The sequence below is a fragment of the Yersinia sp. 22-579 genome, assembly GCF_030433455.1.
GTDB lineage: Bacteria > Pseudomonadota > Gammaproteobacteria > Enterobacterales > Enterobacteriaceae > Yersinia > Yersinia enterocolitica.
In genome coordinates this window covers 1-57,671 of record NZ_JAUJTZ010000011.1, presented here as the reverse complement: position 1 = coordinate 57,671, position 57,671 = coordinate 1, and the positions used below count along the sequence as shown (strand labels likewise).

The window sequence follows — 57,671 nt, the reverse complement described above, 5'->3', positions numbered from 1 at the left end:
AACGTGCCAGATCTAATTTGTCGTTATCAATATCAACGTTATATTCAGGCCGTTGATGCAAACCGCCGACCACTTTACCGCCGGTCTTAACCGTCATTTCATAGCGGCCATCATAACCACGAATACGTAAGCCAATATCATGTTGGCGCAGACGATTATCCGCCGTTTCAAAATAGATATTCGTCAGAGTTTGCGGCGCAGAATGCTGGCTTTGCCAAGAGGTGATTCGCTCCGGCAAAGCGGCAATGGCCGCAGGAGTAGCAATAAATTTTAATTCTATTTCAACGGTCATAATTTCATTCACACCGGTATGTTGTGAGATTATGGGCATTATGCCTTTTTCGCGGTGATTTGCCTGTTTTACACAAACTTCTCTGCTTTAAAACAAAAAAACACGCACGCGGCAGCCCTGAGACAAACTCTATTTTAACCTGTTTTCACCGGTCTACCCTAAAGCTTCATAAGACAAATTTTCACCGTCGTTAAAATAAGCAACCAAAGGGCTAAAGCCGCGCTGGCTATGAGAGTAAGATAGTTCTCATTCCGGTTTATGCGTTGCGTCGGCAAACTGAACACACTACTATCGTCCCATAAATTCACTCATAAATGACTCTCTAATGCAGAAATTACGCCTAATTTGCCTCACAGTGCTAAGTCTCACTCTTTCCTTGAGCGCTTACGCTGAAGAAAAACGTTACATCTCTGATGAGCTGGATACCTACGTTCATAGCGGCCCCGGTAACCAATACCGTATTGTGGGCACGCTAAAAGGTGGGGATGAAGTTACCCTGATAAGCGTTAATGACGGCACAAATTACGGCCAAATCCGCGACAGTAAAGGGAAAACCACTTGGATTCCGCTGGATCAATTGAGCGAAACACCCAGCTTACGCGTTCGGGTTCCCGACCTTGAACAACAGGTCAAAACACTCACCGATAAACTGGCTAATATTGATAATAGCTGGAATCAACGCACCGCTGAAATGCAGCAAAAAGTGGCCGCCAGCGACAGTGTCATTTCCGAATTACAAAAAGAAAATGAGTCATTGAAAAACCAGTTAGTGGTGGCTCAGAAGAAGGTCAATGCGGTAAATCTGCAATTGGATGACAAGCAGCGCACTATTATTCTGCAATGGTTTATGTACGGCGGCGGTGTTGCGGGGATCGGCTTATTACTGGGCCTGATTCTGCCACATCTGATCCCCAGCCGTAAAAAGAATAACCGCTGGATGAACTAATAGCAGTTCAATAAAACTGCAACGTCAACGCTTTTGGCCGCCCACCAGGTGGCCTTCTTATTTAATCTGTTCTCATCCCGCAACTATACTGAACTGACGACTGACAATTTTAGTCTCCAGTTATAGAATCGTCGCCATCAACTATGGCAAAACATGTACAATCGGGAGTAGTAATAGTGGAGATCTATTTGGTCGGCGGTGCCGTACGCGACAGCTTATTAAACCTACCCGTGACCGAGCAAGACTGGGTGGTGGTAGGTGCTACACCAGAACAGCTACTCGCGCAAGGTTACCAACAGGTCGGTAAAGATTTCCCGGTATTTCTTCACCCCGTCACCCATGAAGAATACGCGTTGGCCCGTACCGAACGTAAATCAGGCCAGGGCTATACCGGTTTTACTTGCTACGCCGCCCCGGATGTCACTCTGGAAGAAGATCTACTGCGCCGCGATTTGACCATCAACGCCATTGCGCGTAGCAGCGAAGGTGAGCTATTTGATCCCTACAATGGCCAACAAGATATAGAGAAACGCGTATTACGCCATGTCTCTGATGCATTTGGCGAGGATCCACTGCGGGTTCTGCGGGTGGCTCGTTTCGCTGCCCGTTTTGCGCATTTGGGCTTTACCGTCGCCTCAGAAACTCAATCATTGATGGCCGCAATGGCTAAAAGTGGCGAACTTTCTGCTTTGACAGCAGAACGCGTGTGGAAAGAGACCGAAAAAGCACTCAAAACGCAAAGCCCGCACATCTATTTTCAGGTATTACGCGATTGCGGCGCACTAGCGGTGCTGTTCCCAGAGATTGAGCGTTTATTTGGTGTCCCTGCGCCGGAAAAGTGGCATCCGGAAATTGATACCGGCATTCATACTCTGATGACGCTGGCTATGGCCGCGCAACTCAGTCCAGAGGTTGATGTGCGCTTTGCCGCACTCTGCCATGATTTAGGCAAGGGTCTGACACCTAAAGAGTTCTGGCCCCACCATCATGGGCATGGCCCTGCGGGCGTGAAATTGGTCGAACAGCTATGCCAGCGTTTACGGGTGCCGAATCCAGTGCGAGATTTAGCGAAACTGGTCGCTGAATACCATGATCTCATCCATACGGTGAATAAGCTCCGACCTGAAACCCTGCTTAAACTGTTCGATGCTATTGATGTATGGCGTAAACCAGAACGCCTTGAGCAAATGATAATGACCAGCGAAGCTGATGCCCGAGGCCGTACTGGATTTGAAGAAAACCCATACCCGCAAGGCGACTATTTACGTGCTGCATTCCGTATTGCTAGCGGAGTCTCAGTGCAGGAAGTGGTTGCCAGTGGGCTCCAGGGTTTGGCTATTCGTGATGAACTGAAACGCCGCCGCCAGCAAGCTTTAGGCGAATGGAAACAGACTCAGGAAGTGGTTTCTCCCTAAATTAACCTTCTGGCGATAAAATAAAAAAGCCCTGATAATTCAGGGCTTTTTTTTCGTTTACAGATCAGAATACTGTTACATAAAGACCCAGTAGACCGCGGCCGCGACAATAAAGCGATAAATCGCAAAAGGCACGAAAGAGATACGTTTAATCAGTGACAGGAAGGTTTTGATAGCAATTAGCGCGACAACAAATGCGGTGATAAACCCGACGGCAAACATCGGTAAATCGCCCCAGCTTAGGAAATGTAGACTCTTATACAAATCTAATCCGCTGGCCCCGAGCATCATCGGTACTGCCAAAATAAAGGAAAATTCAGAGGCTGCGTAGCGATTTACACCGACCAGCATCCCACCTGAAATGGTGGCACCCGAGCGGGAAAAACCCGGCCATAACGCCAAACACTGGAAACAACCAATGGCAAAAGCCTGCCGATAGGTAATATCATCCAGCCCGATAGCCTTAGGATTTTTAGGTTTAAACCACTCAGCAGCCAGCAAGAGCAAACCGCCAGCGACTAATGCATACATGACACTTTGCGGGTTAAATAACGATTTAATGACATCATGGAAAGCCAATCCCAAGCCAACCGCGGGGATCATCGCCAGCAAAATATGACCCAATGTGAGATGGCCGCTGGTTTTCCCTTCATGAGGCACTTTACCAAAATGGATACCGATCAGGCCAAATAAGCGCCGCCAGAACACTACCACCACGGCCAGAATTGACCCTAACTGAATAATGACTTCAAAGGTTTTTGCTTTGTCGCCGGTAAAGCCCAATAGCTCACCGACAATAATCATATGCCCAGTAGATGAAACCGGCAGGAACTCAGTAAGCCCTTCAACCACGCCCAAAACAAAAGCCACAAACAGCGAATACATATCCGTCATCTACGATACCCAATGCCCTGTAATAGAAATCCACAAAAAAACGGCAATGTGAGAAACAGTGCCGTTCAATTTCAGTATGTAAAAAATATCACGTTAATCAATAATTCAGACCATATTATCAATATAGGGTTGCATTTTTATGTCGTGGCGCAGCAAAAATCAGCCAATCCGTTGACCGCGTTCAATAACCACACCGACGTTACGCGCCTGAGCAACCGCCCCCGGCTTGCTCACCTTAATCCGCACCCAAGGCGAATTAAATCGTTGCAGCAATAGATCGGCAATCTCTTCAGCTACTCGCTCAACCAGCGCAAAACGCTGCATTTCTACGTGCTTGATGACGGCATCGCTGATATCTGCATAGCTCAGGCAATCATTGACATCATCGCTGGCAGCAGCTTTGCGGTTATCCCAACCCATTTCGATATCGAACACTAGTTTTTGCTGAATGGTCTGTTCCCAGTCATAAACACCGATGGTGGTTATGACACTGAGTTCCTCAATAAATACGATGTCCATCACGTCATTCTCTGTTTTTGTGCCTGCCGGATACCACTTCCAGCCGAATATGCGTATTATCCACAGATGTTGCGATTAAAACGATCATTATTCAACAGGGCGGTGTTATGAGTGCTATCGCGCTTGGCATGATTATCTTCGCGTATTTGTGTGGCTCAATTTCCAGTGCTGTCCTGGTATGTCGAGTTGCCAAGCTGCCAGATCCGCGTGAACATGGCTCCGGTAATCCCGGGGCAACCAACGTACTACGTATCGGTGGCCGCACCGCCGCTGCAACCGTACTGATTTTTGATGTGCTGAAAGGTATGTTACCGGTTTGGATAGCTTACCTGCTGCATGTTTCGCCACTGTATCTTGGACTTACTGCTATTGCTGCCTGTCTGGGCCATATTTATCCGGTATTTTTCCACTTTAAAGGTGGCAAAGGTGTCGCCACTGCCTTTGGTGCCATCGCACCGATTGGCTGGGATCTGACTGGCCTGATGACGGGCACTTGGCTACTGACGGTTTTATTAAGCGGCTATTCATCTTTGGGCGCAATTATCAGCGCGCTGATCGCACCATTTTACGTCTGGTGGTTCAAACCACAATTCACCTTCCCTGTGGCTATGCTCTCCTGCCTGATCCTGATGCGTCATCACGATAATATCCAGCGTTTATGGCGCGGCAAAGAAAGTAAAATCTGGGACAAACTCAGAAAGAAAAAGCAAAAAACTCCCGCTGAAGAAGCCGCAGAGTTAGAAGAGAAAGAAGAAGATTAGTTTTACCTCTCCCGCCCAATCCAGAATGACTGAGCGGGAGCGAGGCAAGGCGCAAGGAATTGAGAGAGCGGAGCATACATCAGTATGTGAGCATCGCAAGATGACGCGGCACAACACAGCCACAGCCCCACTCAGACTTTCGACATCAATAAAGAATGACTGAGCGGGAGGCGAGGCAAGGCGCAAGGAATTGAGAGAGCGGAGCATACATCAGTATGTGAGCATCGCGAGATGACGCGGCAACACAGCCACAGCCCCACTCAGACTTTCTGATCAGACTTTCGGCAACTCAGCCAACGGCCAGCGCGGCCGCACCGACACACTCAACTCGCTATTCACACCACTTTTCAGCCTGATCAACCCAGCATAGGCGATCATCGCGCCATTATCGGTGCAAAACTCTGGCCGGGCGTAGAACACTTCGCCACCACGTTTTTGCATCATTTCAGCCAATTTACTGCGCAATGTGCGATTAGCACTCACGCCGCCAGCAATCACTAAACGTTTAAAACCGGTTTGATCCAGCGCGCGTTTTGATTTAATTGCCAGTGTATCGACCACCGCATCTTCGAATGCTCGCGCAATATCAGCACGAGTTTGGTCATCAGTGCCGTTGGCACGAATAGTATTTGCCGCGAAAGTTTTCAGGCCAGAAAAACTGAAATCCAGGCCGGGGCGATCAGTCATTGGGCGCGGGAAAGTGAACCGTCCAGCCGTTCCAAGCTGTGCCATCCGCGACAACATTGGCCCGCCGGGGTAATCCAGACCTAGCAATTTCGCTGTTTTATCAAAAGCTTCACCTGCCGCATCATCGACAGATTCGCCCAGCAACAGATATTCGCCAATGCCAGTCACACTGATTAATTGCGTATGACCACCGGAAACCAGTAACGCGACAAACGGAAACTCGGGTGCATTTTCTTCCAACATTGGAGCCAATAAATGGCCTTCCATATGATGAACGGGCACGGCGGGAACCCCCCAGGCAAAAGCTAATGCACGCCCTACAGTGGCACCGACCAGCAATGCGCCAACCAAGCCGGGGCCTGCGGTATACGCCACGCCATCAATATCTTTGGCGCTCAAATTAGCTTCTTTCAATGCAGCCTGAATCAATGGCACTGTTTTGCGCACATGATCACGGGAAGCCAGTTCAGGTACAACGCCGCCATAATCAGCGTGCAATTTAACCTGACTGTACAATTGGTTAGCTAACAGACCGGTTTCATCGTCATACACTGCAATTCCGGTTTCATCGCAGGATGTTTCTATACCCAAAACTCGCATTACATTTCCCATCATTCACGTGCGGCCGATAGTTTAGCATAACCGTGTCGCTCGTCATGATTTCTGATACCAAATTGAACGGAAAAACGGCATTTTGGCTATCCAACAGGATGAATGTTGTTGATAGTTGTCACATTTGAAAATAATGTTGATAAATTCGATCAATGGCCCTGTTTAGTATATAATCAGCGGCCGTCGCACTCCTGGCACCAACTTTCTTGTAAAGAACGAGGGCGACATCACAGGGGCGTGCCTGTTTCAATTTGCTGTGGTGCTTTACAAAGCAGCATCCATTGAAGTAAAATTCCGCACCATTTTGAGAAGGCTGGCGATTGGCCAGCAGCAAACCGATTTCTATTGAGGTGAGAGGCACATGCCGGTAATTAAAGTACGTGAAAACGAGCCATTCGACGTAGCTCTTCGTCGTTTCAAACGCTCTTGCGAAAAAGCAGGTGTATTAGCTGAAGTTCGTCGTCGTGAGTTCTATGAAAAACCGACTACCGAACGTAAACGCGCTAAAGCTTCTGCTGTAAAACGTCACGCGAAGAAATTGGCTCGCGAAAACGCACGCCGCACTCGTCTGTATTAATTCTTCGGGGGTAACCCCACCGCGTAGTTTTTTATGTTCTAAGAACGCGCAGATCGAGTAGTTGCATACGAAGGCCGTGCTTTCCGAAAGGAATGCGCGGCTTGTTCTCGTTTATGGACTGACCGAATAGGGGCTTATGGCTGGACGAATTCCACGCGTATTTATCAATGACTTGCTAGCTCGCACCGACATCGTCGACCTTATCGATGCTCGGGTAAAGCTGAAGAAGCAAGGCAAAAATTACCATGCGTGCTGTCCGTTCCATCATGAGAAAACACCCTCATTCACCGTTAACGGCGAAAAACAGTTTTACCACTGTTTTGGCTGTGGTGCGCATGGCAATGCTGTTGATTTCTTGATGAATTACGACAGGCTTGAGTTTGTCGAAAGTATCGAAGAATTAGCCACCATGCACGGGCTGGAAGTGCCTTACGAGGCAGGAACCGGCACCACTCAGTTAGAACGCCATCAACGACAAAGTCTTTATCAACTGATGGAAAGCCTGAGTGCATTCTATCAACAATCACTCAAAGGCCAGAACGCCAATCAGGCACGCGAATATCTTAAACATCGCGGTTTGAGTGAAGAAATCATCCAACATTTTGCTATCGGTTTTGCCCCCCCAGGTTGGGACAACGCCTTAAAACGTTTTGGTCGCGATGGTGAAAGCCGTACCGCGCTGAACGATGCCGGGATGCTGGTGACTAATGATACAGGGCGAGTTTACGATCGTTTTCGTGAGCGCGTTATGTTCCCTATCCGCGATAAACGCGGGCGGGTTATCGCTTTTGGTGGGCGAATTCTGGGTGACGGAGTGCCAAAGTACCTCAACTCCCCAGAAACAGAAATATTTCATAAGGGCCGCCAGTTATACGGCTTGTATGAAGCGCAAGTGAGCCACCCTAACCCAACACGGCTACTCGTCGTGGAAGGTTATATGGATGTAGTGGCGCTGGCGCAATTTGGTATTGATTATGCCGTTGCCTCACTGGGTACAGCGACAACTGCGGAACATATTCAATTATTATTCCGCGCAACGGATAACGTAATTTGTTGTTATGACGGCGATCGTGCCGGTAGAGATGCAGCCTGGCGTGCATTAGAGACAGCATTGCCCTATCTAAATGATGGGCGTCAGCTACGCTTTATGTTTTTGCCTGATGGCGAGGATCCAGACACTCTGGTACGTAAAGAAGGGAAAGATGCATTCGAACAGCGGATGGAGGAGGCGCAGCCACTCTCAACCTTCTTGTTCGAAACATTAATGCCGCAAGTGGATTTGAGCAGCCCAGATGGGCGAGCCAAGTTAAGCACGCTGGCACTCCCTTTAATCAGTCAGGTGCCCGGTGAAACCTTACGGCTTTACCTGCGCCAGCAACTCGGTAATAAGTTGGGTCTGCTCGATGACAGCCAGCTCGATAAGCTGATGCCAAAGCAGGCTGAAAATGCAAATACCTACCAGCCGCCCCAGCTAAAACGCACAACCATGCGTATACTTATAGGGCTATTGGTACAAAATCCACAACTGGCGACACTCATCCCCTCACTACAGGGTGTCGAGCAAGCCAAGTTGGCCGGTTTACCGTTATTTATTGAGTTGGTTGAGACGTGTTTGGCCCAACCGGGGCTGACAACCGGGCAGTTATTAGAACTGTATCGTGATAATAAATTCAGCCAACAACTTGAAACTCTCGCAACATGGAACCACATGATTGTTGAGGATATGGTCGAACAGACTTTTGTCGACACGCTAACCAGCCTGTATGACTCCATATTGGAGCAACGTCAGGAAACACTTATAGCGCGTGATCGTACTCATGGATTAAACGCCGAAGAACGTAAAGAGCTTTGGTCTTTGAATCTGGCGTTAGCCAGAAAAAAATGAAACACCCAACGGCTTAATTGCCGATAAATGTGGGGGCAAATCCCCACAATATGCCGTCATGGCGGGCAGCGGCGACAAAAAAAAGCCCCAAATGCTATTGTTGGCGGTTTCGCCGACCGACACCAACCCAAATACTCTGAAGTGTGGATACCGTCTTATGGAGCAAAACCCGCAGTCACAGCTGAAGCTACTTGTCACCCGTGGTAAGGAGCAAGGCTATCTGACCTATGCTGAGGTCAATGACCATCTGCCGGAAGATATCGTCGATTCCGATCAGATCGAAGACATCATCCAGATGATTAATGACATGGGCATACAGGTGCTGGAAGAAGCCCCTGATGCCGATGATTTAATGCTGGCCGAGAACACCACTGATACCGACGATGACGCGGCTGAAGCTGCTGCACAGGTGTTGTCCAGTGTTGAATCCGAAATCGGGCGTACAACCGACCCGGTGCGTATGTACATGCGCGAAATGGGTACCGTTGAGCTATTGACGCGTGAAGGCGAGATTGATATTGCCAAACGTATCGAAGACGGTATCAATCAGGTCCAGTGCTCAGTGGCTGAATACCCTGAAGCGATTACTTACCTATTGGAACAATATGATCGCGTTGAGGCGGGTGAAGCTCGTCTATCGGACCTGATCACCGGCTTTGTTGATCCAAACGCCGAAGAAGATATTGCGCCGACTGCAACTCACGTTGGTTCTGAATTATCCACTGAAGAAATGGATGATGACGACGACGAAGATGAAGACGACGAAGAAGAAGAAGACGACAACAGCATCGATCCAGAGCTGGCACGCCAGAAATTCAGCGAATTGCGTGAGCAGTACGAAAACGCACGTTTGGAAATCAAGAAGAATGGTCGTAGCCACGCCAACGCTGCTGCTGAGATTCTGAAGCTTTCTGAAGTGTTCAAACAGTTCCGCCTGGTACCGAAGCAGTTCGACTATCTGGTCAATAACATGCGTGCCATGATGGACCGCGTTCGTACTCAAGAACGTATCATCATGAAACTGTGTGTTGAACAGTGCAAAATGCCGAAGAAGAACTTCGTTACCCTGTTTGCCAGCAATGAAACCAGCGATACCTGGTTTGCAGCTGCAATTGCTATGGGTAAACCATGGTCTGAAAAACTGAAAGATGTTTCGGACGATGTGCAACGTAGCTTGCAAAAACTACGTCAGATCGAAGAAGAAACCGGCCTGACCATTGAGCAAGTGAAAGACATCAACCGCCGTATGTCTATCGGTGAAGCGAAAGCGCGTCGCGCCAAGAAAGAAATGGTTGAGGCTAACCTGCGTCTGGTTATCTCTATTGCGAAAAAATACACCAACCGTGGCTTGCAGTTCCTTGATTTAATTCAGGAAGGCAATATCGGTTTGATGAAAGCAGTAGATAAATTCGAATACCGCCGTGGTTATAAGTTCTCAACCTATGCAACTTGGTGGATTCGTCAGGCTATCACCCGCTCTATCGCGGACCAGGCACGTACCATCCGTATTCCGGTGCATATGATTGAGACCATTAACAAACTCAACCGTATTTCGCGCCAGATGCTGCAAGAGATGGGCCGCGAGCCAACGCCGGAAGAGTTGGCTGAACGCATGCTGATGCCGGAAGACAAAATCCGTAAAGTATTGAAGATTGCGAAAGAGCCAATCTCAATGGAAACCCCAATCGGTGATGATGAAGATTCACATCTGGGCGATTTCATTGAAGATACTACTCTGGAGCTGCCGCTGGACTCTGCCACCTCTGAGAGCCTGCGTTCTGCCACTCACGACGTGTTAGCTGGCCTGACCGCACGTGAAGCGAAAGTTCTGCGTATGCGTTTCGGTATCGATATGAACACTGACCACACTCTGGAAGAAGTGGGCAAACAGTTCGACGTTACCCGTGAGCGTATCCGTCAGATCGAAGCTAAGGCACTGCGTAAACTGCGTCACCCAAGCCGCTCTGAAGTGCTGCGCAGCTTCCTTGACGATTAATCGTCGGTTGCCGTGACAAGCACACAAAAACCCCGGCATGCCGGGGTTTTTCTTTTTGACCATTCAGGCCCTTCTTAAGACCAATATTCATGCGCCGTTAGCTGCTATGTCCGTAAAAAACCTTAATTTTGCGCAGAAAACACCCATCTGATTTATCAGCTCTAGACCGCAGGATAAAAACTACCGTATAATCAGCGTCCAAGTTTGGCCCCTTAGCTCAGTTGGTTAGAGCACGCGACTCATAATCGCTTGGTCACTGGTTCAAGTCCAGTAGGGGCCACCAAATTTGTAAGGGGTTAGATGAGCAATCATCTGACCCCTTTTTATTTGGTTTAAATGCGTGATTACGCTACCCAAGACAGTAATCGCAAAAAAGGGGCGTAGTTCTCACCAACACCCCAAACGTCAAAGAAGAAAATAAGATTTAAGGATAAATTTTATATTTCTCGCGTAACTTCAGATAATTATCAAGATCGGGCTGCCAGTTAGACTCCAGATAATTCACGGTCTCATCGACAGTTAATTTCTTCTTATCTGCTTCTTCCATTAATTTAACTAGATTGCGCGTACCTGTTAATTTAGCCAACCAAGTAGGCCGTATTAGAAAATACTCTTCCTGATGTTCCAGATAATTGGCCTCCCTCTGTGGGGAAAGAACCATAGAATAACCCGCATCTTTAAATTTAAACCACCATTCAACAAAATAACGTATCGTCGGCTTAATATCGGCTATATTGACGGCAGTAAATTTTTCGCCACACACTTCTTTGCCCGCTTGCGGCCAACCTGTTTTCTGCTGATTAATATCTACGTGATAGCAGGTGTTAATATAAAACTTCCTGGATGGGAAACCCAACTGCTCAAAGGGATAGTCTGAACCTCGGCCCATATTAACACTGGTTGCTTCAAATAATCCCAAAGAAGGGTAAAGCTGAATAGCCAAATCACTGCGTAAATTTGGCGAAGGTCTTACTGGCAATGAATAAGGCGAATTATGTGTGTAATTGCCCATGGCGATAACAGTCAAATCTTCTGGGGGAAACTGGTAAGCTTTGATACCAAATGCCTGCCAATTTGAATCATTGAGATGTGTTAACCAACCTTCATTTATTATCATACGAGCAAACTCCCCAGACGTCAGCCCGTGCACCATAGGGACAGGATGCATACCAATACCAGAAATGTTCTCCTCTTCAAGAATTGGCCCATAAACATGGTTTCCAAGTGGGTTCGGCCGATCAAATACCATAAATTGTTTATGATACTTTTGCAGACTTTCTAACATATGATGCATGGAAATAGTGTAGGTAAAATAACGAACACCAACATCCTGTAAATCATAAATAACGATATCAACATCAGATAACTGTGCTTCGGTGGGATGTGCCCTCATTCGCCCATATTTATCTCTTCCATATAAAGAAATAATAGGAAGACCGCTCTGTTTATCGATGTGATTATCATCCCCTAATCCGGCATCTGCATTCCCACGGATACCGTGCTCAACAGAGAATAATTTTGTCACTGTAAAATGGAATTTATTCTGCTCGGATAACAATTTGTCGATGGTATGACGTCCTTCCTTGTTAATCGAGCTTTGGTTGACCATTAAGCCAATACGCTTATTTTTAAGTAATGGCCCATAAATATTTTCCTGATCAACGCCTAAAATAATTTCTTGGGTAGCGCTGGCATGGCCAGTAGCTATAATAAATAGTCCATACAGACATAATAATATTCGCAGGAAATACCCCATCCCTAGTCTCTCACTATTAATAAATTGATGTTCTGATATCTCTTATTAAGTATCAGAAATTATGTCTCAACTCCACAGCCCAAAACCAAAAATTATTGCTGGTTTTGTGGCTGTTAGTCCAGGTTTGCTCTGGGCGGTAATAGGTATCAGCAAAAATTGAAGTCTGCTTCGTTAACGGATAGAGCACCTGCAAACCATAGCGGCTACGATTTTTTTCTTTATGTACAATTTCATTATTATTCTAGTCACGAAAACTCTGCGAACCTTTAACCAGAGCCAGACGCGTATAAGGCATAAACAGAAGACCATTATCAAATTTATGGCGGTAAATTCCCCATAAGAAATGCTCTTTGTTATAAAGCGTATTGACCAATTGCTCATCAATGTACAAATAGTTTAACCAGAGTGAATTTTTCTGATTAAAGGTGATATTAGCACCCGCGAAATGCTCATTTATTTGGCTCCAATCTCGTTTGTATACGCCATAACTCCCTTTAGCACGAGCATAATCCAACTTACGATCAATCAGGCGAAATGAGAAACTGGCGTTAAAACTTAGATTTTCAGAATATTGATAATACGCCTGTGGACGGATCCAGATTTCATGCCGCTCTTCACCTTTACGGACATCCCCCTTGTACTCAGGGTCAGCCAATGCTGGATTACTAATCGAAGGATAATGCCAGTTATCATTACGATAACCCAAGCGTAATTTCGTATTACCACTCTTACCATCATAGGTGAAAGGAAAAGTTCTGGTGACCCCAGCCTGCCAACGTGTACGATCATACTCTGGATTATTATCCAGATATGTCTTTAAAAACTGAACGTCATATAGCCACAGTGAGTCATGCTGATAAATATAAGCACCAACATAAGGTGAGGTTGCCATACTACCTTTAATAAACTTCCAGCTTTCATCACTGTCTATCTCTTGTTCTGCACCTATATAAGTTTCGAAGTTCCAGGCTTTTTGCCTTAACTTATCCTGTACTTCTTTTTTTTCTTTTTCTATTTGCTGAATTCTCTTATTTAATTTGTAAATCTCTTGGTCATAGTCAGTTTCAAATTCATCTGCTAATACGGGCGTACACATTGTTAGTGTGCTGAAAACCACAATTCCTTTTAAGATATTCATTTTCACCTTCCATAATTTTATAACGTCGTTAATCCATAACCACGTGGATAGAGTATCTGGCTATTATCAGGAGTTCTAATATCCACCGGTAATTTCCCATGTGACTCTGCCAATACATCTAATTTCCCTTTTGGCCCCTGAAATAGTGTTCTTAGCCCACTGCGGATATTAGTTTCTAAAGTGTTTCGTACATTATTAGTCACATCGAACCCGGTAATACCATAAATAGCAATATTCGCCTTTACGCCGGATAGATAAGCAATATCATAAGGGTTACGACTTGATATAACGACTAAAGGGATATTAGCCTTATTGGCTTCATCGATGATCCGCTGCACATTAACTGGTTCAAGTTTAAGATTATAGGTAGCAAGAATAATAAGATCCTGGCCTTTAATCTGTTTGGCGATATCTTCAGGATTTGCATCGCTTTTATCCAGTTTTATTACTTTATTTTTAACGGCAAAGTCAACGTTAAATTTATTAGCAATATCATTAAGATGCTTAGTAATGAGTTCATTGCGTGGTTTCTCATCAGAGAATACAATTATCTTATTTTGTGGCTTAACTTGATAAGGTAAAATATTATCATTTTTGATTAACGTGATAGCCTGTTCAGAAATGAAATTTTCAATATCTTTATGATTTTTTGATGCGACAACTTTTTCCGCGATAGCAACATCATGCGGTTCAGGAGAGATACGTTTATTCAGTTTGGTGTAAATGACTCGCTGTGCTGAATCCTCAATACGTTGTTTAAGCACAGGATCTTTTGTGGCTTCAGTTTTTAAATAATCATAAAGTGCATCGAGTTGTTCAATACTGGCGCGGTTCTTAATTTCCATTGGCATTAAGACAATATCATTGCCTGCCATAATGGCCTGCTTGATAGACCAATTACGCTCAAAGTTACTGGTAATCGCGCCCATATCCATAGCATCTGTCAGGATCAAGCCATCAAACTTGAGCTGATTACGTAAGATATCAGTCAGGATGGGCTTTGATAATGTGGCTGGAGTGCCCACTTTTTCGCCCTTAGTATTTGTTAACATTGAATTATCCAGAGCTGGCACAACCACATGGGCAGTCATAATTGCATCAGTTACTGGCATGACTTCAACAAAGGGTTTCAGTTCGACTTGCTGCCATGCAGCTTTGTCAATATTGACTGTCGGCAAGGCAAAATGTGTATCCGAGGTGACATTTCCATGACCGGGAAAATGTTTGAGTGAAGTGAGTACATTGTATTTGTGAATGCCACTAATATAACTACGGGCTAACTCCGCCACCAACACCGGATCATTGGAATAAGAACGCACGCCAATGACAGGGTTATTCTGGTTATTATTGACATCAACGACAGGGCCAAAATTAAAGTTAAAACCCAAGCTAGATAATTCATAACCGTGGATACTTCCGGCCTGTTGAGCAAACTTGGATGATCCGGTTGCCCCTAATGCCATATTTCCTGGCATTTCAGTACCCACTCGTAGACGAGTGACATACCCTCCTTCCTGATCAGTGCTAATAAACAGAGGGAGATTGCTGCGCGCATTTTGAAGATTATTAATTAACGTAACTGTTTGTGGAGTATCAATCAGGTTTTCACGGAAAAGAATAATAGAACCTAAATGATAATCGCGAATCATCTTACTGACAGCCTCATTAATCTCAATGAATGCTGTTTGGTCTCTGTTATCCGTATGACTCCAGGATCGAATATCAACCATTAATATTTGCCCCAATTTTTCTTCAAAACTCATTTTTGAGATGACTTTTTCAGCAGATATCTTTGGTGACAACCACATATCTTTAAGTTGTGCATCTGGAATAACATCCGCATAAGTACAGGTGCTAAATAAGAGAATCGCAGGTATTAATTTTTTCATTAACTCCTCCATTAGTTATGTTAGTCGGGCGATTTTACTTTTTAGCTCACACAATAAAGTGATAATTATCACAGTTGATTGATTCGCCTTTTTACTCGAATAAGGAATAATAACACTTATTTTTTGTGACTTCATATCCGCAAACCCACTATACAAGGTGGCAAAGCTAGGAATAACTTATTACCATCAGGAATACTTATTATTAAATTAATCTAAATATAATCATCTAATAACCACTAGAGTTTGTAGGTAATTTCTGATGAAAATAAAACACTGAAAGTAGCATAGGGCAATGAGATAATTAAAATATATTACCTTCATTGCCTTAAAGTTTATGAATCGATATGCCAGCACATCAGTCATCCAGATTGTTTATTGTCATACTGGCATTCAGGATCAAGGGCTTAGCTATTTCTTTCCGTTGCTGCATCAATGCCAGGAATATCAGATCGGTTAGGGTATTTTGGGCCGTTCGGGAAGAAATTGAAGAACTTCGCCACTCATTTTCATCCGAAATACTTTCAAGGACATAATCTGCGATCTTAGCCAACGGCGAGACTTTACTGCCAGTAATCGCGATGACAGTTGCCCCTTGCGCTTTAGCGACTGTTGCTGCAATTCTCATGTCTTTTCTTCTGCCAGTGAAGGAAAGAACAATTTGTACATCTTTGGGTGTGAGGGTGAGTGCTGCCGCAATCTGCACATGGAGGTCCGCTTCAACCAGGGTCATTATGCCAATTTTTTGTAATTTATAGCTCAGGTCTTTTGCAGTAAGTCCTGATCCCCAAATACCCACTATTTGTACGCGCTGGGCAGTATTAATGAGCGAGATCACTTGCTGGAAAACAGAAAAATTAATTTTCCTCGTTGTTTCCATAATTGACGCCGTCTTCTCATGCGCAAGCTTTTGCGCCATCACCATCAATGAGTCTTCGGATGAAATAGAATTGTGTAGCGCTTTATGTGGATAGGATTTAAATAAGTTATTTCTGCTTAATTCTTCACTGATGGCAATTTTTAGTGCTGGAAAGCCTTTCATACCAATCTTCTGACTAAATTTTACAATCGCCGATTGGCTGACGCCTGCATCCTCTGCAAACTGAGAGGAAGATATACTGAGAATAGACTCAGGATTATCAAGAATGCATTTCGCTATTTTTTTCTGGTTTTCAGCCAGTTCAGGTAGTAACCAGGTTATTTCATTCAAAATCGACATCAAAGGTTTCCCGTTAAAGACAATAGATTATTCCAGCCAAATACCTTTTATGACTAAGGTGTAACTGCATAAATGTAATGAAGATAATTTATTTATTTGTTCTATTTTATCTGTATTTATTCCTCATAACCCCAATGATTAGAATAGATTTTACCGTGATATATATCACGTTTAATAAATAATTAATTACTTAACATCGCCGATAATTTAAATAAAAGGAAGTCCCCATGATGATTAATCTAAGCTCAATGGTTACGGAAAGCCGGAACCCCGCCAGTTCTCAAATTGATACTCTTTCAGCACTGGAGATACTCAAGGTTATCAATCATGAAGATAAAAAAGTGCCCTTTGTGATTGAGGAAAAACTGCCCGAGATTGCCCAAGCCGTTTCGCTTATCGCCGAGGCTTTCGCACACGGCGGTAGATTAATTTACTGTGGGGCCGGTACTTCCGGGCGACTGGGGATTCTGGATGCTAGTGAGTGCCCACCAACATATGGAACGCCACGAGAAATGGTTGTCGGCCTTATCGCTGGCGGCAACACAGCTATTTTGCAAGCGGTTGAGAATGCAGAAGATAGCCGAGAAATGGGTGAGCAAGACCTGCGTGACCTACATTTCAATGTACGAGATGTGCTGGTCGGAATTGCAGCCAGTGGCCGCACACCTTATGTGCTGGGGGCGATGGCCTATGCCCGTAGTGTTGGGGCTAGTGTAGTGGCGATTTCTTGTAATCAGAATAGCGAAATGAGTAAAGCGGCAGATATCGCTATTGAGGCGCTGGTCGGCCCTGAGGTTGTCACGGGGTCATCACGGATGAAAGCAGGGACTGCCCAGAAGTTAATTCTGAATATGCTGACAACCGGCGCAATGATTCGCAGTGGAAAAGTGTACAGCAATCTGATGGTAGATGTTGAAGCGACAAACGCCAAGCTGGTGCAACGTCAGGTAGATATTGTTGTTCAAGCGACGGAGTGCTCCCCCAAGGAGGCACAAGCTGCACTTGATGAATGTAACCGTCACTGCAAAACAGCCATTATGATGATTCTGAGTGGTATGTCTGTAGAGGAAGCTACCGATATCCTTATAAAAAATAAAGGATTCATCCGTAAAGCGCTCAAGGAGATTAAAGTATAAACATGGCGAAAATAACCAGTACTACGATAGACCAGATCTTACTCTTGATTGGCGGGAGTAAGAATATCATCGTCTGTGGAAACTGCATGACGAGGCTGCGCCTGACCTTAAAAGATCGTCAACTAATACAACATGAAAGCTTAAAAAAGATACCCGGAGTGATGGGGATCGTTAACGGCGATGATCAGTTACAAATCATTCTCGGGCCGGGCAAAGCTCAAACTGCCAGTGAGATGATGAATAAGGTGCTGAGTTCTGAACCGCAGCCGCAACATGAAAGCACTCAGGATGCAGATTTGCATGCACTGGCCAGCCAGACAAAACAGCAAATGAAAGCGAAACAGCAAAGTGCTATTCACAATTTTCTGACCAAATTCGCCACTATATTTACCCCACTGATTCCCGGATTCATTGCCGCAGGATTACTGTTGGGGATCGCAACATTGCTCCAGCAAACACTGGCATTGGATGGAGTGATTCAATCCCCGTGGTTAGCGGCACTGATTGCTTACATGAAAGTATTCAGCATCGGTTTATTCACCTTCCTCAGCATTTTAATTGGTTTTAATACACAGAAAGCCTTTGGCGGGACGGGAGTCAACGGCGCAATTATCGCTTCGTTGTTTATTTTACGCTATGTGCCGGAAGGCACTGTTGGCTACTACGGTGGGATGGAAAGCTTCTTTGGGCTGGCGATTGACCCACGCGGTAACATCATCGGTGTTCTGTTGGCCTGTATGTTAGGTGCCTGGATTGAGCGACAAGTACGTCGTTTTATTCCCGATAATTTGGATATGATCCTGACATCGGCGATCACGTTATTGATTACAGGTGCAATCACTTTCGTTGCCATCATGCCAGTCGGTGGCGAGCTATTTAAAGGCATGTCATGGCTGTTTATGCATTTAAATGGTAACCCGTTCGGCACCGCGATTCTGGCTGGCTTATTCCTGATTGCCGTAGTGTTCGGTATTCACCAAGGTTTTGTTCCGGTCTATTTTGCCTTAATGGACGCGCAAGGTTTCAACTCATTATTCCCTATTCTGGCTATGGCAGGAGCGGGCCAAGTGGGTGCAGCACTGGCACTATATGCCCGTTCGCCAAAAGGTTCTGTCCTGCGTACACAGATTAAAGGGGCCATTTTCCCTGGGTTATTAGGGATTGGTGAGCCACTTATTTATGGTGTGACATTACCGCGCCTGAAACCTTTTATTACGGCCTGTTTAGGTGGTGCTGTCGGCGGCTTCTTTATCGGTCTGGTTGCCTGGTTGGGGCTGCCGGTTGGCTTGAATACGGTGTTTGGCCCATCGGGATTGGTGTCTATTCCACTAATGACATCAGCCCAGGGGATTTTCGCCGGAATGATGGTTTACGTGGTTGGCCTTCTCATCTCATATGCTGCGGGTTTTATTCTGACGTGGTTTTTCGGCCATAAAGATATTGATTTAAGCTAATTGGATAATTAATTTGGCCCTGCTGCACCGCAGGGCCGCTAACCGAGATTAAAGCGAACCTTTATATAGGTTATATCCCAACTGTTGCGCCACTGATGCCACCATTTTTTGACCGCGTACACTATTGCCTACCGGGTCAAGGGGCGGTGAAAATGCCGCAATCCCCATAACACCCGGCACTACCGCCAGGATCCCACCACCGACACCACTCTTACCCGGTAAACCCACGGTATATGCCCAATCTCCAGAGCTGCCATACATCCCTTCCATGGTCATTTCAGCCAAAATAAATGGCGTATTGCTGGCCGTCAGCACCTGCTTTTTAGTCACAGGGTTAACTCCCGCCGCCGCAAAGGTTGCCCCCATCGTGGCCAGTTCAATAGTATTGAGCAATGTTGAACACTGACGAGTGTAGACGTCACAAGCTTCCATCGGGTCGCAATACATGGCCTGAGCCGAATAAAGCAGCCATGCAATGGCGCGATTGTGAAAATTGGTGGTTTGTTCTGAATGGTTAACTTCATCCGAAAGTGCAATCGGCGCACCAACCAGTTGCTGTTGCATGTCCAGAATTCGTGCCCAGCGATCCTCTCTATTACTGGCCTTAATCGTACTTACTGTCGACATTGCTCCCGCATTTACCAATGGCGACAAGGGCTTACCATTGTGCAGCTCCAACGCAATGACCGAGTTAAAAGGTAAACCGGTAGGATCTGCGCCTATCTTGTCTTGCACAGCTTGCGGGCCAATATCTTCTAGCGCTAAGGCAAGAGAGCACACTTTCGAAATAGATTCCAAGGCAAAACGAAAATCGGCATCACCTTGCGAAATAATATCGCCATCAATCGTGACAATGGCCAACCCAACAAGCTGACTGGGAACACTGGCCAGATAAGGAATGTAGCTGGCATTCTCCCCTCCAGCGAGGGTGGAATATTGTGAATAACTATCCTTAACAACGTGATTCAAGCGAGCTAGGTCAATAGTCATAACACTGACTCCAACACTAAATATTATTGAGCAGGGCGCCGAAGCCGCCCTGTATGAAGAGAAAAGACGTTAGCTTTTTGGTGCTTTTACAGCCGCCGCAGTGACGTCATTGGTATGTGTCGCCGAAGTGCTCGGAATACCTGGATGACTATTTTCTGCTTGCCAGGTAAATGGGGCGAAATCGCTATTTTCATCACGCCAGTGAGGTTTGCGAACGATATAAATCAAGAATGGCAAAATGACAAAGAACAGTGTGGAAGCGATCAGAATACCGACATATTCTGTTGGGCTACCTACCGTAATTTGACTGGGTGGAATAAAGCTGAATACGAAAGCCAGAATTGAGCCAATAAACCCCGCGCCACCAATAATCCACATGCCGATTGCTCCTCCGGGAATATGATATGGGCGTGGACGATTCGGTTGACTGTAACGCAGATAAATTGCAGAGCTGAACATCAGCATATACATGATGAGATATAAGATAACGGTCATTTGACTCATTATTTGATATGCCGCCTGCACCGAAGGTAATACCACAAACAATATTGCCAACAAGGAAACCAGCAGAGCCTGTAGCAGCAGAATATGAGTCGCCATGCCATTCTTATTGGTATGTTGCCACCAGCGTGGCAAATAACCCGCTTTCGCCACTACCAACAAACCTGAAGATGGGCCAGCAACCCAGGTCACCACCCCCGCCAGCACGCCAATAGCCAAAGCAAAAGCCACCACTGGCCCCAGCCATTCCAAATGCGCCCACTTGAACATATCATCGTAAGCCACCAGCAGGCTTTGCGTCAGGCTAATTTCAGATTGTGGAATAATAAAGGCAATTGCTAAAGTTCCTAATACGAAAATAAGTACCGTCCCCACCGCGGACAACATAATAGCAATGGGATAGTTTCTATTCGGGTTATCCACATCTTTAACATGGATGGCATTCATCTCCATACCGGCATAGAACAAGAAAATACTGGCGGCCAGCACCACATTATCAAAGTTGGTAAAGTCGGGAACCACCTGATCCCAGGATAATTCTATTTGTGGAGCCCCACCGCCAATTAAGTAAGAGAAACCCAGCACAATCAAAATCACCGCAGGAATAATCGTACCGATAATACCGCCCCATTTTGAAACTTTGGCGAATGTATCGACGCCTTTAAAGGCAATAAAGGTGGCGAGCCAATAAATAAATAGCACTATTCCCAAGACAAAGAATTTATTGGCAGACAGGGCCTCGTCCCATCGTTGTTCTGGGCCGATAAAGGCCAGTGATACCGCGGCAAATGTCAGTGCGGTGGGGAACCAGACGGTCACCTCAACCCACAGCATAAACATGGCAAGAAAAGCTAAACGCGGGCCAAATGCTTCGCCAACCCAGCGAAATACCCCACCTTTTTCAGGCCAGCCGGTGGCTAATTCCGCCGCCACCAGTGAGACCGGAATTAAGAAAAATACCGCAGCAAACAGATAATAGAAAATTGAACTCAGGCCATATTCGGCTTCAGCAGGTAATCCCCTCAGGCTAACCACAGCCACGATATTCATGATCGCCAGTGTAGCGATACTCAGTTTTTTAACTGGAACAGCGGATTTACCTGTCCCGGAGCTATTATTCGACATAATTTATCCACCTTATTTGCAGGCATGAGGCCATCTTGGATGGTTAATAATCAGAATAAAGACCACCATCTGGTTTATGTATGGCTAAAACTATTCTGACTTGCCTCGCCTCCAAGGGATGGATGTTCACTCAGGTATTTCAGTGAGGATTTAAAATCATCCAACAGCAGCCCGGCGAAATCCATCTCGAACCCACGGCGGCACATGATGCGCATAACTACCACATCTGACATTTTGCCACTAAGGGTAAATGCCGGAACCTGCCAGCCACGCAATCTTAAACGCTCGGAGAGGTCGTAGAGGGTATACCCCGCCTTGGCTCCTTTTTTGATGCGGAAACAAATCGCTGGAATGCCCTCGTATGGGCCGCCGCTGCAATAGAATTCATAAGGCCCAAGCGGGGCTATTTCTTTGGCGAGGAATTCAGCTACCTGATAGCAGGCGCTTTGTACTTTGGTATAACCTTCACGCCCTAGGCGTATAAATTCATAATATTGGGAAATAACTTGCCCCGCCGGACGCGAGAAGTTGATAGCAAATGTGCCGACCTGCCCGCCAAGATAATCGACATTAAATATCAGCTCTTCAGGTAAAGCGGCAGCATCACGCCAAATAACCCAACCACATCCCAAAGGAGCAAGTCCGAATTTATGCCCAGAAGTGCTGATTGATTTAACCCGTGGCAAGCGGAAGTCCCACTCAATATCCGGCGCAACAAAGGGAGCTAAAAAGCCGCCACTCGCCGCATCAATATGCATATCAATATCGAGGCCAGTATCTTTTTGCAGTTTATCCAGCGCGTCATGCAAGGGTTTGGGTAATTCATAATTGCCGGTGTAAGTCACACCAAAAGTCGGCACTACACCAATGGTATTTTCGTCACAGGCCTCTATCATCCGCTGCGGGTCCATAAATAATTGCCCTGGAATCATAGGAATTTCTCGAATTTCCACATCCCAATAACGAGCAAATTTATGCCAACAAACTTGTACTGGCCCACAGACAAAATTAGGTTTATTGGTGGGTTTACCTGCCGCTGCCATTTTTTTACGCCAGCGCCACTTCATCGCCATACCACCCAGCATACAAGCTTCTGACGAACCAATGGTATTCGTCCCTACCCCTTGTGCACCCTTTGGTGTAGGGGCATTCCACAAATCAGCCATCATATTCACACAGCGCATATCTATTGCCGCTGATTGCGGATATTCCTCTTTATCAATCCAGTTTTTATTTATCGAAAGATCCATCAGTTTGTGGACATTATCGTCATCCCACGTCTGACAGAATGTCGCGAGGTTTTGTCGCGCATTACCATCAAGAAATAGCTCATCACTGATGATTTGAAAAGCAATATCCTCGCGCATCTCCTCTTTAGGGAACACTTTATTTTCTGAAATATTACGAATCGCTTTAGAGCCAAAGCGAGAGTCTAATAAATCTGAGCGATAATTATCCAGAGATTTTCTAGTCATTTCCTACCCCTATCCTAATTGATATAAACATTCAATTAAAAATCAGTGAAATCAAATAACTATAGAAATTAAAATTATTATTTAGCACAGAAAATATATCAACAGAGCACTATTATGATTTCACATGCTAATAAACGTTAGCACTGAAAAAAAAATGTGCCACTGCAAATACGAATATGTTTGTTTTAGGGATGGATGATTATTGTATTACTTGCATGCTAGTTTCTATTTATTAAGAAATTTTATGCAGAGACTTTCAAAAATATATTTCTTCTTTTTTACCACTCAGATTCTGTGAATAAGACTATTTCTATAGTGAATTATTTAACGTTTAATCACTTTTTCCCGATGACAATCACTGGCATCCAGAACCTGACCTTGCTGGGAAGATACCGCCAATTTACTGATAGGTTGCCCACTCAGATTATCAACTAAAATAGAATGTTTCTCGCCCGCTGAAAATAGATGCTCTTCACCCCATTGGCGTAAGCTGACAATAATCGGAAATAATTGATGCCCCTTCTCAGTCAGCACATATTCATGGTAAGCGCTGCCATCAGAGGCAGGAGCCACCCTCAAAATTCCGTGTTCCACTAAGTCGCGCAGACGCGCCGCCAAGATATTCTTCGCCAATCCAAGATTGTTACGAAACTCGCCAAAGCGGCGGATCCCATCAAAAGCATCACGAATAATCATCAACGACCAACGATCCCCCAGGATCTCAAGTGTTCTGGCAACGGGACACTCTTCTGCTTCGGTCTGGTCTTCACTCATTTTAGACATTCTTTGACTCCGGTCTGGCATGGAAAACTAGTTGCATATTAAAACCACCTCTGTTAAAAATCAATTAAGTGGTTTCAATTAGAAACCAGATTATGTATCAGGCATTTTATGTCAACTGTAAAAGAATCGGCAAAAAACCGTATCCAGCCATTACCTAAAACGGCTTTTACGCCGCACCTCAGCTCAATCATGGTGCTGCTCTTTGCGATGGTATCAGCCATGGCTGTTGCCAATGTTTATTTTGCTCAGCCCCTACTGGACATTATGGCGGGGGAGCTGGACATTAGCCCATCGACGATTGGTCTGGTGGTCACTCTGACGCAAGCAGGTTATGCCCTGGGACTGATATTCATAGTACCGCTGGGTGATCTTTGGGATCGCCGAAAATTAATTATTGGGCAGCTATTGCTGTCTGCTGCGGCATTGATCTCGGCAAGCTTTGCCCCCACTTTTTCACTGCTACTGATAGCAATGCTGGTTATCGGGTTAATGGCCGTTGTGGTGCAAGTGGTGGTCGCCTTTGCCGCAACCCTGGCCCCCGAGCAACAAAGAGGAAAAGTGGTGGGTAAAGTCACCAGCGGAATTGTTTTGGGGATCCTGTTGGCGCGCTTTATCTCTGGTGCAATGGCCGATTTTGCCGGTTGGCGTTCGGTCTATTTTTGTTCCGCTGCCATGATGTTATTGATGGCGATAGCGCTCTATTTCGTGATGCCGCCCGCAACTAAATCAGCTCCGTCATCCTATCGACAGTTGCTGCTTTCGCTGTGTGTGTTGTTTGTCAATGAGCGTGAATTCCGCATACGAGCCACCCTCGCATTGTTGATATTTATGGCTTTTAGTGTGCTATGGACCGCAATGGTGTTACCACTGAGCAGCCCAGACTATGCTTTGTCTCATAGCCAGGTGGGATTATTTGGGCTGGCAGGTGTTGCGGGGGCATTAGCCGCAAGCCACGCTGGGCAACGTGCCGACCGGGGGCTGGGAGCGAAAACAACACAGATTGCCTTGGCGCTGCTGCTGTTTTCCTGGCTTCCTATCGCATTTTTGCCCCACTCACTGTGGTGGTTAGTTATCGGCGTAGTGATATTGGATTTTGCCGTACAAGCAGTGCATGTCACCAATCAGAGCATCATATTTGCACTACGACCTGACGCCCAAAGCCGTTTGGTCGCAGGTTATATGCTGTTCTACTCGATTGGCAGTGCCATCGGAGCTATCGCCACAACTTGGGTATTTGCCCATGCTGGATGGTCAGGTGTTTGTATGCTTGGTGCGATAATAAGTGCCGTTGCAATCCTGTTTTTACATCTGACGTACAGGAAAGATTCCACATGTGTAATCAATTGAATATCATAAATTTTATTTATGTATCTATTGTTCGACCTATACTCATGTTAGTTATCTATAACTGAGTTCAGACCATACAGGAGTAGTCGTTATGCTGAATATAGATCGGAAATACCTTCTGAGTATTGATGAAGGAACCTTAAAGAAACAACGTCTTATCATGCGAGTCATTGCCATATTACTGCTGCTCGGTGGGATTTTTTGTCTGATTAACCCATTAGCTTCCGGAGCTGCCCTGAGTATGATTATCGGTATTCTGCTGTTGCTCAGCGGGATCGCAATGATAGTTGGGATGATAGCCAACCGCACTAATAACCTTTGGCCGATGGTCACCGGTATATTACTGGGTGTGGCATATATCGTAATGGGCTATGTATTCATTACCAACCCTGCGGTGGGAATGATAAGTCTGGCGATAGTGCTGGCGGTGCTGTTTGCCTTCGGTGGGGTCATGCGGCTGATAACCGGCTACAGAACATGGGGATTACCAGGCGCATGGCTGCATATTTTACTGGGGATATTGGATCTGGTTATTACCTATTTACTGGTCAGTGCCGGGCCGTTGATGTCAATCACCATGGTCACCACCTTGGTGGGGATTGAGATGCTATTCAGCTCATTTAGCTGTTTTATGGTCGCGGGTTTATATAAACGCCAATCTTAATTCTTCTCCCTGAGCGGTATCGTGGGCTGCGATACCGCTGTCCTGGAAATATTTTCATGTTCTCGAACAATTATTGATACTCGCCGTGGAAACTGCCACAGTGATATCCGTCTACTCAAATTAATTAACCCCAACAAATATAGGCAGGTTGTGTGAAACTCACTGATTTTTTAATTGCTCTATTGATCACTGCCATCTGGGGCGTAAATTTTTCTATTATAAAACTTGGTCTAATTACCACAGATCCGCTTATTTTAGCGGGTATTCGCTTCACTCTTTGCGCGTTGCCAGCAGTCTTTTTTATTAAGAAACCAGATACTTCATGGCGTTATATAATAGGTTACGGACTCTTATTTGGCATCGGTCTCTGGGGCATTGTCAATCTGGGTATCAAAGCCGGCATATCTGCTGGAATCGCCTCTTTAGTGCTGCAATTTGGTGCTTTTTTTACTATGGTTCTTGGCGCATTCTTATTTAACGAGAATCTATCGAAATATCAATATATAGGTATTGTCGTCGCCCTATTAGGGCTAACCAGCATCATATTTATCAGTGACGGTTCCGTGACATTTATTGGCCTGGCTTTGGTATTATGCGGCGCGGTAGTTTGGGGGTTAGTCAGCATTATTATTAAAAAATCCGATACTAAGCAGGTATTTTCATTTTTGGTGTGGTCGAGTTTATTCTCCCCTATTCCACTATTCATACTGAGTTATCTCTTTAATGGGCCAAGTGGATTTACTGAATTAGCCATACATTTTAATACAACCACACTATTTTCTATTTTGTTTCAGGTTTATCCGAATACATTATTCGCCTATTGGGTGTGGAATTCATTGCTCACCAAATACCCCGTTTCAGTCGTCGCACCGTTATCCCTGTTAGTGCCGATTTTCGGCATGCTAGGCTCAGTGATGATTTTTAATGAAAGTATTCCCTCCGGGAAAATCATCGCGATGGTATTCATTATTAGTGGGCTAATTATCGGTCTATACGGCAAACGGCTGATCGGCCGACTAAAGAGAAAATCTTCAGTGGCCCTCATTGAATAAAACGCAGTCATATTCATGACGGCTATCACAATCAGCACATTGTGATTTCCCAAGTTGCATCGCACCGTCTAAATTTGAATAAAAAATCTCATCCGACCACTTGCCGAAAGCAGTTGTAACGGAGAGGAATAACAATAATGGAGACTGCAATGTTAGCTTACCCTCACCTGCTCGCCCCCTTAGACCTTGGTTTCACCACCCTGAAAAATCGCGTATTAATGGGCTCGATGCATACCGGGCTGGAAGAGTTGCCTGATGGCCCACAACGCTTGGCGGCATTCTATGCTGAGCGAGCTGCGGGAGGCGTCGGCCTGATTGTCACTGGGGGTATTGCGCCCAATAAAAAAGGCGTCGTGTATCAAGGTGCATCGGTGCTAAATGACGCCACACAAGTGCCACACCATCAAATTGTGACTGATGCGGTGCATCTTGCAGGCGGTAAAATCGCGCTACAAATTTTGCATACGGGCCGTTATAGCTATCAAAAACAGCCAGTCGCCCCCTCAGCATTACAAGCTCCGATTAACCCGTTTGCCCCTCAGGAATTGAGTCACGACGAAGTGCTGCAAACTATTGCCGACTTCGCCCACTGCGCGCAGTTAGCCAGACAAGCGGGTTATGACGGCGTCGAGGTGATGGGGTCTGAAGGGTATTTGATTAATCAGTTTCTGACTGCGCGAACTAATCAGCGCAATGATGAATGGGGCGGTGACTTTACGCGTCGCATGCGTTTTGCCGTTGAAATCGTACGGGCCGTTCGAGCGGCAACTGGCCCTGATTTTATCTTGATTTACCGCCTTTCGATGCTCGATTTAGTGGAGGATGGCTCCAGTTGGGATGAAATAGAACTGTTGGCGCGAGCAGTCGAGCAAGCCGGTGCTACCTTAATTAACACCGGTATCGGCTGGCATGAAGCCAGAATTCCCACTATCGCCACCATGGTGCCACGCGCGGGATTCAGTTGGGTGACCCGCAAATTGATGGGAAAAGTGAACATCCCGCTGATCACCACCAACCGGATTAATGACCCCTCAGTAGCAGAGCAAGTTCTGACCGACGGCTGTGCAGATATGGTATCAATGGCACGCCCCTTCCTCGCCGATGCCGCTTTTGTGCAAAAAGCAGCTCAGGACAGGGCTGATGAAATTAATACCTGTATCGGGTGCAATCAGGCCTGTCTGGATCAGATTTTTGACGGCAAGCTGACTTCGTGTTTGGTCAACCCTCGCGCCTGCCGTGAAACCGAAATGCCCGTATTACCGACAGAAGCGCCAAAACGGCTTGCCGTCGTCGGTTCTGGCCCCGCCGGGTTAGCTTTTGCCGTCACCGCCGCCAGCCGTGGCCATCAAGTCACACTTTTTGATGCAGCAACCGATATTGGCGGCCAGTTTAATATTGCCAAACAGATCCCCGGCAAAGAGGAGTTCTACGAAACTCTGCGTTATTTCCGCCGTCAATTAGTGCTTCATGGTGTTATTCAACAGTTGAATACTCCAGTTCAGCCGGAGCAACTGGCTGATTTTGATGAAGTGATCCTTGCCTGCGGTATTCGGCCACGTTTACCTGCAATCAAAGGCATTGAGCATCCCAAAGTACTCACTTATCTGGATGTCCTGCGTGATAAAAAGCCAGTGGGCAAGCGAGTGGCTATTATTGGTGCGGGTGGAATTGGGTTTGATACAGCCGAATATCTCAGCCAATCGGGTGATTCCAGCAGCCTGGATAGCCGCGCATTCAGCCAAGAATGGGGCATTGATCAAGATTTGGCCCAGCGCGGCGGTTTATCTCCCGTCGGGGGAAAAGTCCATCCATCACCACGGCAAATTTTTCTGTTACAGCGAAAAACCAGTAAAGTGGGTGAAGGATTAGGGAAAACAACCGGTTGGATACACCGCACCAGCCTGGCTATGCGCGGAGTGAGAATGCTCAACAGTGTCAGCTACGAAAGTATTGATGATGAGGGCTTACATATCATTCGAGCAGAACAAGCCAGTTGCCTGCCTGTCGATACCATTATTATTTGTGCCGGTCAGGAGCCACGTCGGGAGTTGCATCAACCCTTGCTGGAAATGGGAAAAACGGTGCATTTAATTGGTGGTGCTGATATCGCCGCCGAACTGGATGCCCGTCGGGCAATAGATCAAGGAACACGGCTGGCGCTGACTATATAGGGATCACAGCAGCGGAGTGTGGCAAATACCATACCCCGCAGCAGATATACCCACAGTCATTGGAATCGCCGCTAACACCCCTGTGGCTTCCAGAACAAAGGTTTATCCAACGTCATTGGAGTCACAGGTCGGCAGCAAGTAAACAAATCCCGATGAGCTGACTCAAGTCAGTGATTCGGGTGAGTGCGCGCCGCTAACACCCCTGTGGCTTCAAGGACAAAGGATAATTAGAAATCGCTGTACGACATGTCCAGACTACCACTACCACCGCCCTCAGAGCGCGATGAGGCCGTCTTCACTGCCTTGAGCACCATAAACTTCTGATTGGAATCCAGCGTCTCGCAGTTACCAAATAACCGTTTTAGTTTGTGGAAATAATCCAGATGACGGTTACCGACAATCATCAGTTCGCCGCCCACTTTCAGACAGCGTTTGGCATCACAGAACATCTGCCAGGCCACATGGTCACTGACGGCGTGTTGTTGATGGAATGGCGGATTACATAACACCAACTGTAAGCTCTCACGCTCAACACCAGCCAAACCATGACTCACCATAAATTCACAACGCGGCAAATCTTGCGGACGGTTATAGGTCACATTCAGCTCACTGGATGCCACCGCCATGTATGACTCATCGACGAATAACATTTCTGCCAGCGGGTTTTGCTCCAACGCGATTAAACCCACTACCCCATTACCGCAACCCAGATCGGCTATTTTACCCTCAACATCATAGGGCAGAATTTCCATAAAGAAGCGCGCACCGATATCCAAATTATTGCGAGAGAAAACGTTCGCATGGTTATGAATGACATATTCGGTATTTGCCAGCGGCCAATCGATCGTTTCCGGCGCATCCTCAGCCAGTGGAATATCGGCCACTTCGCAGTGAATCAGGCGTGCTTTTTTCCATGCAAGCGTGGTTTTAGTCGGCCCGAGAATTTTTTCGAACAATTGCAGGGTTGAATTATGCACATCACGAGATTTCGCCCCGGCAATAATCACCGTGTCTGGCGCAACGACACGTCGCAAAGCACGCAATTGATGCTCCAACAGCGCCAAAGCTTTAGGGATCTTAATCACCACCAGCTTAGGGGCCTCAGGCAAAGCATCCATACTGCTCAGCAATGAGACAGCATCTTCATCCAGATGGTTTAAACGTAAATTATGTGCCGTTGCCAGTTGGCTCATATAAGAGTCGCTGACACTAAACGGGCGATAAGCATGTAAAGCACAGGTCAGCGTACCGAACTGATCGTTAAACACCAGCACCGGGCGGCCATCAATTTGGTTTAAGTCAATGTTTTGTAGCAGATATTCATCTGCTGCTTCCCATGCCTGTAAGGTATTGGAATTTTCTTGTGGGGGGAAACGCTCAAGCTCAAAGCTTTGTGTCCCCAGTAAGACTTGGCTCATCACCGCTCCTGGCTTCTATTAGAAATAACAAATTTGGGCTGTTTATCCCCTAAAACGGACGCTCAGTAAAATGTTTTTTTACTTAAATGCCGTTTTAGGCGCCGACATGTCACTTTAAGCTGCACCTCAGAAGGCAGATTTTACACTTTTGCGCTGAAAACATCCCGCTAAACCATAACTATCAATTATCAAAGGAAATAAATATCTCTTATTAAAATATGAGAGTAATAAGAAACAAGTAAATTAAGAATTATTAACAAGTATATCTCACACATCAAAATAAAAAATTATAAAGACTAATTCACATTGTAATATAATCCACAGCCACGAGGTTTACTGTCTTATTTATCATATATTTAAATTAGAAATTAAAAACAATTCTCCATAACAATAAGTCATGGGGTTGCCAGCCATTTATAAGGATTAGTGATACTAAACCATGGAAAATATAAATAACTCAAGAGAACATATGTTAATAACTTCGCTACCTAAACAAAATGAACTCATGCTAAAAAAAAGCCCTATCGCTAAATTTGTTGCATCCGTATTATTTATATTAGGTGGTATATCTACAAACGTAAATGCAGACATAGCTCCCACTCATGAGGGAGTAGTGAACGATAAATATGTAAAATTAATATCGAGTCAAAAAGCGGAGAATGCTGTCCTCAATGCGGAAGGGCCATTGACGCTCACTGAAAACGCCGAAGCTTTCAATACTCTAGTTGATAGCGATTATATGGTGCCAATATTTTCATTAAATGACGAAAGCCAAGCTAATACCACTATAATTAGCAAGGGCACTATGTGGGTAACAGACAATGCCACAGCTTCAAAGACTTTTGTCGGCTTAACTGAAGAGGAAAATAACCAGCAACCAGTAAGTCCAGAAACGACTATAAAAATGGCGATATTCAAAACCGGAAAAGCCAAAGATACCACTGTTGGAATGCATGGCCGCTTTTACATCGCTGATAGTGGAACTGCAGAAAAAACGTATATAAGAAAAGGAGGAGAATTAATCATTGGCTCTTTTTACGGAGGTACTCCAATACTATCAGATACCACCATTGAAGGTACCTTCGAATTACGCAATGATGTAACACTAAATGGCAGCACCACATTTTTGCCAGGCTCAGTATTAAAAGGTAATAACTATGATATTACGAATGATGGAGATATGATTTTCAAAGGTGTAGGTGGCAAAATAGAAGTGTATTCATATATGGATGGCAGTGGTTCATTAACCATAGACAGCCCTGGAAAAACACTCACATTACAAGGTGACCAATATATATACCAAGGCCAAACGAATATACAAGCAGGTACATTAAAAATATTAGAAACAGATTTTTCTTCCAGCCCAATTATAGGTAAGGCCGATGCTGAACTCGTATTATCTAATAGTACAGTTAATACAAAAGCGAACGGTGTTCGTATGACTATCGATGGGCAAAGCAAATGGTATATAGCTGGAGATTCAAGTGTTGCTGCACTTAATATTTCAGAAAATAGCCAGATCCATCTAAATCATGACCAGGCAGGCAATAAATTAACCATTAACGGAGATTATCATAGCGACGGCGGCACCCTAATTTTCTATAGCAAACTAGAGGGAGATGACTCCGAAACTGACCGTATGCTGATCGAAGGTAATACATCGGGTGATACCAAGGTCATAATTAATAATTTAGGCGGTGAAGGCGCACAAACTGATTTAGGTATTCTATTAATCGAGGTTAAAGGTCAATCTGATGGCAACTTTAAACAAGATGGTCGTAATGTCGCCGGTGCATATGAATATTTTCTCAGACGTGGTAGTGAGGATAATCGTAACAAAAACTGGTATATGATCAGTGATGCTGCAATTGTTGATAAGAAACCTATGACAGGGAAAAAGATAGAGGAGGCTATACCAAATGTAGGTAATGAGGAAGATAAAGCCAATAAACCAAACGTTAATCCACCCACTACTGGAAAATACCCTGACAGGATAGTATATGAGTTACTGACTGCTACTCTCTCAGAGATCCTGGAGCAAAAAGAAAAAGAGAAGAGTGCATCAGCTAATGCATCTCAAAAAACAGCTCCAACAACTGAAATAGAAAACGAACCAAAGAATATTTCAGTGGATAAATCTCCTGAAGTTACAAAAGATATCCCACCAAAGGATATTAATGCTATGGCAGCGCCAACCAAACCCGAGGTTGAGATTCAGCGTAGCAAAAATGCGCCCCAAAAGACCTATAAGCCCGTTTATCGCCCTGAAAACGGCAGTTATATTGCCAATCTCTCAATGGCAAGAAATCTATTCACTACTGACCTGGATAATCGCTCCGGGAACTATAAATATAAAGATGCAGCGACCGGAGAATGGCGCACCTCCAGTATGTGGATACAGACTCAGGGCGGAATAAAACAGTTTGGAAAAACCGTTGACCAACTGAATATCAAAGGAAAATACTACTCGATTCAGCTTGGTGGCGATGTAGCCAAGTGGGATATTGGCACGCAAGGCAGCGGGCGAATCGGTATGTTGGCCGGAATGGGTAAAGCAACTAATCACAGCAAATCTAACATTACAGGTTATTACTCTAATGGTTCCGTTAATGGCTATAACTTTGGCGTATATGCAACCTGGCTAACCGATCAACAAAATAAGACTGGGCTCTACATTGATACCTTGGCGCAATATAGCTGGTTTAATAATGCCGTTAACGGTCAAGAGCTGGCAGAGGAAAAATATAAATCTTCTGGTTTCACCAGCTCAATAGAAAGCGGTTATACCTTTAATATTGGTAGTACTGAGCAATTGAGTTACTTCATCCAGCCTAATGCAAAAATTACCTGGGTAGGCTTAAATGCTCAAACTCATACTGCGACCAATAAAGACATCATCAATTATACGAATAGAGGCCAATTGATAACGCGTATTGGTGCCAAAACATACCTGCAAACCACCAATAACTCAGAACAACAATTCATGCCATTTATTGCTGTTAACTGGCTTCACCAAAATCACAATACCGGCACACAACTTTCAGGGCAAGGTGTTGAGAATGGCAGCAAAAACAGTGCTGAATTCAAAATTGGCGTAGAAAGTAAAATTGACCAGCGATTGCATGCTTGGGCAAATATCAATCATCAGATTGGAAATTATAATACCAACGATACTAATGCCTTGGTTGGCATAAAATACGCGTTCTGATAGCAACAAAAGATACCTGTAAATTTATTGCAGGTATCTTTCCTTCAGCAAAGATTCACCGGTTTTGTCTAACCCATCGGAAAACGCTATTATCACCCTCAAGATACACAAAACCATTGGCAGCCAGAGCACATATATATGCAGGAACTCACCTATCTGCAAGGTTATCCAGAACACTTACAATCCCAGGTACAGCAACTTATCAGTGAACAACGGTTGGGAAGTGTATTACGGCAACGCTATCCGCAACCTCATGATTACAATACAGATAAAATGCTGTATCAATATACGGTTGATTTAAAGAATCAATATCTGCGTAATGCTCAACCACTCAGTAAAGTAGCCTATGACAGTAAAATCCAAGTGATGAAACATGCGCTAGGGCTGCACACCGCTATCTCCCGAGTGCAAGGTGGTAAATTAAAAGCCAAGGCAGAAATCCGAGTCGCTACGGTATTTAAAAATGCCCCTGAAGCCTTTTTGAAAATGATTGTGGTGCATGAATTAGCACATTTGAAAGAGAAAGATCACAACAAAGCATTCTATAGTTTGTGCTGTCATATGGAACCGCAATATCATCAATTAGAGTTTGATACGCGCCTTTATCTGACACACTTGGATCTGTTTGGCACTATTTACTAGCCTTTAATAAACCAATCCGTTGCTTACGGGGCGGTTCAATGTGTTTTTCTTCTGTAGGAATGGAGTTCACTATGATTCGCTTCGCTGTTATTGGTACCAATTGGATCACCGCGCGCTTTGTTGATGCCGCCCACGAAAGTGGCAAAATGAAACTGGCCGCTGTTTATTCGCGTAAATTGGAGCAAGCTAAAGAGTTTGGTGATAATTATAACGTTACTGAATACTTTGATGATCTTGAAGCCATGGCGGCAAGCGATCAGATAGATGCGGTGTATATCGCCAGCCCAAACGCCTTGCATTACTCCCAAGCCAAATTGTTCCTCAGCCATAAAAAACACGTTATTTGTGAAAAGTCATTAGCCTCTAATTTTGCAGAAGTTGAAGATTTGGTTGCCTGTGCTCGCGAGCATGAAGTGGTATTATTCGAAGCATTTAAAACAGCCTATCTGCCTAATTTTACTCAGCTAAAGCAGTCTCTGCCGCGTGTGGGGAAATTGCGTAAAGCTTTCATCAATTACTGCCAATATTCTTCACGCTACCAGCGCTATCTGAATGGCGAAAATCCTAATACCTTTAATCCAGCATTTTCAAATGGCTCTATCATGGATATCGGTTACTACTGCCTGGCAAGTGCTTTAGCATTATGGGGAGAGCCTAAATCCGTACTGGCAAGCGCGAGTTTATTACCGAGTGGTGTTGATGCGCATGGGACGGTTTGTCTAAATTATGGTGATTTTGATGTGGTGATTATCCATTCAAAAGTGAGCCAATCCGATATTCCCAGTGAGATTCAGGGCGAAGATGGTTCATTGGTTATCGAAAGCATCTCTGAATGCCTGTCTGTGGCCTTTACCCCCCGAGGCAGCCATTCACAAGATCTGACGCAGCCCCAGCATATTAATACTATGCTGTATGAAGCTGAGGTTTTTGCCAATCTGGTTGAAGCCAATCAGGTGGAACACGATGGCTTGCAACTGTCATTACTGACGTCACGTATCCAGACAGATATTCGCCGCCAAACAGGGGTTATTTTCCCAGCGGATTCTCAGCCACCGGCAGTATATCCACAGTAATGGGTGTTACTGGTAAGCTGCGCATATGAAGGATACATAGTTAATATTTTGTTTCAGCGATTGACCTGTCGGCCGTTTTCCATTATTTTTGCGCGGCAAAGGGGAGTAACTTCATTGCCGGTTTGCCGTCATTACGGTGCGAAAGCACCCGGTTACCGGGCAACCTCATTAATGTTTTGGCATCTGTTTAGATGCTTCCATACCCAAAATAATTCGAGTTGAAGAATGATGGGTATGCATTAATAGAGTTGTAAGTGAGACCTTGCCGGAAGGCGAGGTTTGCTTGCAGCTCAGACATAGCGGCTGGCGTCTTCCGACGTTGGCCGTTTTTGTTTTTATGAGGTTCCTTAATGATGAATACCGTGGGTACTCCCTTATTGTGGGGTTGTTTTGCCGTTGTTGTGACAATTATGCTCGCCATCGACTTATTGTTGCAGGGGCGTCGTGGCTCACAAACCATGACTCTACGCCAGGCTGCCTGTTGGTCGCTGGTGTGGGTGAGTTTGTCTTTGCTGTTTAACGCTGGTTTCTGGTGGTATCTGACCGAAACTATGGGCCGGGAAATCGCCGACAAGCAAGCACTGGCCTTCCTGACCGGCTATCTGATTGAAAAAGCACTTGCTGTCGATAACGTCTTCGTCTGGCTGATGCTATTTAGCTATTTTGCTGTTCCTGCCAATTTGCAGCGCCGAGTACTGATTTACGGTGTATTAGGCGCGATCGTGCTGCGTACTATCATGATCTTCGCCGGAAGCTGGTTGGTATCGCAATTCAGTTGGATTTTGTACCTGTTTGGTGCCTTCCTCCTGTTTACCGGTATCAAAATGGCATTGGCGAAAGAAGACAGTACACCGATCGGCGAAAAGCCACTGGTACGCTGGATTCGCAATCACCTGCGCATGACTGACGAGTTACATGGTGACCGCTTTACTGTGCGCAAAAATGGCCTGCTCTATGCCACGCCATTAGTATTGGTATTAATTCTGGTTGAACTGAGCGATGTGATTTTTGCCGTCGACAGTATCCCGGCTATCTTCGCTGTTACCACCGATCCCTTTATTGTTTTGACCTCTAACCTGTTTGCGATTTTAGGCCTGCGCGCTATGTATTTCTTGTTAGCAAACGTGGCTGAGCGTTTCTCCATGTTGAAATACGGTTTATCCGTAATATTGGTCTTTATCGGTGCCAAAATGATGCTTATCGATCTGTTCCATATCCCTATTGGCATTTCATTAGGCGTGGTGGCAGGTATTCTTGCTCTAACATTGTTAATTAATGCGTGGGCAAATCATCGTGCAGACAAGCGTTTAGCAGCAGATAATACTACCGATAAATAGTTAGCATAACGATACAATATATTATGCGGGGCGATTACTGCCCCGCATTTATCTCGCTTATTTCGCCAGCAACCAAATGTTATTGCCATCACACAAATGTAAACAAAATGTTATGCAAATTTGATCTGCATTGGATTTTGCTGATTGTTTCTTTCCTGCTCAATAGATTCCCTTATACTGTCAAAGCAAACACACCCAGTTACAAATAATACAAAGTTACAGGTGTGGAAACTTAGCATTGGGCCCCGTTCCGGCTCATGCGCTAATTAACTAAAGATTGGGAAGAGGTATCACTGGAAACTATGGAAAAGACACAGTCTGGCTTTATCGGATTTATTATCCGCGGCAGTTTGGTTAAGCAAATTCTGGTCGGTTTGATTGCCGGGATTATTTTAGCGCTGGTATCAACTCAGGCCGCACTGGCCGTGGGTTTGCTGGGTACATTATTCGTCGGCGCGTTGAAAGCAGTCGCCCCTGTTTTGGTTTTGATGCTGGTCATGGCCTCTATTGCCAACCATAAGCAAGGTCAAAAAACCAGTATCCGCCCTATTTTGTTTTTATATCTGTTGGGCACATTCTCTGCCGCACTGATTGCCGTGGTAGTGAGCTTTATTTTCCCATCAACCCTGATCCTGGCCACTCATACTGCGGATATCACCCCGCCGAGTGGGATTACTGAAGTATTGAAAGGCTTGTTGAACAGTATCATTGCTAACCCAATCCATGCACTACTGAATGCGAACTATATCGGCATTCTGGCCTGGGCTGTCGGCTTGGGCATTGCTCTGCGCCATGCAGCTGATACCACCAAGGCATTGATTAATGATATGTCTGACGCGGTAACCAAAGTGGTACGGGTGGTTATTCGTTTTGCACCGCTGGGTATTTTTGGTCTGGTGGCATCCACTATGGCCGAAACCGGCTTTGGCGTGTTGCTGGGCTATGCACACCTACTGGTGGTATTGATTGGTTGTATGTTAGTCGTGGCGTTAATAGTTAACCCACTGATTGTTTACTGGAAAATCCGCAGTAACCCCTATCCACTGGTGTTTGCCTGCTTGCGCGAAAGTGGCGTTACCGCTTTCTTTACCCGTAGCTCAGCCGCAAACATTCCCGTGAATATGGAAATGTGTAAGAAGATGAACTTACACGAAGATACATACTCCGTTTCTATTCCATTGGGTGCCACCATCAACATGGCGGGTGCCGCTATCACCATTACCGTGTTAACACTGGCGGCGGTTCATACCTTAGGTATCCCGGTAGATTTGCCAACAGCGCTGTTATTAAGTGTGGTGGCAGCTATCTGTGCTTGTGGGGCATCCGGTGTTGCCGGTGGCTCATTGCTGTTGATCCCGCTGGCTTGCGGTATGTTTGGGATTCCCAATGAAATCGCTATGCAAGTGGTGGCGGTTGGTTTCATTATCGGCGTATTGCAGGATTCAGCTGAAACTGCGCTGAACTCGTCAACTGACGTCATTTTTACCGCTGCCGCCTGTCAGGCAGATGATGCCAGATTAGCAAATCCAGATCCGCTGGCGAGCCGTAAATCAGTCTGAAGCACATTATCGAGATGGCTATTGGGGGCAATTTGGCCCCCGTTTGAGATTAATGACAAAGTGCCCGTATCGGTGAAAACAGGCAGATCGTAAAGACGCCGTAAATACATCCTTGTAGGCTCGAGCCGCGCCCTCCCTGGCGCGGACGCTTTACTCTTCTGCCAGTCCTCACCTTGCAAGATTGGGTTGTCGAGGTTTGTCAGCAGTCTGCGGGGGCAACCTGGCCCCCGTTTCTTATTATTTTGCGACGTTCTTTTCGACCAGAAAAGGGTCTATCCCTTGCCGTTGCAGACGGTAAAAACGAATAATATTAAAACCATTAAGCAACAAGAAACTGCCCTCAATCAATGATCCCCCGATCGACCCCAACCAGACGTTATGAATAACCCAACAAACGGTGGATACCCACATTACACAGCGGGTTGTCAGGCCAGTGGTACGAAATATCGCCCAGGTGCTGATAACGGTGCCGAAAATTGGCAATATCTCGACTGCATGCTGCATACGCCAGAGACCAAAAGCCAATGTCAGAATAATAAACACCAGCATGGCAATACTGCTGCGGGTTTTAGCCGCGACCAAATTTCGTAGCGCATTAAGCATGGCACTGCTGCCGGCAGCACTGGCCCCCATCAGAAAGAAATGGCAGCCAATAATGGCGCTGTAAGCAGAAAGTTGCAGCCTGAAACGCTGCTCATCGCGGTTGAAGAACATGGTTATACCGACAAAAAATGCCAGTACACCAACGGCTTGAGCAAACCAATAGAAAGTCATGAGGGGATAATCCTGGTGTACGGTGACCGTACAAATTAATAAGCAAACGGCACTCCCCTTCGAGCTTGAAGCCGCAGGAACTCGCGGCCTGCGACTTCAATACCTTGGGCAGAGTGTCTTATCCATAAAAAATAAAACACCGTTTCATATTAATCAAAAGGCACAATATTTACAAGGTGACACCGCTTTTAAAGATTGCCAGTTCACGGAAGTCATTCACTTCATTGCGCGCGGGTTTGCCGTTGGCAATGTCGACAATCAAATCAACAAACTCTGTCAGCAAATCATCCATTGACGTGCCGTGAATCAGTTTACCGGCATCGAAATCAATCCAGTGGGGTTTTTTAGCGGCCAATTCGCTATTAGTTGCCAGCTTAACTGTCGGTACAAAGCCGCCATAAGGTGTACCACGTCCGGTACTGAACAACACCATATGACAACCTGCGCCCGCTAATGCACTGGTCGCTACTGCATCATTACCCGGCGCACTGAGTAAATTCAGCCCTGGGCGCTGTAAACGCTCACCATACTTCAACACATCAACCACTTTGCTCTGGCCCGCTTTTTGGGTGCACCCCAGTGATTTCTCTTCCAGCGTCGTGATACCGCCTGCTTTATTGCCCGGTGAGGGGTTTTCATAAATCGGCTGGTTGTGCGCAATAAAGTACTGTTTGAAGTCATTGACCATACTGACAGTCTTTTCAAACGTCGCTTCATCACGGCAGCGGCTCATCAGAATCCGCTCAGCGCCGAACATTTCCGGCACTTCGGTCAGAACAGAGGTTCCGCCATTGGCAATCACATAGTCAGAGAAGCGGCCCAGCAATGGGTTCGCGGTGATACCAGATAACCCATCAGACCCCCCGCATTCGAGACCAAACTTGAGTTCACTCAACTTACCCGCTACCCGTTGGTCATTGCGCATGGCCTGATACAAAGCATGCAGATGCTCAAGACCGGCTTCAACTTCATCATCCTGCTGCTGACAGATCATAAAGTGCACGCGATGTTCATCAACCGGCCCCAAAGTGGTTTGGAAAACGTCTACCTGATTGTTTTCACAGCCTAAACCAATGACCAGCACTGCGCCTGCATTGGGATGACGCACCATGTTTTGCAGCATGGTACGGGTATTTTCATGATCTTGACCCAGCTGTGAACAACCAAATGGGTGGCTGAACAGATAGACCCCATCAATACCTTCAGCGTCTTGTGTCTCTTTCAGAAAACGTTGTTGGATCTGACGGGCGATCCCATTCACGCAGCCTACCGTTGGAATGATCCACAGTTCGTTGCGCACCGCCACATCACCGTTGGCCCGGCGATAGATCTGCACTTCGCGATCTGCCATTTGTGGCGGTAACTCACTGAATTCTGGCTGATACTGATACTCATCCAGATCGCTGAGGTTAGTTTTAGCATTTTGCGAATGAATATGTTCGCCGGGCTGGATCAGGGTTAATGCATGGCCGATCGGCAAACCATACTTGACGATCATTTGCCCCGGAGCGATGGCCGTTAAAGCAAATTTATGACCACGCGCTACTGGTTGAGCCAATTTAACACTGAATTCTCCCATTTCGAGAACATCATCAGCGGCTAAATCTTGCAGTGCGACAGCCACATTATCCAACGGGTGAATTTTTATAATACTTTGCATAGTTAAACCTTTAGCTGTATGCCGCGACCGCAGCTCTCATTCCGCTGTCAATGATGGTTTGTAGTTGTTCTGTCACTTGATTTGCCAGTTGTGGTACCGCAGTCAGATCCTGTCCCCAATGGGCGGTATCAGACAGTACCGTGTTAACCAATTCAGCCAGCTTAATATCGCCGTGCTTTACACCATTCCACAAGGTGGAATAGCGCTCCAGCCAGTGAGCATCATCCTGCAACGGGTAAGTTTGACCATCACGCTCGCCACGATAAAAGGCCATCAGAGCGGCCAGTGCAAAAGTCAGGCGTGGCGGCAACTTGCCTTGCTGCTGCTGATAAGTTAGCAATTGCGGCAAAATGCGTGTGCGGAATTTGGTCATGCCATTCAAGGCAATAGACAACAACTGATGCTGAATGAACGGGTTACGGAAACGGCTCAATACAGCCTGAGAGAATGACAACAGCTCGTCTTCCGGTAAATCCAATACCGGCACAATCTCTTCAGTAATAGTTTTTTCAACAAAGCTGCTGATTTGCGCGTCATCCATCGTCTGACCAACAGTGTCCAGCCCAGACAGGTAAGCCACTGGCACCAATGCCGTGTGCGCACCGTTCAGAATCGCAACTTTGCGTTCTTTATAAGGTTTGATGTCATCGACGATACGGACATTCAGGTCTAATTTATCGAGGCGAAGCTCTTGTGCTAATTCTTTTGGCCCTTGGATAACAAACAGATAGAAGTATTCGGCGGTATCCAGGAAGCTATCTTGATAACCTAGTTCAGCTTGCAGTGCTGCCACTTCATCACGTGGGTAACCAGTCACAATGCGGTCAACCAATGTGGAGCAGAACGTGTTGTTCTCAGTCAACCACTGGGTAAATGCCTCAGGCAATTGCCAATGGCTGGCATAGCGCAGAACTAACTCACGCAACGCTTCACCATTATAATCAATCAGTTCGCAAGGCAGCAGCACCCAACCTTTATCCGCCGCACCGGAAAAATGCTCAAAACGTTCGAACAGTAAACGGGTCAATTTAGCAGGGAAAGAACTGGGTGGTGCATCGCTGAATTGATCCGCTTCGTTCCAGGCAATACCGGCTTCGGTGGTGTTTGAAAACATAAAACGAATATTAGGATCACGAGCCAGCGCCAGATATTCATCAAACTGGCGGTAAATATTAATTTCACGGTTAACCGAGCGGATCAGGCGGGATTCACGCACCGCTTCGCCTTGTTCGTTCAGACCGCGGATCACCGCAGTATACAGGCCATCCTGAGTGCTGAGTGACGGTGGAAAATCGGTGTCGATCGGACGGATCACCACAATCCCGGCATTGAGATCGGTGTGCTCATTCAGTAAATCGATCTGCCAGTCAACAAAGGCTCGCAGGAAGTTACCTTCACCGAATTGAATGATTTTGTCAGGGTGGCTACGGCCAGGAAAGTCACGACGGTTCAAAGTTTGCATCAGGATTCACCTCATAACGCATACAGCCGGGCGTTAAATATTCAATATGTTAATGTTATAAGGGGCTGATATTCAGCCCCGAGATTGTTATTAGCTATTCATCACAGAAGCAGTTCGACGATTACAATTCGATGGCAAAATATTGCTTAGCATTATCAAAGCAAATGTTTTTCACCATAGAACCCAGCAGTTCAATATCTGCCGGAGCCTCGCCATCCTCGACCCAACGGCCAATCATTTGGCACAGGATGCGACGGAAGTATTCATGGCGGGTATAAGACAAGAAGCTTCGGCTATCAGTCAGCATGCCGACAAAGCGGCTCAGTAAACCAAGCTGTGCCAGTTGGGTCATTTGACGTTGCATGCCATCTTTTTGATCATTGAACCACCAGCCAGAACCAAACTGCATTTTCCCGGCAGCGCCTTCGCCCTGGAAGTTGCCTACCATGGTGCCAATCACTTCGTTATCACGAGGATTCAGGCAGTAAAGGATGGTTTTTGGCAGTGCATTACGCAGGCCTTGCGCATCCAATAAGCGAGATAAAGGTTGAGCCAGTGGCTGGTCATTGATGGAGTCAAAGCCGATATCCGGCCCGACCAGATTGAACATGCGGCTGTTATTGTTGCGCAGTGCGCCGATGTGATATTGCTGCACCCATTCGCGACGGTGATATTCGCCAGACAGGAAGACCAACACGGCGGTTTTGAACTGTGCGATTTCTTCAGTACCTGGCTGATTACCCGCCAGACGGCGAGCAAGGATGCCGTCCAGAGTCGCTTCATCTGCTTCACCGTAAACCACCACATCCAACGCATGATCAGACACTTTGCAACCGTGAGCGGCAAAGTGATCCATACGTTTATTCAGCGCGGTACACAAATCGGCGAAGCGACTAATTGACGTGTCAGCGGCAGCTTCCAGGCGCTGCATATAGTCATTGAAACCTGCGGCTTCAATATTGAAAGCTTTATCTGGACGCCAGCTTGGCAAGACTTTGATATCGAAACTGCCGTCGGCAGCAATCGCTTTATGGTGGCGCAGGTCATCAATCGGGTCATCAGTAGTACCAACCATTTTGACATTCATCTGCTGCATGATACCGCGGGCAGAGAAGCTATCCTGAGCCAGTAGTTCGTTTCCGCGCTGCCAGATTTCGTCAGCGGTGGTTGGGGACAATAACTTACCTGTAATACCAAACGGACGGCGTAATTCAAGATGCGTCCAATGGTAGAGCGGGTTACCAATAGTATGAGGAACCGTTGCAGCCCAAGCATCAAACTTCTCGCGGTCACTGGCATCACCGGTACAGAAACGCTCAGCCACACCATTAGTGCGCATCGCACGCCATTTATAGTGGTCACCTTTCAACCAGATGTCATACAGATTCTTAAAACGAGTGTTTTCTGCAATCTGTTCTGGGGGTAAATGGCAGTGATAATCATAGATCGGCTGATCTTTTGCATAGTCATGATAGAGACGACGGGCAAATTCGGTGTCGAGCAAAAAGTCTTCGGTCAAAAACTGCGCCATATTAGGTTCCTCACTTGAGTACATCTAGAGTACTGCTTTCTGTTATCGCGAAGTTATCACACCAATTTCATCTATCGTCCAGTATTTTTTGTAGATAGAGATCGCAAAAATCTAACAAAAAGAACAAATACCCAACATTTATAGTCCATTTAGTCCCTTGCGGCACTAAGTCTGCTGGGTTCTATTATTCCCTAATTGAAAAGTGGTTTTTGTGATATCACTCAACTTTTAAATCTGTATGACAAGTTATTGTTGCGTCGCCATCAGTCATCTCATTCGTCATGTTCATCAAACGCACTGATTTGACCTCAATGGAAATACCGAAGAGTGAAGCCGTACCAGCACTACGGCTTCAAACAAGAGAAGGGATAGCCAAAGAGTTGAAGCTGGCACAGCACGGCCAGCCTCAATTTAATAAGAAGAGCCAGGTACCACCGCGATGTCGGATTGGACCAAATTGCGCCATGAAACGTCACGACAGGCGGCGTTTCATGGCAGTAATCTAAGACTGGGAGAAGTTATAAATGATGCGTAAAATTAAAGGCTTACGCTGGTACATGATCGCTTTGGTCACCGTTGGCACCATATTAGGTTACCTAACACGTAACGCTATTGCCGTTGCCGCACCAACGTTGCAAGAGCAGTTACATATCACCACTCAGCAATATTCTTATATTATCGCCGCTTATTCAGCCGCTTACACCCTGATGCAACCGGTAGCCGGTTATATTCTGGATGTGATGGGGACGAAAGTCGGTTATGCCATGTTTGCCGTTATGTGGGCCATATTCTGTATGAGTACCGCATTAGCCAGCAGTTGGGGTGGTTTAGCGATCGCTCGTGGTGCTGTGGGTGCAGCAGAGGCAGCGATGATCCCTGCGGGTCTGAAAGCAACCAGTGAATGGTTCCCGGCAAAAGAACGTTCTATTGCTGTAGGCTATTTCAACGTAGGTTCTTCTATTGGCGGCATGATTGCACCACCATTAGTGGTGTGGGCTATCGTGATGCACAGCTGGCAGATGGCATTTATCATCACCGGTGTGCTCAGCCTGATTTGGGCCATTGCCTGGTTAATCCTGTACAAACACCCGAAAGATCAGAAAAAACTGTCTGATGAAGAACGTGAGTACATCCTGAGTGGTCAGGAAGCGCAGCACTCTACTGCAAACTCCAAAAAGATGTCTGCAATGCAGATTATCCGTAACCGCCAGTTCTGGGGTATTGCGATCCCACGTTTCCTGGCAGAACCTGCCTGGGGGACATTCAACGCGTGGATCCCACTGTTCATGTTTAAAGCTTATGGCTTTAACCTGAAAGAAATCGCCATGTTTGCCTGGATGCCAATGCTGTTTGCCGACCTCGGCTGCATTCTCGGTGGTTACCTGCCACCGTTGTTCCAGAAATACCTGAAAGTTAACCTGATTGTGTCACGTAAGTTAGTGGTAACAATGGGCGGCTTGTTGATGATTGGGCCGGGGACCATTGGCCTGTTTACCAGCCCTTATGCTGCTATCGCCTTATTGTGTGTTGGGGGTTTTGCTCACCAATCACTGTCTGGCGCACTAATCACACTGTCTTCTGATGTCTTTGGTCGCAACGAAGTGGCCACCGCCAACGGCTTGACGGGAATGGCGGCCTGGACTGCCAGTACCATGTTCGCTCTGGTAGTAGGTGCTTTGGCAGATACTATGGGCTTCAGCCCACTGTTTGCCGCACTGGCGGTGTTTGACGTGTTGGCAGTAGTGGTTATCTGGACGGTGCTGCAAAACCGCCCGGCAGCCGAACCGGCTATCGATCCGGTGCAACAAACACCAGCCGGACAGAATTAATCCACACCATGATTTGAAGTTATAGACATCACCAGCCCGGTAAAATCTGCCGGGCTTTTTTATACCCGCCCGCCCCCCTTTTACCGCACATTTTCCATCATAACTGTGATAGCAATAACTAGAACCCGATTGGGATAAGTGGTATAACAAGTCCCATTGTATCTCCTACGGGATATCATGCCTTCCAGACAAAATGAGCCGCAAAATTTGCTGCCTCAATTGATCCCAAGAGCCTTAATCATGGAATTCACAGAAACCAGACGGTTGTACCAACAGTTAGCCGCAGAGTTAAAGCAGCGCATCGAAGCCGGTGTTTATCCGGTGGGCGATAAATTGCCCGCAGAACGCTACATTTCCGAAGAAATGAATGTCAGCCGCACCGTGGTCCGTGAAGCGATTATCATGCTGGAAGTGGAAGGCTATGTAGAAGTGCGCAAAGGCTCCGGCATCCATGTGATGTCGAATAAACAAAAGCACTTGGTCATGCCTAACCACGGCATTGAATTCGCCACGGCGGGTCCTTTTGAGCTGTTACAAGCGCGCCAATTGATCGAAAGTAACATTGCCGAATTTGCGGCCACGCAAGTGACGCGACAAGATATCGTGCAATTAATCGAGATCCAAAAACATGCGCGGCAAGAGGATCGTTTTCGCGACTCGCAGTGGGATTTGAAATTCCATGTACAGGTAGCGCTGGCGACACAAAACACCGCCATGGCAACGATTGTCGAAAAAATGTGGAGCCAGCGGGTACATAACCCTTACTGGATCAAGCTGCATGAGCATATCGATGATAAGTCGATCGAGAGTTGGTGCGAAGATCACGACAGGATCCTCGAAGCCTTGATGCGTAAAGACCCTTACGCCAGCAAATTAGCCATGTGGCAACATCTGGAAAATACCAAACAGATGCTGTTCCGCGCAACCACCGATGATTTCGAGTTTAATGTGGACCGCTATTTATTCACTGAGAACCCGGTTGTTCACCTCGATATACCCAGTGTTGCCAATAGCGTTGCTACTAGCAAAAACTGACTTCTATCCTATAAAGAGATAATCCGCCGGGAGAGAAACTGACGCTATTCTTTCTCTTCCCGGCAAGATTATGCCGCTTTGAGGTCAGTAAATGTCGAGTTCTGTCAGCAAACGTCAGTGTTATGCCTGTTTTTCAACTATTGCTTAAAAAACACTCAATTAGCCTCTATATTTCCCTGTTTCATATCCCGCTATTTTGCTAAAGTGGCAGCACTTTTTTATTCGGATGTTTTGGGAGCGAAACGCAAATATATGCGCTGGTTGTTTGCTCTGTTTATTGCAGTGTCTGGCTGGGCCGGTTCGGCTTCCGGCAACCTGCTATCGCCCACGCATCCCACATCAGGTATCGCCTTACCTGCGCTTGACTGTCACTATGTCAGCAGTACTTCATCGTCGATAAATATATCTTCGTCAGATCTGCGTCTGCAAAAGAAAGCCTTTTATTCTCAATTACGCCTAATGGGCATGCCCGCCAAAAAAACCGCCATAAAAAACCGGTTGGGTACGCTTAAATTTGCCGGTCCAGTTAATCCTTCGCTCGCCAACAACATCTGGCATGGCACATATCTGGCGATGTCCCGCAGTCATCGTGCGGATGAAATCTACAAACAGCCACGGCAATCACAGCCACTGCTGAACTATTCCAATTGGATATTCCATGCATCGACACAGCAAAATCGTGTGGGTGGTTGGAAAGAGAGTAATACTCAATATAGCGGGATGCTTACCTATCACATTATGGCGTGATGCTTTTTCTATTGTCGTAATACGTGGGCATCGCAACAAGAAGTAAATTTACCTCAAGATATCAGCGAATTGGTTTGCTCTGGTTCATTTATCATAACCATCGCTAAAACACGAAAAATCATCAGATATTTTTGTGATCGTGTTTATATCCATAACGATCCATACAACAAACAATGACGTTTTAGGAATACCAGATGGATATCATTAAAGAACTCTTACATGCTTTATGGGCACAAGACTACGAGACGCTCGCGAACCCGTCGCTAGTATGGGCCATCTACATCCTGCTATTTGTGATACTTTTTCTGGAAAATGGCTTGCTCCCGGCAGCCTTTTTACCTGGCGATAGCCTGTTAATTCTGGTGGGTGTACTGATTGCAAAAGGTGCCATGAGTTTCCCGGTAACTCTGGTGGTATTAACCACCGCAGCCAGTCTGGGTTGCTGGGTCAGTTATATTCAGGGGCGATGGCTGGGGAATACGAAAGTGGTGCAAGGGTGGCTATCCCACCTACCAGCCCACTACCACCAACGCGCACATAACTTGTTCCACCGTCATGGGCTATCCGCACTGTTAGTCGGGCGTTTCCTGGCATTTGTGCGCACCTTGTTGCCAACAATTGCCGGCCTTTCCGGCTTGAACAATGCGCGTTTTCAATTCTTTAACTGGATGAGTGGCTTCCTGTGGGTGTTGATCTTAACCACCATGGGCTTCGCCTTTGGTAAAACGCCGGTTTTCCTGAAATACGAAGATGAAGTGATGTTTTTCTTGATGTTACTGCCTCTGGCGCTACTAGTGATCGGCTTGTTTGGTTCTTTATATGTGCTTTGGCGCAAGAAAAATCCCACGCCCGTGAATGATAGCAATGACAAAGGTAAGCCAGAGTGATTAACTTCCGTGGCCCTTTTGGCCGCCCAGTTTGGCACTATCTTATCCTGCCGGTGACAGTTCTATTGCTGGCAGCACTGCTGTTTACGCCCATTATTATGCGCACGGAAAGTGCGCTAAAAATTCGGCCTAATCAGCAGGGGCTGTCATTACCTGATGGGTTTTCTCTGTACCAGCATCTTGATCAGCGGGGGATTCGCATCAAAAGCATCACTCCAGAGAATGACAGTTTGGTAGTGAGTCTTGAGTCTCCAGAGCAGCAACAAGAAGCCATTACAGCTTTACAAGATATCCTGCCAAGCGGTTATGTCATTGTCTCCAGTGAGTCGAAGAAACGTCAGCGTTTATTGCCCGCATTCAGAAATAACCTACAAAATGTAGGGTAATCTGCATCATGGGGAGTTATCTCCCCGTCATTTGATCTTCGTTATTACCAATTTATCCCCGTCATACTTCAAACTGCATGTGCGTTGGCTACGCTCCGTCACCCGAATCACTTACTCATGTAAGCTCATCGAGATTAATGAGCCTCAAAGAGGCTCACCCTGCGGGCAGGCATAAATGCTGTTCAAATCGGTTTTCAACCGATTAGTCACTCGCTTGCCGCCTTCCTGCAATTCGAATTATTTAGGAGATATCCTGCTGATATATGATTAATCTATAAAAAATCCTGTAGTAAACTTGGGTATCATATAATTCAGCGCTATGCTTAGTCATTCACAGTAGCCTATTTCGCCCCGATTCTTGTTGTAAAAGGAAGCAATACCATGTTGTTACGTACCGTTTTTTCCCTACGGGCCTTTCTCCTGCTGGTATTACCGATGATTGCGTTTTGCAGTGTCGCCCAGGCAAATGAATGCGATACCAAAGCCAAAGAGATCCAACAGCAGATTGATTATGCCAAACAACATGGCAATACCCGTCGCGCCGCTGGTCTGGAAACAGCTTTGAAACAAGTTAAGAATAATTGTACGGTTGAAAGTCTGGAAGCCGACCGCCAGAGCAAAATTAAAGAAAAGCAGCACAAAGTCACTGAGCGTAAGGAAGAACTAAAAGAGGCTCAACAAAAAGGTGATGCTGATAAAATTACCAAACAACAGAAGAAGTTAACGGAGGCGCAAGCTGAGTTAAAGCAAGCTCAGGCACAGAAGTAGCGACTCCGGGTTTTAATACAGACACAGTGAATCATTCGGGAATTATTAGGATAATTAACCTATCAACTTCCAAAGAAATTCACTAGATTAGGTATTCACCTCAGTTATGTTAAGGAGCTATTACATGCCACAAGATAAAACCTCTGAACATTTGCGCGCTGAACTTAAGTCACTTGCGGATACTTTGGAAGAAGTGCTGCAATCTTCGACCGATAAGCCGAAAGCTGAGTTAGATAAGCTGCGGGCCAAAGCGGAAAGCGCGTTGAAAGATACTCGTGAACGTCTGAGCGAAACAGGCGATAGAATCGCCGCCCAAACCAAAGAAATTGCTGATAAAGCTGACAACTATGTCCATGACAACCCTTGGGCTGGCGTAGGCATCGGTGCTGCTGTTGGTGTGGTGTTAGGCGTTCTGTTGTCTCGCCGCTGATTATGGCTGAACTTCCTCAAACTCAGGGCCCCGGTAAAGGGGTCCTCGATACTGTCCACCGCATCGCTACCATCGTGGTTGGCATGGTCGAAACCCGTGTTCGGCTAGCAGCTATTGAACTGGAAGAAGAAAAAGCAACACTGATTCAGTTGCTGATGATGGCGGGGATCACTCTGCTGTTTACCGCTTTCGGTTTGATGAGCCTGCTGGTGCTGGTGATATGGGCGATTGATCCTGCTTATCGTTTAGTTGCATTGGGGTCGACAACGGCAGTGCTGTTAGCACTGGCGATAATAGGTGTTATCTGGACACTCACCAAAGCGCGCCGTTCCACCCTGCTGGGGTCAACCCGCAAGCAACTGGAAACGGATCGCGAATTATTGGAGAAAGAGCGTTGAGTCGCCGTCAATTAGCACAGGAAAAGGCCGCATTGTTACGGGAGATCCAGCAACAACGTCTGGATCTCGCTAACAGCACCGCACATTGGATTGAAGTCACCGCACCTTATGATCGTGGCTGGGCGAAAATCGTCAGTATGCGAAAATATCTGATGGTAGGTTCAAGCCTGGTGGCGTTATATGGCATTCGCCATCCCAGTAAGTTAATCCGCTGGTCGCGTAGAGCGGTCAGTGCATGGGGTGCTATCCGATTGTTTCGCAGTACTTTTTTATTACGTTGATCTCCCATTCCACTGCACTGTACTGATCCGCAGCTATAATTTATGTTTGATAAAACCAGCATATAATTCAGCCTGCTAGCAGCATCTTTCCCCATAAGCAGGCTTTTATATTCTGTCACTTCAATTTTTTTGATAAAAAACGACAGTTTTACTTGCTAACAACTTATCAACTTCTCGACTAACATTCTCTCATCAAGTCAGGACGTTTGCAGAAATACACCAGCAAACAATCATATATAAGCTTTTTAATTAAAAATTAACGCCAGCAGATGCCAGGCATTAATACAAAACACTTTTTGGAGAAGTCGTCGATGAACAAATTACAAGATACTGGCCTGTTGGTAGCACGCATTCTGATGCCAATTCTGTTTATTGTTGCCGGTTACGGCAAAATGGGTGATGCCTATGCCGGGACCCAACAATATATGCAAGCAATGGGCGTCCCTGGTTTCTTCCTGCCACTGACTATCCTGTTGGAATTTGGCGGCGGTTTGGCCATTCTGTTTGGTTTCCTGACTCGCACCACCGCACTATTCACTGCCGGTTTCACCATTCTGACCGCACTGATTTTCCACACTAACTTTGCGGAAGGTGTTAACCAACTGATGTTCATGAAAAACCTGACCATCGCTGGCGGTTATATTGTCTTAGCAGTTGCTGGCCCTGGTGGTTTCAGTATCGACCGCCTACTGGGTAAGAAGTGGTAACACTGCTTTTACCCAAAGCATACTTAAGCAATTACGCCCTATCATTAGATAGGGCGCATTTTTTAGAGAGGAACATGAGATGGGACAACTTGTAGACGGTATCTGGAAAGACATCTGGTATGACACCAAATCTACCGGCGGTCACTTCAAGCGCAGTACCTCTCAGTTCCGTAATTGGGTCACGGCTGATGGCCAGGCTGGGCCGCAAGGCAAGGCCGGTTTTAAAGCCGAAGCAGACCGCTACCATTTGTATGTTTCTCTCGCCTGCCCGTGGGCGCATCGCACTTTGCTGTTACGTACTCTGAAAGGCCTGGAGCCACTGATTTCGGTTTCCGTCGTACATCCGCTAATGAAAGAACATGGCTGGACATTCGGTGATGATTTCCCCGCTGCCACCGGCGACTCGCTGTATCACCTCGATTATCTTTATCAACTCTATTTGCGGGCTGACCCCCACTATAGCGGGCGCGTCACCGTCCCGGTGTTATGGGACAAACAGCAGCAAACTGTTGTTAGCAATGAGTCAGCCGATATTATTCGTATGTTCAATAGTGCTTTTGATGGCGTAGGTGCCAGAGCCGGGGATTATTATCCACCCGCATTACGCCGCGATATTGATGACATCAATGGGTGGGTCTACGATCAGGTCAACAATGGCGTGTATAAAGCGGGCTTTGCTACCACGCAAGAAGCCTATGACGAAGCTGTCAATACCCTGTTTGATGCCCTGGCGAAGTTGGAACATATTCTGGGGAAACAGCGTTATCTGACCGGTGATCAACTTACCGAAGCAGATTTGCGTTTATGGACCACATTGGTACGTTTTGATCCCGTGTATGTCACGCATTTTAAATGTGATAAGCACCGGATCAGCGATTATCTAAATTTGTATGGTTTCCTGCGTGATATTTATCAAATGCCAGGCATTGCCGAGACGGTAGATTTTGCTCATATCCGCAATCACTATTACCGCAGCCACGGCACTATTAATCCTTATGGCATTATCTCCATCGGCCCACAGCAAGATCTGCTGGAGCCACATGACCGAGATACCCGTTTCGCTTAGTTAACCGGTTAGCCGTTCACCTCCCAATCGAGGCGCAGTAGCCGTTTATTTATTAGAAAAGAGTTTAGGGATCTCGCGCAGACACCACGACTTAGCCTCACCCATACTGTCGCGCCGCCAGGCCATAATGATATCGGCCTCGCGGCTGTATTCTGGCCCGACAACCCGTAAGCGCCCCGCTTCAATATCTTTCTCAACCATTTCATACGGCATGGTCGCTACCCCCAAACCGGCCAATAATGCCCGCCGCTTATCTTCGATGGTACTCACCGTTAACCGCTGCTGTTTATCCAGCAATTGCACGGTCAAAACCGGCCGTTCACGAGCGGTATCGGCTACAGCAACACCACGATATTTCACCCGCGTTAGCTCTGACAGCGGCTCTGGCTCCAGATGGATTGGATGGTCAGGGCTGGCCACATAGACACTGGTGACTTTGTACAGTTTGCGGCTGTTAATCTCTGAAGATGCGCGAAAATGCATGTCTGGCGCAATCACAATATCCGCCCGCCCCTGCTCCAACCGCTCCCAGGCACCCGCCAATACTTCAGTAAAAATAGAGACTTGTGTATTCGCTTTTAGCGCCAATCGGTCAACCAACGGGAACAGTTTCCATGCCGGAGACAAGGCTTCACTGACGATAGTGATATGGGTTTCCCAACCACGCGCCAATGCCTCAGCATCCGTGGTCAGCTTATCGGCAGCTTCCAGCAGCACCCGCCCACGATCCAACAGCATACGACCCACATTAGTAAACTTGGTGCGATGCCCGGAACGGTCAAACAGCACCACATCCAGCTCTTCTTCGAGTTTTTGCATGGTGTAACTCAATGCCGAAGGTACACGCCCCAATTCATCGGCAGCCGCAGCAAAACTGCCACGGCGGTCAATGGCGTCCATCACTCTCAACGCTTCTAACGTTAGCGCCCGATCTTTGCCCATCGTTTTCTCAATCAGGAAATTTGAATATAGTGACCAGATTAACTGGCTAACAATCTGGCGTCCAGACGCTTACCATTTGTTTATCGATTAATATCAGGAAAGAGCGATCATTGTCATGATTACATGCAGAACAGCAAAACAGTGCGGGCAAGCTGACTTTGGTTGGCTCCAGGCGCGCTATACCTTTTCATTCGGACACTATTTTGATCCAAAATTATTAGGCTATGCTTCACTGCGCGTGCTGAATCAGGAAGTTCTCGCGCCGGGCGCGTCATTCCAACCACGAACTTACCCACGGGTTGATATTCTGAATATCATCCTACAAGGTGAGGCAGAATATCGGGATAGCTTAGGTAACCATGTACGCGGTAAAACTGGCGATGTCCTGTTATTTTCTACCCAGCCGGGTGTGAGCTATAGCGAGCATAACCTTAGTTCGGACAAACCATTAACGCGAATTCAGTTATGGCTCAATGCTTGTCCCGAGCAAGAAAGTCAATCGGCTCAGCAGCTATCACTGTGTACCCAGCCATTAAGACTTTTGGCTTCCCCTGACGGTGAAAAAGGCAGCCTGAAGCTGCGCCAGCAAGTATGGATTCATCATTTGGATTTGGCTGCAGGTGAGCAATATACGATTGATTTGCACGGCCCGAGGGCTTATCTGCAATCTATTCACGGAACCGTGGAAGTGACCGGCCCACAAGTGAGCGACGCTCAGCGTTTGACCTGTGGTGATGGCGCTTTTGTGCAAGAGGAACAGCATTTAGTGATTAAAGCGCAAACCCCCCTGCGAGCATTGCTGATTGATTTACCAGAATGACCGGGTATTCGCCCGGTCAGTTTTAAATGCCGCAGTAGTATTTATATCTATCAGTGATGAGCGGCTTACGCTTTCAATGACGCCATATCAATCACAAAACGGTATTTCACATCACTTTTCAGCATACGTTCGTAGGCATGATTAATGTCCTGAATATTAATCATTTCTATATCTGAAGCAATACCGTGCTGCGCGCAGAAATCCAACATTTCCTGAGTCTCCGCAATACCGCCGATGCATGAACCCGCCACCGAGCGTCGTCCCAAAATCATCGGTAAAGTGCTCACCATTGGGCTGATATCCCCCAGGAAACCGACAAATACCAGTGTGCCATTAATATTCAGCGTCGGCATATAAGGGTTGATATCATGCACATAAGGCACAGTATCAATAATCAAATCAAACTGCCCTTTGGCCGCAGCCATTTGTGCATCATCGGTAGATAAAACAATATGATGAGCGCCCAAACGACGAGCATCCGCCTCTTTGTTAGGTGAGCGGGTAAAGAGAGTCACTTCAGCACCGAGCGCATTAGCCAGTTTCAAAGCCATATGACCCAACCCACCCAGCCCCACCACGGCCACTTTACTGCCTTTACCCACCTTCCAGTGACGCAATGGTGACCAGGTGGTGATGCCAGCACACAGCAGTGGTGCGGCCGCTTTTAGATCCAGGCCAGCAGGCATCTTCAACACGAAATCTTGTGATGCCACAATAGCTTGTGAATAGCCACCATAGGTTGGGGTATGGTCATGACGGTCAATACCATTGTAGGTCTGCACATTCCCTTCTTCGCAATACTGCTCTAATCCCTGTTGACAGGGTTGGCAATGTCGACAGGAATCCACCATACAGCCAATACCAGCAAGGTCGCCGACCTTAAACTTCGTGACTTCCTTACCCACTGCCGTGATGCGCCCGACTACTTCATGACCGGGAACAATAGGATAGGTACTAAATCCCCAGTCATTACGTGCCTGATGTAGGTCAGAATGGCAAACGCCGCAGTAGAGCACCTCCATCACCACATCATCTGGTCGAGGAGCACGACGAGTAAACTCAAAGGGTGCCAGAGGAACTTTTGCTGACGTGGCAGCATAACCGAGTACTTTCATTGTCATGGTGTATCTCCGGTATCATAAACACTGTGATTTGCAGCTCGATAAACCTTAAAAAAGGTCAAGGTAAACTGTATAACTGTAGACGCTACGAGCCATTTCACCGTGATTCCTGAGGATGTTCAGGTGACAGATCAAAGTCCGGTCAGTTTTTCCAGTGCTTCAGGGTAGCGCTCCCCGATTAATGTCACTTTTGCAGCCGCACTGTCGATTTGCTGAAGGTCTACGGCAGTCAACTCAAGGTTGGCGGCAGCGATATTTTCTTCCAGCCGATCGAGCTTGCGTGTCCCTGGGATCGGCACGATCCACGGTTTTTTCGCCAGCAACCAAGCCAAAGCGATTTGCGCCGGTGTGGCACCTTTTTGCTGTGCCACATCCTGAATCAAGGCTATCAGCCCCTGATTTGCTTTTAATGCCTCCGGTGTGAAACGCGGCAGTGTGCGACGGAAATCATCACTGGCAAACTCGGTGGTTTCCGTCATCTTGCCGGTCAAATAACCTTTACCCAGCGGGCTGTAAGGCACCAGACCAATACCTAATTCTTCCAGCGTGGGAATAATTTCCAGCTCCGGTTTTCGCCACCACAAAGAATATTCACTCTGTAGTGCGGTAACCGGCTGAACCGCATGGGCTCGACGAATCGTTGCTGCCCCCGCCTCGGACAAACCGAAGTGTTTAACTTTGCCTTCTTTAATGAGATCTTGTACTGCTCCAGCCACATCTTCGATAGGCACATTCGGATCCACACGATGTTGATAAAACAGATCAATAACATCGGTTTTCAGGCGTTTAAGAGAGGCTTCCGCGACTTTCTTGATATGTTCAGGTCGGCTATTTAAACCCACCCATCTTGGCCCACCATTCGGATCGGCCTGAAAACCAAATTTGGTCGCAATGACCACCTTATCGCGCAAAGGAGCCAACGCCTCACCCAATAATTCTTCATTGGTATAAGGCCCGTAGACCTCGGCGGTATCAAAGAATGTCACCCCAAGATCTACCGCTTTGCGTAGCAATGAAATCATTTCCTGTTTATCTGTTGCCGGGCCATAACCAAAGCTCATTCCCATGCAACCTAAACCCATTGCTGACACTTCAAGATTACTACGACCCAATCTGCGCTTTTGCATTGTCTTTACCCCTGTCTGTTGTTATTACCATCACAAGGCATTCGCCAAATGAATATCGGTTGCGAAAAAGGTAGCAAATGCCTGGGCGGAGTATTAGAGGGGGAAATACGCATGAGTATATGAATTTAATTCATAAATTGAGCTACACTCGAAAGTCTCAGGGCTAACAGGCAGGAACCATGATGTTAAAAGAGAATTTTAACGATTTAATTTCATTTCTTATGGTCGCCAGAGAGCGTAGCTTTACCAAGGCTGCGGCAAAACTGGGGGTTTCCCAATCTGCCTTGAGTCACTCAATTCGTGGGCTGGAGGAGCGCCTTGAGCTGCGCCTGCTGACCCGCACCACCCGCAGTGTTGCCCCAACAGAAGCCGGCGAAAAACTGGCAAATAGCCTCGAACCCCGTTTTGCAGAAATTGAGAGCGAGCTGAATGCGCTGAGTGAGATGCGGGCGCGCCCTGCGGGAAATATTCGTATCACTGCCGGTGAACATGCTGTCGATTCAGTGCTCTGGCCGGTGCTGAAATCCTTTCTCGCCGAATACCCTGATATTAATGTAGAAATCACGGTCGACAATACCTTAACCGACATTGTAACAGGTCGTTTTGACGCGGGTATTCGCTTGGGAGAACAGGTCGCAAAGGATATGGTCGCCGTGCGGATTGGGCCAGATATGAGTATGGCCGTGGTCGGCTCCCCTTCTTATTTGGCTAAATATGGCATCCCCACCACGCCAGCAGATTTACAACATCATCGTTGTATCAATATGCGCCTACCAACTATGGGTGGCTTGTATGCTTGGGAGTTTGAAAAAGAAGGGCGTGAGTTAAAAGTACGTGTTGATGGTCAGCTAACTTTCAATAGTATACGACAACGCATTGATGCCGCCGTCATCGGCTTTGGTCTGACAATGGCACCAGAAGATGCAGTGAAAGCGGAGATTGCCAGTGGCAACTTAATTCGCGTGCTGGAAGATTGGTGTGAGCCTTTTCCCGGTTACTATCTTTATTACCCCAGTCGCAGGCAACATACCACTGCGTTTTCGTTGCTCGTCGACGCCTTGCGTTATCAGCGCTAAATCCAAACAAAAAAACGGTCGAAGCGGGGTCAGACTGCTGACAAACTTCGACAACTCGATCTTGCAAGGTGAAGGCAGGTAGAAGAGTAAAGCGTCCGCGCCAGGG

General features: G+C 46.4%; 49 protein-coding genes, 1 tRNA gene and 2 pseudogenes (1 of these 52 running past the window's edge). 31 read left to right on the top strand and 21 right to left on the bottom strand.

The genetic code is table 11. The annotated features are described in order from the left end of the window. Window positions 1–292, bottom strand: the beginning of a protein-coding gene (locus QSV56_RS14335) for an inorganic triphosphatase (protein WP_046695649.1). Its footprint begins 1,016 nt before the window's first position; only the first 292 of its 1,308 coding nucleotides appear in the window; the start codon lies at window positions 290–292; the stop codon falls past the left edge of the window. Between the two features lie 325 nt (window positions 293–617). Here QSV56_RS14335 and QSV56_RS14330 point away from each other — a divergent pair, with 325 nt between their 5' ends. Together QSV56_RS14330 and QSV56_RS14325 are read left to right on the top strand one after the other, a co-directional pair. Then, window positions 618–1,238: a TIGR04211 family SH3 domain-containing protein gene (locus QSV56_RS14330; protein ID WP_005160811.1), complete on the top strand. Its 621-nt coding sequence runs from the start codon at window positions 618–620 to the stop codon at window positions 1,236–1,238. Window positions 1,239–1,414: 176 nt separating this feature from the next. Next, the gene (locus QSV56_RS14325) at window positions 1,415–2,653 is read left to right on the top strand and encodes a multifunctional CCA addition/repair protein (RefSeq protein ID WP_046050209.1); all 1,239 of its coding nucleotides are present in this window, start codon (window positions 1,415–1,417) and stop codon (window positions 2,651–2,653) included. 75 nt (window positions 2,654–2,728) lie between these two features. Here QSV56_RS14325 and bacA read toward each other — a convergent pair whose 3' ends face one another. Together bacA and folB are read right to left on the bottom strand one after the other, a co-directional pair. Further along, the gene (gene bacA, locus QSV56_RS14320) at window positions 2,729–3,547 is read right to left on the bottom strand and encodes an undecaprenyl-diphosphate phosphatase (protein WP_019079129.1); all 819 of its coding nucleotides are present in this window, start codon (window positions 3,545–3,547) and stop codon (window positions 2,729–2,731) included. 159 nt (window positions 3,548–3,706) lie between these two features. Further along, window positions 3,707–4,066, bottom strand: a complete 360-nt coding sequence (gene folB, locus QSV56_RS14315; protein WP_019079130.1) for a bifunctional dihydroneopterin aldolase/7,8-dihydroneopterin epimerase — start codon at window positions 4,064–4,066, stop codon at window positions 3,707–3,709. Window positions 4,067–4,173: 107 nt separating this feature from the next. Here folB and plsY point away from each other — a divergent pair, with 107 nt between their 5' ends. Then, window positions 4,174–4,827 (top strand): glycerol-3-phosphate 1-O-acyltransferase PlsY, encoded by a 654-nt coding sequence (plsY, locus tag QSV56_RS14310; protein WP_005160822.1) that lies wholly within the window; start codon window positions 4,174–4,176, stop codon window positions 4,825–4,827. Between the two features lie 273 nt (window positions 4,828–5,100). On the opposite strand, the gene tsaD is transcribed toward plsY, so the two are convergent. Continuing rightward, entirely contained in the window at window positions 5,101–6,114 is a 1,014-nt protein-coding gene (gene tsaD / locus QSV56_RS14305) for a tRNA (adenosine(37)-N6)-threonylcarbamoyltransferase complex transferase subunit TsaD (protein WP_019079131.1), read from the bottom strand. A 373-nt stretch (window positions 6,115–6,487) separates the two neighbouring features. Here tsaD and rpsU point away from each other — a divergent pair, with 373 nt between their 5' ends. The 4 genes from rpsU to QSV56_RS14285 all read left to right on the top strand — a co-directional run bounded on the left by rpsU (window position 6,488) and on the right by QSV56_RS14285 (window position 10,867). Further along, window positions 6,488–6,703 (top strand): 30S ribosomal protein S21, encoded by a 216-nt coding sequence (gene rpsU / locus QSV56_RS14300; protein WP_001144069.1) that lies wholly within the window; start codon window positions 6,488–6,490, stop codon window positions 6,701–6,703. Window positions 6,704–6,839: 136 nt separating this feature from the next. Then, complete coding sequence (dnaG, locus tag QSV56_RS14295; protein ID WP_019079132.1) at window positions 6,840–8,588, top strand: DNA primase; 1,749 nt, start codon at window positions 6,840–6,842, stop codon at window positions 8,586–8,588. A gap of 157 nt (window positions 8,589–8,745) precedes the next feature. Further along, window positions 8,746–10,584: an RNA polymerase sigma factor RpoD gene (gene rpoD, locus QSV56_RS14290; RefSeq protein ID WP_005160832.1), complete on the top strand. Its 1,839-nt coding sequence runs from the start codon at window positions 8,746–8,748 to the stop codon at window positions 10,582–10,584. 206 nt (window positions 10,585–10,790) lie between these two features. Next, window positions 10,791–10,867 (top strand) — tRNA-Ile (locus QSV56_RS14285). A gap of 141 nt (window positions 10,868–11,008) precedes the next feature. On the opposite strand, the gene QSV56_RS14280 is transcribed toward QSV56_RS14285, so the two are convergent. The 4 genes and pseudogenes from QSV56_RS14280 to QSV56_RS14265 all read right to left on the bottom strand — a co-directional run bounded on the left by QSV56_RS14280 (window position 11,009) and on the right by QSV56_RS14265 (window position 16,583). Next, window positions 11,009–12,340 (bottom strand): exo-beta-N-acetylmuramidase NamZ domain-containing protein, encoded by a 1,332-nt coding sequence (locus tag QSV56_RS14280; RefSeq protein WP_050162302.1) that lies wholly within the window; start codon window positions 12,338–12,340, stop codon window positions 11,009–11,011. Window positions 12,341–12,392: 52 nt separating this feature from the next. Further along, a pseudogene (locus QSV56_RS14275) lies at window positions 12,393–13,478 on the bottom strand (hypothetical protein). A gap of 17 nt (window positions 13,479–13,495) precedes the next feature. Continuing rightward, window positions 13,496–15,367, bottom strand: coding sequence for a glycoside hydrolase family 3 protein (locus QSV56_RS14270; protein ID WP_050157900.1), 1,872 nt, complete (start codon window positions 15,365–15,367; stop codon window positions 13,496–13,498). A gap of 355 nt (window positions 15,368–15,722) precedes the next feature. After that, on the bottom strand, window positions 15,723–16,583 hold the full coding sequence (locus QSV56_RS14265; RefSeq protein WP_046694506.1) for an SIS domain-containing protein: 861 nt from the start codon (window positions 16,581–16,583) through the stop codon (window positions 15,723–15,725). Between the two features lie 227 nt (window positions 16,584–16,810). Here QSV56_RS14265 and murQ point away from each other — a divergent pair, with 227 nt between their 5' ends. Both murQ and murP read left to right on the top strand, forming a co-directional pair. Further along, window positions 16,811–17,719 (top strand): N-acetylmuramic acid 6-phosphate etherase, encoded by a 909-nt coding sequence (gene murQ, locus QSV56_RS14260; protein ID WP_046694505.1) that lies wholly within the window; start codon window positions 16,811–16,813, stop codon window positions 17,717–17,719. Between the two features lie 2 nt (window positions 17,720–17,721). Further along, window positions 17,722–19,173: a PTS N-acetylmuramic acid transporter subunit IIBC gene (murP, locus tag QSV56_RS14255; RefSeq protein WP_046050205.1), complete on the top strand. Its 1,452-nt coding sequence runs from the start codon at window positions 17,722–17,724 to the stop codon at window positions 19,171–19,173. Between the two features lie 48 nt (window positions 19,174–19,221). On the opposite strand, the gene glsA is transcribed toward murP, so the two are convergent. From glsA to QSV56_RS14235, 4 genes are all read right to left on the bottom strand, one after another. Next, entirely contained in the window at window positions 19,222–20,163 is a 942-nt protein-coding gene (gene glsA, locus QSV56_RS14250; RefSeq protein ID WP_301212865.1) for a glutaminase A, read from the bottom strand. Between the two features lie 69 nt (window positions 20,164–20,232). Further along, entirely contained in the window at window positions 20,233–21,789 is a 1,557-nt protein-coding gene (gene gadC, locus QSV56_RS14245) for a putative glutamine/gamma-aminobutyrate antiporter GadC (RefSeq protein WP_301212862.1), read from the bottom strand. A 74-nt stretch (window positions 21,790–21,863) separates the two neighbouring features. Further along, window positions 21,864–23,264 carry a glutamate decarboxylase gene (locus tag QSV56_RS14240; RefSeq protein WP_046694503.1) on the bottom strand — a complete coding sequence of 467 codons (1,401 nt, stop codon included), beginning with the start codon at window positions 23,262–23,264 and terminating at the stop codon, window positions 21,864–21,866. Window positions 23,265–23,588: 324 nt separating this feature from the next. Next, complete coding sequence (locus QSV56_RS14235) at window positions 23,589–24,047, bottom strand: helix-turn-helix domain-containing protein (RefSeq protein WP_046694502.1); 459 nt, start codon at window positions 24,045–24,047, stop codon at window positions 23,589–23,591. A 108-nt stretch (window positions 24,048–24,155) separates the two neighbouring features. Between QSV56_RS14235 and QSV56_RS14230 the strand changes: the two genes are divergently transcribed. From QSV56_RS14230 to QSV56_RS14215, 4 genes are all read left to right on the top strand, one after another. Next, the gene (locus QSV56_RS14230) at window positions 24,156–25,394 is read left to right on the top strand and encodes an MFS transporter (RefSeq protein ID WP_050875505.1); all 1,239 of its coding nucleotides are present in this window, start codon (window positions 24,156–24,158) and stop codon (window positions 25,392–25,394) included. A 91-nt stretch (window positions 25,395–25,485) separates the two neighbouring features. Then, a complete protein-coding gene (locus QSV56_RS14225) occupies window positions 25,486–26,058 on the top strand; it encodes an HdeD family acid-resistance protein (RefSeq protein WP_005174166.1) in 573 nt (190 codons plus the stop codon). Between the two features lie 152 nt (window positions 26,059–26,210). Next, window positions 26,211–27,110, top strand: a complete 900-nt coding sequence (locus QSV56_RS14220; RefSeq protein ID WP_219650094.1) for an EamA family transporter — start codon at window positions 26,211–26,213, stop codon at window positions 27,108–27,110. A 149-nt stretch (window positions 27,111–27,259) separates the two neighbouring features. Then, a complete protein-coding gene (locus QSV56_RS14215; RefSeq protein ID WP_046694500.1) occupies window positions 27,260–29,281 on the top strand; it encodes an FAD-dependent oxidoreductase in 2,022 nt (673 codons plus the stop codon). A gap of 227 nt (window positions 29,282–29,508) precedes the next feature. On the opposite strand, the gene rlmG is transcribed toward QSV56_RS14215, so the two are convergent. After that, a complete protein-coding gene (rlmG, locus tag QSV56_RS14210; protein ID WP_046694499.1) occupies window positions 29,509–30,699 on the bottom strand; it encodes a 23S rRNA (guanine(1835)-N(2))-methyltransferase RlmG in 1,191 nt (396 codons plus the stop codon). Window positions 30,700–31,138: 439 nt separating this feature from the next. Between rlmG and QSV56_RS14205 the strand changes: the two genes are divergently transcribed. From QSV56_RS14205 to sstT, 5 genes are all read left to right on the top strand, one after another. Continuing rightward, window positions 31,139–33,907: an autotransporter outer membrane beta-barrel domain-containing protein gene (locus tag QSV56_RS14205; protein WP_046050196.1), complete on the top strand. Its 2,769-nt coding sequence runs from the start codon at window positions 31,139–31,141 to the stop codon at window positions 33,905–33,907. Window positions 33,908–34,045: 138 nt separating this feature from the next. Then, window positions 34,046–34,549, top strand: coding sequence for a M48 family metallopeptidase (locus QSV56_RS14200; protein WP_019080011.1), 504 nt, complete (start codon window positions 34,046–34,048; stop codon window positions 34,547–34,549). A 71-nt stretch (window positions 34,550–34,620) separates the two neighbouring features. Then, window positions 34,621–35,622, top strand: coding sequence for a Gfo/Idh/MocA family protein (locus QSV56_RS14195; RefSeq protein WP_046050195.1), 1,002 nt, complete (start codon window positions 34,621–34,623; stop codon window positions 35,620–35,622). Between the two features lie 350 nt (window positions 35,623–35,972). After that, window positions 35,973–36,959, top strand: a complete 987-nt coding sequence (locus tag QSV56_RS14190) for a TerC family protein (protein WP_019080013.1) — start codon at window positions 35,973–35,975, stop codon at window positions 36,957–36,959. Window positions 36,960–37,261: 302 nt separating this feature from the next. Further along, window positions 37,262–38,518 carry a serine/threonine transporter SstT gene (gene sstT / locus QSV56_RS14185; protein ID WP_046694496.1) on the top strand — a complete coding sequence of 419 codons (1,257 nt, stop codon included), beginning with the start codon at window positions 37,262–37,264 and terminating at the stop codon, window positions 38,516–38,518. Between the two features lie 45 nt (window positions 38,519–38,563). On the opposite strand, the pseudogene QSV56_RS21980 reads toward sstT, so the two are convergent. The 5 genes and pseudogenes from QSV56_RS21980 to uxaC form a co-directional block, all read right to left on the bottom strand. Beyond that, window positions 38,564–38,629: pseudogene (locus QSV56_RS21980) on the bottom strand (gluconate 5-dehydrogenase); the annotation flags it as partial. 126 nt (window positions 38,630–38,755) lie between these two features. Then, window positions 38,756–39,292: a YgjV family protein gene (locus QSV56_RS14180; protein ID WP_019080015.1), complete on the bottom strand. Its 537-nt coding sequence runs from the start codon at window positions 39,290–39,292 to the stop codon at window positions 38,756–38,758. Window positions 39,293–39,461: 169 nt separating this feature from the next. Then, complete coding sequence (locus QSV56_RS14175; RefSeq protein ID WP_050157880.1) at window positions 39,462–40,952, bottom strand: UxaA family hydrolase; 1,491 nt, start codon at window positions 40,950–40,952, stop codon at window positions 39,462–39,464. Between the two features lie 10 nt (window positions 40,953–40,962). Next, window positions 40,963–42,414 carry a tagaturonate reductase gene (locus tag QSV56_RS14170; RefSeq protein WP_046694494.1) on the bottom strand — a complete coding sequence of 484 codons (1,452 nt, stop codon included), beginning with the start codon at window positions 42,412–42,414 and terminating at the stop codon, window positions 40,963–40,965. A gap of 121 nt (window positions 42,415–42,535) precedes the next feature. After that, window positions 42,536–43,945 carry a glucuronate isomerase gene (gene uxaC, locus QSV56_RS14165; protein ID WP_046050190.1) on the bottom strand — a complete coding sequence of 470 codons (1,410 nt, stop codon included), beginning with the start codon at window positions 43,943–43,945 and terminating at the stop codon, window positions 42,536–42,538. A 524-nt stretch (window positions 43,946–44,469) separates the two neighbouring features. On the opposite strand from uxaC, the gene QSV56_RS14160 reads away from it, so the two are divergent. From QSV56_RS14160 to QSV56_RS14110, 11 genes are all read left to right on the top strand, one after another. Further along, the gene (locus tag QSV56_RS14160; protein ID WP_019080019.1) at window positions 44,470–45,774 is read left to right on the top strand and encodes an MFS transporter; all 1,305 of its coding nucleotides are present in this window, start codon (window positions 44,470–44,472) and stop codon (window positions 45,772–45,774) included. A 240-nt stretch (window positions 45,775–46,014) separates the two neighbouring features. Next, complete coding sequence (exuR, locus tag QSV56_RS14155; protein WP_005174195.1) at window positions 46,015–46,809, top strand: transcriptional regulator ExuR; 795 nt, start codon at window positions 46,015–46,017, stop codon at window positions 46,807–46,809. A 252-nt stretch (window positions 46,810–47,061) separates the two neighbouring features. Continuing rightward, window positions 47,062–47,556 carry a hypothetical protein gene (locus QSV56_RS14150; RefSeq protein WP_046050189.1) on the top strand — a complete coding sequence of 165 codons (495 nt, stop codon included), beginning with the start codon at window positions 47,062–47,064 and terminating at the stop codon, window positions 47,554–47,556. A gap of 194 nt (window positions 47,557–47,750) precedes the next feature. Next, window positions 47,751–48,443, top strand: coding sequence for a DedA family protein (locus tag QSV56_RS14145; protein ID WP_019080022.1), 693 nt, complete (start codon window positions 47,751–47,753; stop codon window positions 48,441–48,443). Further along, window positions 48,440–48,829 (top strand): EnvZ/OmpR regulon moderator MzrA, encoded by a 390-nt coding sequence (mzrA, locus tag QSV56_RS14140; RefSeq protein ID WP_019080023.1) that lies wholly within the window; start codon window positions 48,440–48,442, stop codon window positions 48,827–48,829. Before QSV56_RS14145 ends, mzrA begins: the two co-directional genes overlap by 4 nt. 381 nt (window positions 48,830–49,210) lie before the next feature. Beyond that, on the top strand, window positions 49,211–49,597 hold the full coding sequence (locus tag QSV56_RS14135; protein ID WP_019080024.1) for a DUF1090 domain-containing protein: 387 nt from the start codon (window positions 49,211–49,213) through the stop codon (window positions 49,595–49,597). Window positions 49,598–49,721: 124 nt separating this feature from the next. Beyond that, window positions 49,722–50,027 (top strand): YqjD family protein, encoded by a 306-nt coding sequence (locus QSV56_RS14130; RefSeq protein WP_005164648.1) that lies wholly within the window; start codon window positions 49,722–49,724, stop codon window positions 50,025–50,027. 2 nt (window positions 50,028–50,029) lie between these two features. Further along, a complete protein-coding gene (locus QSV56_RS14125; protein ID WP_005174200.1) occupies window positions 50,030–50,425 on the top strand; it encodes a phage holin family protein in 396 nt (131 codons plus the stop codon). Beyond that, window positions 50,422–50,706: a YqjK-like family protein gene (locus QSV56_RS14120; RefSeq protein ID WP_005164651.1), complete on the top strand. Its 285-nt coding sequence runs from the start codon at window positions 50,422–50,424 to the stop codon at window positions 50,704–50,706. Before QSV56_RS14125 ends, QSV56_RS14120 begins: the two co-directional genes overlap by 4 nt. Window positions 50,707–51,017: 311 nt before the next feature. Then, the gene (locus QSV56_RS14115) at window positions 51,018–51,413 is read left to right on the top strand and encodes a DoxX family protein (protein ID WP_004391987.1); all 396 of its coding nucleotides are present in this window, start codon (window positions 51,018–51,020) and stop codon (window positions 51,411–51,413) included. 79 nt (window positions 51,414–51,492) lie between these two features. After that, window positions 51,493–52,479 (top strand): glutathione S-transferase family protein, encoded by a 987-nt coding sequence (locus tag QSV56_RS14110; protein WP_046694492.1) that lies wholly within the window; start codon window positions 51,493–51,495, stop codon window positions 52,477–52,479. Window positions 52,480–52,524: 45 nt separating this feature from the next. Here QSV56_RS14110 and QSV56_RS14105 read toward each other — a convergent pair whose 3' ends face one another. After that, window positions 52,525–53,421, bottom strand: a complete 897-nt coding sequence (locus QSV56_RS14105) for a LysR family transcriptional regulator (RefSeq protein WP_019080026.1) — start codon at window positions 53,419–53,421, stop codon at window positions 52,525–52,527. Between the two features lie 115 nt (window positions 53,422–53,536). Here QSV56_RS14105 and QSV56_RS14100 point away from each other — a divergent pair, with 115 nt between their 5' ends. Beyond that, complete coding sequence (locus QSV56_RS14100; RefSeq protein WP_019080027.1) at window positions 53,537–54,241, top strand: pirin family protein; 705 nt, start codon at window positions 53,537–53,539, stop codon at window positions 54,239–54,241. Between the two features lie 65 nt (window positions 54,242–54,306). On the opposite strand, the gene QSV56_RS14095 is transcribed toward QSV56_RS14100, so the two are convergent. Together QSV56_RS14095 and QSV56_RS14090 are read right to left on the bottom strand one after the other, a co-directional pair. Beyond that, a complete protein-coding gene (locus QSV56_RS14095) occupies window positions 54,307–55,362 on the bottom strand; it encodes an NAD(P)-dependent alcohol dehydrogenase (protein ID WP_019080028.1) in 1,056 nt (351 codons plus the stop codon). 131 nt (window positions 55,363–55,493) lie between these two features. Continuing rightward, on the bottom strand, window positions 55,494–56,489 hold the full coding sequence (locus QSV56_RS14090) for an aldo/keto reductase (RefSeq protein ID WP_019082238.1): 996 nt from the start codon (window positions 56,487–56,489) through the stop codon (window positions 55,494–55,496). Between the two features lie 182 nt (window positions 56,490–56,671). Between QSV56_RS14090 and QSV56_RS14085 the strand changes: the two genes are divergently transcribed. Further along, entirely contained in the window at window positions 56,672–57,565 is an 894-nt protein-coding gene (locus tag QSV56_RS14085; RefSeq protein WP_046051967.1) for a LysR family transcriptional regulator, read from the top strand. Window positions 57,566–57,671: the final 106 nt, after the last annotated feature.

Coding starts and splice junctions, on each gene's coding strand:
- QSV56_RS14180 (WP_019080015.1), bottom strand. CDS start 39,292: ATGACTTTCTATTGGTTTGCTCAAGCCGTTGGTGTACTGGCATTTTTT.
- rpoD (WP_005160832.1), top strand. CDS start 8,746: ATGGAGCAAAACCCGCAGTCACAGCTGAAGCTACTTGTCACCCGTGGT.
- QSV56_RS14125 (WP_005174200.1), top strand. CDS start 50,030: ATGGCTGAACTTCCTCAAACTCAGGGCCCCGGTAAAGGGGTCCTCGAT.
- QSV56_RS14150 (WP_046050189.1), top strand. CDS start 47,062: ATGCGCTGGTTGTTTGCTCTGTTTATTGCAGTGTCTGGCTGGGCCGGT.
- QSV56_RS14085 (WP_046051967.1), top strand. CDS start 56,672: ATGTTAAAAGAGAATTTTAACGATTTAATTTCATTTCTTATGGTCGCC.
- murP (WP_046050205.1), top strand. CDS start 17,722: ATGGCGAAAATAACCAGTACTACGATAGACCAGATCTTACTCTTGATT.
- QSV56_RS14135 (WP_019080024.1), top strand. CDS start 49,211: ATGTTGTTACGTACCGTTTTTTCCCTACGGGCCTTTCTCCTGCTGGTA.
- folB (WP_019079130.1), bottom strand. CDS start 4,066: ATGGACATCGTATTTATTGAGGAACTCAGTGTCATAACCACCATCGGT.
- QSV56_RS14215 (WP_046694500.1), top strand. CDS start 27,260: ATGTTAGCTTACCCTCACCTGCTCGCCCCCTTAGACCTTGGTTTCACC.
- QSV56_RS14330 (WP_005160811.1), top strand. CDS start 618: ATGCAGAAATTACGCCTAATTTGCCTCACAGTGCTAAGTCTCACTCTT.
- QSV56_RS14145 (WP_019080022.1), top strand. CDS start 47,751: ATGGATATCATTAAAGAACTCTTACATGCTTTATGGGCACAAGACTAC.
- QSV56_RS14105 (WP_019080026.1), bottom strand. CDS start 53,421: ATGGGCAAAGATCGGGCGCTAACGTTAGAAGCGTTGAGAGTGATGGAC.
- QSV56_RS14190 (WP_019080013.1), top strand. CDS start 35,973: ATGATGAATACCGTGGGTACTCCCTTATTGTGGGGTTGTTTTGCCGTT.
- rpsU (WP_001144069.1), top strand. CDS start 6,488: ATGCCGGTAATTAAAGTACGTGAAAACGAGCCATTCGACGTAGCTCTT.
- murQ (WP_046694505.1), top strand. CDS start 16,811: ATGATGATTAATCTAAGCTCAATGGTTACGGAAAGCCGGAACCCCGCC.
- QSV56_RS14095 (WP_019080028.1), bottom strand. CDS start 55,362: ATGACAATGAAAGTACTCGGTTATGCTGCCACGTCAGCAAAAGTTCCT.
- QSV56_RS14225 (WP_005174166.1), top strand. CDS start 25,486: ATGCTGAATATAGATCGGAAATACCTTCTGAGTATTGATGAAGGAACC.
- QSV56_RS14195 (WP_046050195.1), top strand. CDS start 34,621: ATGATTCGCTTCGCTGTTATTGGTACCAATTGGATCACCGCGCGCTTT.
- QSV56_RS14265 (WP_046694506.1), bottom strand. CDS start 16,583: ATGTCGATTTTGAATGAAATAACCTGGTTACTACCTGAACTGGCTGAA.
- rlmG (WP_046694499.1), bottom strand. CDS start 30,699: ATGAGCCAAGTCTTACTGGGGACACAAAGCTTTGAGCTTGAGCGTTTC.
- QSV56_RS14235 (WP_046694502.1), bottom strand. CDS start 24,047: ATGTCTAAAATGAGTGAAGACCAGACCGAAGCAGAAGAGTGTCCCGTT.
- QSV56_RS14205 (WP_046050196.1), top strand. CDS start 31,139: ATGGAAAATATAAATAACTCAAGAGAACATATGTTAATAACTTCGCTA.
- bacA (WP_019079129.1), bottom strand. CDS start 3,547: ATGACGGATATGTATTCGCTGTTTGTGGCTTTTGTTTTGGGCGTGGTT.
- QSV56_RS14110 (WP_046694492.1), top strand. CDS start 51,493: ATGGGACAACTTGTAGACGGTATCTGGAAAGACATCTGGTATGACACC.
- uxaC (WP_046050190.1), bottom strand. CDS start 43,945: ATGGCGCAGTTTTTGACCGAAGACTTTTTGCTCGACACCGAATTTGCC.
- dnaG (WP_019079132.1), top strand. CDS start 6,840: ATGGCTGGACGAATTCCACGCGTATTTATCAATGACTTGCTAGCTCGC.
- QSV56_RS14100 (WP_019080027.1), top strand. CDS start 53,537: ATGATTACATGCAGAACAGCAAAACAGTGCGGGCAAGCTGACTTTGGT.
- QSV56_RS14270 (WP_050157900.1), bottom strand. CDS start 15,367: ATGAAAAAATTAATACCTGCGATTCTCTTATTTAGCACCTGTACTTAT.
- glsA (WP_301212865.1), bottom strand. CDS start 20,163: ATGACTATTGACCTAGCTCGCTTGAATCACGTTGTTAAGGATAGTTAT.
- tsaD (WP_019079131.1), bottom strand. CDS start 6,114: ATGCGAGTTTTGGGTATAGAAACATCCTGCGATGAAACCGGAATTGCA.
- plsY (WP_005160822.1), top strand. CDS start 4,174: ATGAGTGCTATCGCGCTTGGCATGATTATCTTCGCGTATTTGTGTGGC.
- QSV56_RS14200 (WP_019080011.1), top strand. CDS start 34,046: ATGCAGGAACTCACCTATCTGCAAGGTTATCCAGAACACTTACAATCC.
- QSV56_RS14115 (WP_004391987.1), top strand. CDS start 51,018: ATGAACAAATTACAAGATACTGGCCTGTTGGTAGCACGCATTCTGATG.
- QSV56_RS14175 (WP_050157880.1), bottom strand. CDS start 40,952: ATGCAAAGTATTATAAAAATTCACCCGTTGGATAATGTGGCTGTCGCA.
- QSV56_RS14240 (WP_046694503.1), bottom strand. CDS start 23,264: ATGACTAGAAAATCTCTGGATAATTATCGCTCAGATTTATTAGACTCT.
- QSV56_RS14130 (WP_005164648.1), top strand. CDS start 49,722: ATGCCACAAGATAAAACCTCTGAACATTTGCGCGCTGAACTTAAGTCA.
- QSV56_RS14230 (WP_050875505.1), top strand. CDS start 24,156: ATGTCAACTGTAAAAGAATCGGCAAAAAACCGTATCCAGCCATTACCT.
- gadC (WP_301212862.1), bottom strand. CDS start 21,789: ATGTCGAATAATAGCTCCGGGACAGGTAAATCCGCTGTTCCAGTTAAA.
- QSV56_RS14170 (WP_046694494.1), bottom strand. CDS start 42,414: ATGCAAACTTTGAACCGTCGTGACTTTCCTGGCCGTAGCCACCCTGAC.
- QSV56_RS14280 (WP_050162302.1), bottom strand. CDS start 12,340: ATGGGGTATTTCCTGCGAATATTATTATGTCTGTATGGACTATTTATT.
- QSV56_RS14160 (WP_019080019.1), top strand. CDS start 44,470: ATGATGCGTAAAATTAAAGGCTTACGCTGGTACATGATCGCTTTGGTC.
- sstT (WP_046694496.1), top strand. CDS start 37,262: ATGGAAAAGACACAGTCTGGCTTTATCGGATTTATTATCCGCGGCAGT.
- QSV56_RS14090 (WP_019082238.1), bottom strand. CDS start 56,489: ATGCAAAAGCGCAGATTGGGTCGTAGTAATCTTGAAGTGTCAGCAATG.
- exuR (WP_005174195.1), top strand. CDS start 46,015: ATGGAATTCACAGAAACCAGACGGTTGTACCAACAGTTAGCCGCAGAG.